The organism is Paenibacillus sp. J22FR21, assembly GCF_056269135.1.
Genome location: NZ_JBWDNJ010000017.1, coordinates 1 through 54,777, shown reverse-complemented (window position 1 = coordinate 54,777; position 54,777 = coordinate 1). Strand labels below are relative to the sequence as shown.

Annotated in this window: 42 protein-coding genes, 4 tRNA genes and 1 riboswitch; of the genes, 20 read left to right on the top strand and 26 right to left on the bottom strand. The window is 49.1% G+C overall.

What is annotated here, in order from left to right:
* Positions 1-355 precede the first annotated feature (355 nt).
* Both AC0YNS_RS31230 and AC0YNS_RS31225 read right to left on the bottom strand, forming a co-directional pair.
* Complete coding sequence (locus tag AC0YNS_RS31230) at positions 356-1,138, bottom strand: phytanoyl-CoA dioxygenase family protein (protein ID WP_475784762.1); 783 nt, start codon at positions 1,136-1,138, stop codon at positions 356-358.
* 38 nt (positions 1,139-1,176) lie between these two features.
* Complete coding sequence (locus AC0YNS_RS31225) at positions 1,177-1,503, bottom strand: nucleoside triphosphate pyrophosphohydrolase (protein ID WP_475784761.1); 327 nt, start codon at positions 1,501-1,503, stop codon at positions 1,177-1,179.
* A 192-nt stretch (positions 1,504-1,695) separates the two neighbouring features.
* On the opposite strand from AC0YNS_RS31225, the gene AC0YNS_RS31220 reads away from it, so the two are divergent.
* Positions 1,696-2,610, top strand: coding sequence for an NAD-dependent epimerase/dehydratase family protein (locus AC0YNS_RS31220; RefSeq protein ID WP_475784760.1), 915 nt, complete (start codon positions 1,696-1,698; stop codon positions 2,608-2,610).
* A gap of 93 nt (positions 2,611-2,703) precedes the next feature.
* On the opposite strand, the gene AC0YNS_RS31215 is transcribed toward AC0YNS_RS31220, so the two are convergent.
* The 3 genes from AC0YNS_RS31215 to AC0YNS_RS31205 are packed head-to-tail and all read right to left on the bottom strand — an operon-like array spanning position 2,704 to position 4,544.
* Entirely contained in the window at positions 2,704-3,093 is a 390-nt protein-coding gene (locus tag AC0YNS_RS31215) for a hypothetical protein (RefSeq protein ID WP_475784759.1), read from the bottom strand.
* Between the two features lie 24 nt (positions 3,094-3,117).
* Positions 3,118-4,194, bottom strand: a complete 1,077-nt coding sequence (locus AC0YNS_RS31210) for a glycosyltransferase family 4 protein (protein ID WP_475784758.1) — start codon at positions 4,192-4,194, stop codon at positions 3,118-3,120.
* A gap of 14 nt (positions 4,195-4,208) precedes the next feature.
* Complete coding sequence (locus tag AC0YNS_RS31205; protein ID WP_475784757.1) at positions 4,209-4,544, bottom strand: hypothetical protein; 336 nt, start codon at positions 4,542-4,544, stop codon at positions 4,209-4,211.
* 183 nt (positions 4,545-4,727) lie between these two features.
* Between AC0YNS_RS31205 and AC0YNS_RS31200 the strand changes: the two genes are divergently transcribed.
* Positions 4,728-5,357 carry a DUF1796 family putative cysteine peptidase gene (locus AC0YNS_RS31200; protein WP_475784756.1) on the top strand — a complete coding sequence of 210 codons (630 nt, stop codon included), beginning with the start codon at positions 4,728-4,730 and terminating at the stop codon, positions 5,355-5,357.
* Positions 5,358-5,395: 38 nt separating this feature from the next.
* On the opposite strand, the gene AC0YNS_RS31195 is transcribed toward AC0YNS_RS31200, so the two are convergent.
* The 3 genes from AC0YNS_RS31195 to AC0YNS_RS31185 form a co-directional block, all read right to left on the bottom strand.
* Positions 5,396-5,593 (bottom strand): hypothetical protein, encoded by a 198-nt coding sequence (locus AC0YNS_RS31195; RefSeq protein WP_475784755.1) that lies wholly within the window; start codon positions 5,591-5,593, stop codon positions 5,396-5,398.
* A 25-nt stretch (positions 5,594-5,618) separates the two neighbouring features.
* The gene (locus AC0YNS_RS31190; RefSeq protein ID WP_475784754.1) at positions 5,619-6,938 is read right to left on the bottom strand and encodes a glycosyltransferase family 4 protein; all 1,320 of its coding nucleotides are present in this window, start codon (positions 6,936-6,938) and stop codon (positions 5,619-5,621) included.
* 394 nt (positions 6,939-7,332) lie between these two features.
* Positions 7,333-13,290 (bottom strand): S-layer homology domain-containing protein, encoded by a 5,958-nt coding sequence (locus tag AC0YNS_RS31185; RefSeq protein WP_475784753.1) that lies wholly within the window; start codon positions 13,288-13,290, stop codon positions 7,333-7,335.
* A 522-nt stretch (positions 13,291-13,812) separates the two neighbouring features.
* Here AC0YNS_RS31185 and AC0YNS_RS31180 point away from each other — a divergent pair.
* Positions 13,813-14,259 carry an N-acetyltransferase family protein gene (locus AC0YNS_RS31180; protein ID WP_475784752.1) on the top strand — a complete coding sequence of 149 codons (447 nt, stop codon included), beginning with the start codon at positions 13,813-13,815 and terminating at the stop codon, positions 14,257-14,259.
* A gap of 57 nt (positions 14,260-14,316) precedes the next feature.
* Here AC0YNS_RS31180 and AC0YNS_RS31175 read toward each other — a convergent pair whose 3' ends face one another.
* Positions 14,317-15,327, bottom strand: a complete 1,011-nt coding sequence (locus tag AC0YNS_RS31175; protein ID WP_475784751.1) for a Gfo/Idh/MocA family protein — start codon at positions 15,325-15,327, stop codon at positions 14,317-14,319.
* Between the two features lie 14 nt (positions 15,328-15,341).
* Positions 15,342-16,190, bottom strand: a complete 849-nt coding sequence (locus AC0YNS_RS31170) for a sugar phosphate isomerase/epimerase family protein (protein ID WP_475784750.1) — start codon at positions 16,188-16,190, stop codon at positions 15,342-15,344.
* 183 nt (positions 16,191-16,373) lie between these two features.
* Between AC0YNS_RS31170 and AC0YNS_RS31165 the strand changes: the two genes are divergently transcribed.
* Positions 16,374-17,285: a helix-turn-helix domain-containing protein gene (locus AC0YNS_RS31165; protein ID WP_475784749.1), complete on the top strand. Its 912-nt coding sequence runs from the start codon at positions 16,374-16,376 to the stop codon at positions 17,283-17,285.
* 491 nt (positions 17,286-17,776) lie between these two features.
* Here the strand turns inward: AC0YNS_RS31165 and AC0YNS_RS31160 are convergent, their stop codons facing one another.
* Genes AC0YNS_RS31160 through AC0YNS_RS31150 form a run of 3 tightly spaced genes read right to left on the bottom strand, consistent with a single transcriptional unit; the run spans position 17,777 to position 20,725 of the window.
* On the bottom strand, positions 17,777-17,938 hold the full coding sequence (locus tag AC0YNS_RS31160) for a DUF3934 family protein (protein WP_475784748.1): 162 nt from the start codon (positions 17,936-17,938) through the stop codon (positions 17,777-17,779).
* A 7-nt stretch (positions 17,939-17,945) separates the two neighbouring features.
* Positions 17,946-18,392: a HEAT repeat domain-containing protein gene (locus AC0YNS_RS31155; protein WP_475784747.1), complete on the bottom strand. Its 447-nt coding sequence runs from the start codon at positions 18,390-18,392 to the stop codon at positions 17,946-17,948.
* A 41-nt stretch (positions 18,393-18,433) separates the two neighbouring features.
* Positions 18,434-20,725 (bottom strand): AraC family transcriptional regulator, encoded by a 2,292-nt coding sequence (locus AC0YNS_RS31150; protein WP_475784746.1) that lies wholly within the window; start codon positions 20,723-20,725, stop codon positions 18,434-18,436.
* Between the two features lie 239 nt (positions 20,726-20,964).
* Here AC0YNS_RS31150 and AC0YNS_RS31145 point away from each other — a divergent pair, with 239 nt between their 5' ends.
* The 3 genes from AC0YNS_RS31145 (at position 20,965) to AC0YNS_RS31135 (ending at position 24,476) form a co-directional block, all read left to right on the top strand.
* A complete protein-coding gene (locus tag AC0YNS_RS31145) occupies positions 20,965-21,891 on the top strand; it encodes an ABC transporter permease (RefSeq protein WP_475784745.1) in 927 nt (308 codons plus the stop codon).
* Between the two features lie 21 nt (positions 21,892-21,912).
* Positions 21,913-22,797, top strand: coding sequence for a carbohydrate ABC transporter permease (locus AC0YNS_RS31140; RefSeq protein WP_475784744.1), 885 nt, complete (start codon positions 21,913-21,915; stop codon positions 22,795-22,797).
* A 65-nt stretch (positions 22,798-22,862) separates the two neighbouring features.
* On the top strand, positions 22,863-24,476 hold the full coding sequence (locus AC0YNS_RS31135; protein WP_475784743.1) for an ABC transporter substrate-binding protein: 1,614 nt from the start codon (positions 22,863-22,865) through the stop codon (positions 24,474-24,476).
* Between the two features lie 66 nt (positions 24,477-24,542).
* Here AC0YNS_RS31135 and AC0YNS_RS31130 read toward each other — a convergent pair whose 3' ends face one another.
* The 8 genes from AC0YNS_RS31130 to AC0YNS_RS31095 all read right to left on the bottom strand — a co-directional run bounded on the left by AC0YNS_RS31130 (position 24,543) and on the right by AC0YNS_RS31095 (position 34,402).
* Positions 24,543-25,241, bottom strand: a complete 699-nt coding sequence (locus AC0YNS_RS31130; RefSeq protein ID WP_475784742.1) for a response regulator — start codon at positions 25,239-25,241, stop codon at positions 24,543-24,545.
* A gap of 2 nt (positions 25,242-25,243) precedes the next feature.
* Complete coding sequence (locus AC0YNS_RS31125; RefSeq protein WP_475784741.1) at positions 25,244-26,803, bottom strand: ATP-binding protein; 1,560 nt, start codon at positions 26,801-26,803, stop codon at positions 25,244-25,246.
* Between the two features lie 36 nt (positions 26,804-26,839).
* Positions 26,840-29,161, bottom strand: coding sequence for a histidine kinase (locus AC0YNS_RS31120; protein WP_475784740.1), 2,322 nt, complete (start codon positions 29,159-29,161; stop codon positions 26,840-26,842).
* A gap of 83 nt (positions 29,162-29,244) precedes the next feature.
* Positions 29,245-29,805 carry a potassium-transporting ATPase subunit KdpC gene (gene kdpC / locus AC0YNS_RS31115; RefSeq protein WP_475784739.1) on the bottom strand — a complete coding sequence of 187 codons (561 nt, stop codon included), beginning with the start codon at positions 29,803-29,805 and terminating at the stop codon, positions 29,245-29,247.
* A 12-nt stretch (positions 29,806-29,817) separates the two neighbouring features.
* Positions 29,818-31,860, bottom strand: coding sequence for a potassium-transporting ATPase subunit KdpB (gene kdpB, locus AC0YNS_RS31110; RefSeq protein ID WP_475784738.1), 2,043 nt, complete (start codon positions 31,858-31,860; stop codon positions 29,818-29,820).
* 18 nt (positions 31,861-31,878) lie between these two features.
* A complete protein-coding gene (gene kdpA / locus AC0YNS_RS31105; RefSeq protein WP_475784764.1) occupies positions 31,879-33,552 on the bottom strand; it encodes a potassium-transporting ATPase subunit KdpA in 1,674 nt (557 codons plus the stop codon).
* A 31-nt stretch (positions 33,553-33,583) separates the two neighbouring features.
* Positions 33,584-33,661 carry a potassium-transporting ATPase subunit F gene (locus AC0YNS_RS31100; protein WP_090986693.1) on the bottom strand — a complete coding sequence of 26 codons (78 nt, stop codon included), beginning with the start codon at positions 33,659-33,661 and terminating at the stop codon, positions 33,584-33,586.
* Between the two features lie 324 nt (positions 33,662-33,985).
* On the bottom strand, positions 33,986-34,402 hold the full coding sequence (locus tag AC0YNS_RS31095) for a hypothetical protein (RefSeq protein ID WP_475784737.1): 417 nt from the start codon (positions 34,400-34,402) through the stop codon (positions 33,986-33,988).
* Positions 34,403-34,527: 125 nt separating this feature from the next.
* Positions 34,528-34,696: riboswitch (cyclic di-AMP (ydaO/yuaA leader) on the bottom strand.
* Positions 34,697-34,995: 299 nt separating this feature from the next.
* Here AC0YNS_RS31095 and AC0YNS_RS31090 point away from each other — a divergent pair.
* The 6 genes from AC0YNS_RS31090 (at position 34,996) to AC0YNS_RS31065 (ending at position 40,693) form a co-directional block, all read left to right on the top strand.
* On the top strand, positions 34,996-35,739 hold the full coding sequence (locus tag AC0YNS_RS31090) for a spermidine synthase (protein ID WP_475784736.1): 744 nt from the start codon (positions 34,996-34,998) through the stop codon (positions 35,737-35,739).
* A gap of 68 nt (positions 35,740-35,807) precedes the next feature.
* On the top strand, positions 35,808-36,392 hold the full coding sequence (gene thpR / locus AC0YNS_RS31085) for an RNA 2',3'-cyclic phosphodiesterase (RefSeq protein WP_475784763.1): 585 nt from the start codon (positions 35,808-35,810) through the stop codon (positions 36,390-36,392).
* A gap of 76 nt (positions 36,393-36,468) precedes the next feature.
* On the top strand, positions 36,469-37,440 hold the full coding sequence (locus tag AC0YNS_RS31080) for a hypothetical protein (RefSeq protein ID WP_475784735.1): 972 nt from the start codon (positions 36,469-36,471) through the stop codon (positions 37,438-37,440).
* A gap of 157 nt (positions 37,441-37,597) precedes the next feature.
* Positions 37,598-38,176: a type IV pilus modification PilV family protein gene (locus AC0YNS_RS31075; RefSeq protein WP_475784734.1), complete on the top strand. Its 579-nt coding sequence runs from the start codon at positions 37,598-37,600 to the stop codon at positions 38,174-38,176.
* A complete protein-coding gene (locus AC0YNS_RS31070; protein ID WP_475784733.1) occupies positions 38,160-38,756 on the top strand; it encodes a PulJ/GspJ family protein in 597 nt (198 codons plus the stop codon). Before AC0YNS_RS31075 ends, AC0YNS_RS31070 begins: the two co-directional genes overlap by 17 nt.
* Positions 38,757-38,773: 17 nt before the next feature.
* Entirely contained in the window at positions 38,774-40,693 is a 1,920-nt protein-coding gene (locus tag AC0YNS_RS31065) for a hypothetical protein (protein WP_475784732.1), read from the top strand.
* Positions 40,694-40,830: 137 nt separating this feature from the next.
* Here the strand turns inward: AC0YNS_RS31065 and AC0YNS_RS31060 are convergent, their stop codons facing one another.
* On the bottom strand, positions 40,831-46,335 hold the full coding sequence (locus AC0YNS_RS31060) for a DUF5057 domain-containing protein (RefSeq protein ID WP_475784731.1): 5,505 nt from the start codon (positions 46,333-46,335) through the stop codon (positions 40,831-40,833).
* A 297-nt stretch (positions 46,336-46,632) separates the two neighbouring features.
* Here AC0YNS_RS31060 and AC0YNS_RS31055 point away from each other — a divergent pair, with 297 nt between their 5' ends.
* The 7 genes from AC0YNS_RS31055 to AC0YNS_RS31025 all read left to right on the top strand — a co-directional run bounded on the left by AC0YNS_RS31055 (position 46,633) and on the right by AC0YNS_RS31025 (position 54,107).
* The gene (locus AC0YNS_RS31055; RefSeq protein WP_475784730.1) at positions 46,633-48,300 is read left to right on the top strand and encodes a GspE/PulE family protein; all 1,668 of its coding nucleotides are present in this window, start codon (positions 46,633-46,635) and stop codon (positions 48,298-48,300) included.
* Between the two features lie 14 nt (positions 48,301-48,314).
* Positions 48,315-49,364 (top strand): type IV pilus twitching motility protein PilT, encoded by a 1,050-nt coding sequence (locus tag AC0YNS_RS31050; protein ID WP_475784729.1) that lies wholly within the window; start codon positions 48,315-48,317, stop codon positions 49,362-49,364.
* The gene (locus AC0YNS_RS31045) at positions 49,364-50,572 is read left to right on the top strand and encodes a type II secretion system F family protein (RefSeq protein WP_475784728.1); all 1,209 of its coding nucleotides are present in this window, start codon (positions 49,364-49,366) and stop codon (positions 50,570-50,572) included. The genes AC0YNS_RS31050 and AC0YNS_RS31045 overlap by 1 nt, the downstream gene beginning before the upstream one ends.
* A 36-nt stretch (positions 50,573-50,608) precedes the next feature.
* On the top strand, positions 50,609-51,094 hold the full coding sequence (locus AC0YNS_RS31040) for a prepilin-type N-terminal cleavage/methylation domain-containing protein (protein ID WP_475784727.1): 486 nt from the start codon (positions 50,609-50,611) through the stop codon (positions 51,092-51,094).
* Between the two features lie 89 nt (positions 51,095-51,183).
* A complete protein-coding gene (locus tag AC0YNS_RS31035) occupies positions 51,184-51,939 on the top strand; it encodes a prepilin peptidase (protein ID WP_475784726.1) in 756 nt (251 codons plus the stop codon).
* A 13-nt stretch (positions 51,940-51,952) separates the two neighbouring features.
* On the top strand, positions 51,953-53,473 hold the full coding sequence (gene pilM, locus AC0YNS_RS31030) for a type IV pilus biogenesis protein PilM (protein ID WP_475784725.1): 1,521 nt from the start codon (positions 51,953-51,955) through the stop codon (positions 53,471-53,473).
* On the top strand, positions 53,457-54,107 hold the full coding sequence (locus AC0YNS_RS31025) for a hypothetical protein (RefSeq protein WP_475784724.1): 651 nt from the start codon (positions 53,457-53,459) through the stop codon (positions 54,105-54,107). Before pilM ends, AC0YNS_RS31025 begins: the two co-directional genes overlap by 17 nt.
* Positions 54,108-54,220: 113 nt before the next feature.
* Here AC0YNS_RS31025 and AC0YNS_RS31020 read toward each other — a convergent pair.
* The 4 genes from AC0YNS_RS31020 to AC0YNS_RS31005 all read right to left on the bottom strand — a co-directional run bounded on the left by AC0YNS_RS31020 (position 54,221) and on the right by AC0YNS_RS31005 (position 54,588).
* Positions 54,221-54,295: transfer RNA gene (locus tag AC0YNS_RS31020), tRNA-Gly, on the bottom strand.
* A 9-nt stretch (positions 54,296-54,304) separates the two neighbouring features.
* Positions 54,305-54,387: transfer RNA gene (locus AC0YNS_RS31015), tRNA-Leu, on the bottom strand.
* A gap of 36 nt (positions 54,388-54,423) precedes the next feature.
* Positions 54,424-54,499: transfer RNA gene (locus AC0YNS_RS31010), tRNA-Lys, on the bottom strand.
* A 13-nt stretch (positions 54,500-54,512) separates the two neighbouring features.
* Positions 54,513-54,588, bottom strand: a tRNA-Thr gene (locus AC0YNS_RS31005).
* Positions 54,589-54,777 lie beyond the last annotated feature (189 nt).

The following is a 54,777-nucleotide window of genomic DNA, read 5'->3' as shown; positions in this document are numbered from 1 at the left end:
TTTAAGAATTCGCTTGTTAGCTCATTCAAAAAACTAGCTTTGCGAAACGTTAGTTTCGCGATTTATGACCATTTGACTGGTCGCTCATTGTTCAGTTTTCAAAGAACAAATTTCATGTCCAGGTTTGTTGACCCAGAATTAGATATTAGCACATTCCGAAACATAATTGCAAGCTTTATTTTCAACTTGTTTTCGTTTCGTTCACCGCTTCGTTGTTGATGTCTCAGCGGCGGAATTAGAATATAACATGATTGTCTACACAGTTGCAACAGGTATTATTTTACAATCCATATATCTCATAGAAGGGCGCGCCTGCGAGAACAAGCGCGCATCATTCCTATGTTCCAGTACTGCATTATTTCCACTCTTCACTGCCTTGAAACGGCATATGACGAGCTTCATCAAATTTAGGGAACGGCAGGTAATCATTAATACCCGATACAGCATTACCTCGCAGCAAGAATGCCGAAGGCCACTGCGGCACTTTAATTAACGTGCTGGTTGGGATATAGCGAATCGTCAGGCCACAGCGACGCAGCGGGGAGTGATTGGCTTCCGATCCGTGAATGATGCTCGGATGATGGACGGAAACGCCGCCTGCACGCAAGATGAGATCCACTGCTTTGTCCTCTTCAACCAGCGCAGGATCCACTTCGGATTCCAGAACATTCGCCGTTGTCGTGTTGGTTTTCATTTCTTGAAGCTCCATCGTTTGTGTACCCGGAATCACTCGCAGACAGCCGTTCTCAGGCAGGGAGTCATCGACTGCGAGCCACAATGTGACTACGTTCATCGGTTCAAGCGGCCAGTAGCTGCCATCTTGATGCCAGAGAACAGGGCGGCCGTCGAATGGCGGCTTACTAATATAGTGGGAAGCGAACAAGGCGATATCCGGACCAATATACTGCTCTGCAATATCGAGCAGGCGATCATCGCTGACTAGGCGAAGCCAGAAAGGATCATCCGCCAATAGCGTGTGACCCAGGTTCTCCGGGCGAAGCCCCGGGTTCTTCTCCATCAGCCATTCCACATGCTGCTGGGCTTCTTGAATCAATGATGCATCGAGAACATCCGGATAGACGGCATAGCCATCACGATCGAACTTTTCTTTTGCCAGCTTTAATTGATCTTGGGACATTGCTGGTTCCTCCTCATGAATTTGAATAACTGCGCGGATTAAGCGTCTTGTACTGCTTCCAGATAAATTCGTTCATGAAAGCCGCCGCGTTTAGCGGATTTCTCCGCTCTTATCGTTTCCAATTGCTCCGCATTGAAGCCATGGACACTTGAGAGCGCATGAAGGAGTTCAAGGATATCGGCCAACTCTTCCAGGGCACTCGCGTTATCCTCCGCTTCCATGTACTCGTGCAGCTCCTCCGATAATTTAAGGCGCAGTTCTTCGTGATATGAAGCTTCATCCAGAATACGAGTCGTGCACGTCTTGCCGTTGTTTGCGATGATTTCCGGAATTCGGTCGCGAACCAGCTTATTGTATGTAGGCATACAAAGGGCTCCTTCTTTAGGAAGTAATTCTAATAAATTCCTCACTTCGAGCCTATTATACCGTGATGATGACACAGATTAAACAGATTCCGGATAAAAAACACCAGCTTCGCAAGGCTTGTGCCCCATGCGGATTTCCCAATCACTGCGTACGATAAAACATCGGGATTCCATCGCGGGAGGAACAGACGCATGAAAGTGGTTGTGACAGGAGGGGCCGGGTTTATCGGCTCGCATCTCGTAAGAAGTTTAATTGCGCGCGGAGCGGAAGTACATGTCATCGACAACCTCTCGTCAGGCTCGGCGGAACGCGTACATCCGAAAGCAAGCCTTCATATAGAGGATATTCGATTCGGTAGAGCAAAACGAATCATAACGTCCGTCAAGCCGGATGTCGTCTATCACCTCGCCGCTCAGGCAGATGTACAGCGATCTATCGCACATCCCAACAGAGATGCCTCTATTAATGTCGGAGGTACCATTAATATGCTTGAAGCCTGCATACTAGCCGGCGTTCACAAAATGATTTTCGCCTCCACATCAGGGGTATACGGCAATTTAGAAAGGGATCGTATCACCGAACAGGATCCCACGGACCCGATATCATTCTACGCAATGTCCAAGCTGACAGCCGAACGATATATCCGCCTCTATAGCCGATTCTATGGGCTGGGATATACGATTCTTCGCTACGGCAACGTATACGGTCCCGGTCAGACGGCCAAAGGCGAAGGCGGCGTCATCGCGAATTTTATAGAGAGAACGGTAAAAGGTTTGCCGCTCGTGATCAACGGAGAAGGGCTCCATACAAGGGATTTCATCTATGTAGGAGATATTGTCTCGGCAAATTTGGCTGCAGCGGAACTCGGAGATCATGAAACTCTTCATGTAAGCACGGGCCTCCGAACGTCTATTAACCACTTAGCTGAGCTGCTTCGAGACCTACACCCCAGTGAAATCGAGGTGCTATATCGACCGGCGAAACCGGGAGATATCTTGCACAGCTGTTTGTCATGCGAGCGAACACGGCACATCCTGCAATGGGAGCCGATTACCGGCATAGAGCGCGGGGTCGGTGAAACGTACCGATTCTGGACGGAGCCGTGAAGCGAACCAAGCAGCTGCAGGTGCGGCAAAATAATAACAGCCTCGTTCTTAGCTCTGAAGGCGATCAGAGTGAAGAACGAGGCTGTATGATTGTCACGGTGCATATACGGAGCCTTGAAGGGTGTACGGACCTGTAATCCGCGCACGCGCGTCATTCGAACGTACGGTCAAGTAGTAGCGCCGCTGCGGAATGGTTCCAACGAAAGTCAGCTGCTCCTTTGATCTTCCTTTTGCAAAACAAGATTCCATATTCCAATAAACAACCAAGCCATCCGAGCTATCCTCACGCAGCATGATCTCCATCTCGCCCGAGTCCCAGCTCGCAAGATCCGGATTCTCCCACCCCACCTCAAACCGCAGCACTACTCGGTCACCGGGCGCTATCGAATCAAGACATAGCGAAGTAAGAACAAGCTGCTCTGGGCCTACGAGGATGGGCTCGAAGCTGCCGACATCCGCACTGCTTTTATCCGAGTATTTCATACCGCACATTCCCTTCCAATTCCTTTAGATGGTTTGCAGCATATGCAAGAAATGTTGACCATACTTTCGAGGTGAAAACTCCACATGCACAAAGCTCATCGCTTCTGCGCGTATTCGTTCTCGCAGCTCCGCGTTCTCCATAAGCTCGCGCGCTTCCTTCAGTGCCTCCGAAACGTTGCCAAGCGTGTAATACTTTCCCGTTCTATTGTGAGTGATCGAGCTAGACACGCCGTCCGAGTCCGTCGTCAGCACCGGGCATCTGCAGCTCATCGCTTCTAAGACTGAATAAGGAGCTCCTTCAACTTTGGAAGTGGCACATAGGAACCCCCCGGAATCTCCGATAATCGAGAACCAATCCGGCATTTCGGAATGAGGAACATTAGATCTTACAGTCAAACGGTCCCATAGTCCAAGCTCTCCCACAATCCGTTCGAACGACTGCCGCTCTGCCGGATCTGCCAAATGGGGATCATGAAACATCCATAATCGCAGGCTTGGATACATAAGCGATAGTCGATAGCCTATCTGCAGAAACTCGCGCCAATTCTTGTTATCCTCCAATCGTCCGAGCCACGCCATGATTGGGGATGCATCCGTTAGAAGCGTTGGCCGATACGAGAACGCAGCTGCATCAATGCAATTATTGAAGTGAAACTGCGGCTTATTCGGAAACAAGTCATGGAATATCGAGGCGATATGCGGGGTGCGTGGATTAAGCAGCGCTGAAGCATGGGCCGCTATAACCGGCGAAGCCGCCGAGAGTGCCTGCCTCGCATCTTCTTTGGGGCCATAACCTTGAATCTCGTAGATGAGCTTCCCATAATAACCGAGCATCCGGAAACGAGTGAGACTCTTATGGTCCGTCGTGACGATTATGGCTTCGTAGCCGCCTGCATCGATCAGCTGTTTAATGGCAATATCGCTATCCGTAATGCGTACATCCGAGGAATCATCCCTATTTTGCAGACCGGCCCCCCATTTGTAGTACAGGCAATGCCCGTACACTCCGAATTCCCGCAGCGCCTTGCACCTTATTCGGTTCAGCGTGTCCATGCCTCCGCTTGGCAGGTAGTAGACAAACAGCACCTTCAACGGCCTCATCCCCCCTTCCGCCCTCAATCCAGCCGATCAAAATCCTTCTCCGTTAATGTCGCAATCAGCATGCCTTTATTACGAAGTACGGCTTTAATTCGCATCGGCTTATGCGTTGAATAGTTCGTAACAATCAGCAGACTGAACGGTGCATAGTTCGGCGCTACCGGGGGCAAATCAATTTGTTTCCGCGCTTCCATCTCCTGCAGCGTCTCGTAGAATAAAGTCCCGTTATTATAGACGTGCACGAGGCAATCGAATACTTCATCGCCGTCATTGACGATGGACCATGAAATGAACTCAATATACCGGCAATCAATTCTCGCGAAAGCAGCGGCATCCAGCCGAAATATCGCCATGAACTCCCTCCTCCGCACGTCTTTCTTCTATTATCGTATGAGAAGCAGAGGCAAACGTAAGGGCCAAACCGCCCCGGACAGCCACCCAAAAACAAGGGTAACTCATCCATTTGTCCAAGCAGATTCCCTATCACCAGCATTAACTAAATAGAGTCTATCTACGAAAGGAAGGATGTGTGGACGATGCAACTCGTAGACTTGAAGGGGAGCTACGACGCCATCTACAGCCTCGGCGACCTATGTTTGCCGGCAATCCAAATGGAGCTTAACGAGATTCGGCCATTCGCAGGCCCGCTGGACTGGATGCAATCGCAGAACCTCTCCGATGTCACCAGACTGCTTCGAAACCGTTTCGCCCGCTTCATGGATTACAGCCATTTGGAGGTCATCAGCAAAGCAAGCGAGAAGCTGTATTATGTCAAAGAGACCGAATATAACGTGTACTCGAATCATGACTTCTACACACACAACAATTTTCCGCCGGAATTGAACGCGTACCCCGAGGTGAAAGCCAAGTACGACCGCAGGGTTGCCCGCTTCCTGGAAAAAGCCGCTTGGAGCGACCACATTCTATTCATTCGTACCGAAGCGACAATGGAGCAGACGAAGGAACTGACTGACGTTCTCTCCGCTATGGTAGCAGGCAGCTATCGCCTGTTGGTTGTGAATCACGCACCGGTGAGCGGTATCGCCCAGCAGCATTGGCCATTGCCGCATGTATGCGCCATTCAACTGCCTGATGAGGAAATATGGCATGGGAACGACCTGCTGTGGAAAGAGATTTTTCAGGGAATTGCGCTCAATGAGGAGTAATGGAGAAAGGGCATCCATATCGGATTGCCCTTTTATCGTTACGGCTTCTGTTGGTTATCGACCATTGTCGAGAGTACAGGCCAATCCGGCAGCTTGTAGCCGCCGTTCGCGAGTCTGAGTCCGGCCAATATTCGGTTCCACACCTCATAGTCCACCATGACCCCGGGATCCGGCGTTTGGTCTGCAAATATTCGGTTGTACAAATCGCCTTTCACCATGAATCTCTCATTCGGCATAGCTGCCCTCCTCACTTCTCGATTGTTACTTCTTCATAACGGATTGATATACGTCCAGTACCCGTTCCACCATCTTATCCATCGACCACTGGGCGGTGCCCCATGCTCTTGCGTTTCGTCCAAGCTGTTCTCGGAGACTGTCATTGGCAAGCAGCAGCCCCAGCTGTTCAGCAAGCTTAACCGAATCGCGCACGGGAGAGATTAGACCTGTCACTTCATGCTCGACCATCTCAGGGAGTCCGCCTGCCGTCGACACTAAGGAAGGAAGCCCTGCCACCTGCGCCTCCATCAAAGAGAAGGGCTGATTATCTTGTATGCAGGAATGAACGAAAATATCGGATGTCCGAAGCAGCCCCGGAATATCATCCCGAACGCCGAGAAACAAGACATCCTGCTGGAGTTGATGAGCTGCCGTCAGCTGCTCAAGCTCTGCCCGCTGTTCGCCGTCTCCAACGATCCAGCACACCCAATCTCGGCGTGTCCATTTCAAAATGCCCAGCGCTGCGATGAGGATGTCAATTCCTTTGACGAACGAAAGGCGTGCGGGGCATATAATGATTTTCTTACCCGGTGTGCGCTGCATCGTCGTTCCTTTGCTTGCCTGCCTCTCGAAGGCGTCGATGTCCAGACCATATGGAAACACCTTGATTCGCTCTTCCGGCACTCCGAACGTGTTTAATAGCAGCTGCTTCTGCCAGTTGTTCGCCGTCACCGTAACATCGCCTGAGGCCGCACCATAATGCTCGATGCCGTTAAAATAATTCCAAGCCGGCGAGTTCTCCGCTACGCCTAATTGGGGGTTTAATCGATAGTTCATCGTCACTTCTATCGCAACGGAGCCATGAACATGGGCAACAAGTGCCGTCCTCGGGGACTTCACCCGTCCGAGTGCTCTAGCGGCGAATATATCATGGGTATGGATGATGTCATATTGTTCGAGCCCAAAATAAGCAGCTGCCAGCTCCAAATAATAGCGCTCAAATTCGCAATGCATCACATAGGGGTCCACGTGAATCTGCGGGACACGAGACGCGCTTAGCTTGGCGGCGATCAGAGGACGCAGCACTTCCTTGGCAATCTCCTTATTCAGACCCGGCATATGCACTTTATCAGGAGCGGTGCCGAGCAGGTCCACTTGATGTCCCATCAGCTCAAGCCGCTCTTTCAGCTGCGTCATATACTTCCATACGCCGCCAACATGCGGAACCTGCCAAAAGGTGGCCAACAATATCTTCATGCTGTCCTCTCTCCCTGCATCCGTCAGCTGCCGGACAACTGCTCCGGCGCGGAAGTGGTCATACGTTGTCGTAGTACCATCGTATGTACGAGATATCTTAAGAGCCACGACGGTTGGACCCCGTCAATGGACTATTTACTGGGAGGCTTTTGTATAGCAAAAAAACCTGCTCCCGGTAATGGGAGCAGGTCAGGCTGTTGAGAAACGCACGTGTTATATAAGAGGAGCCGTCTACCAACCTGTAACGGTTGTGACAGTGGTTATCTGGCCGAAAAAACACTTTGTTATTTTCTAACGGTTGCTAGCGGGCTTATTTGGACATTTTCCGGTAAAAATCGGCCATTGTGCAGTGAATAAGGATGCTCGCAACCGCTAGAATTTTAAAAGTCGTTCATTACATGAAATAGCCACGCTGACAACCGTTAGAGGAGAATCAAATGGCAATATCGGTATTGCGTCCAAACAGTCGCTCATGGACGCGGCTCTATGCGGAACATGAAGACTACGCCTCAAGCAATTTGTAAATCACTTTCGCGCTTTCGGCACGGGTTGCATGTCCTTGCGGCTCGAAGCTGCCGCCGTTCTTGCCATCGAGGAGGCCCAGCTCCTTCGCCGCCCCGATTGATGCTGCAGCCCAGCTGCTGATGGCATTCGCATCGGAGAAGCTCTTCAGCTCTTCAGCTTGATCAGCGGTCAGCTTGCCGTGCTTCAACTCATACGCACGCATGAGCATGACGGCCATCTCTTCACGCGTAATCGTGCCGTTCGGCGCGAATGTTGATGCGCTGCGGCCGTTCACGATACCCGCTTCAGCTGCCGCTGCCACGTAAGGCGCGTACCAAGCGCCGGCCGATACGTCTGCGAATGCAGCCGACTTCGTCGCTTTGAGCTCCAGCGCGCGAACAAGCAGTGCGGCGAACTCAGCACGGGTGATGCTGCGGTTTGGCTCGAATCGATCCGCGCTTGCACCGTTCATGATATGCTTCGCCGTTAGTTCACTAATCATCGAAGCTGCCCAGTGTGACGCGGACACATCAGAGAAGTGCTTCGTGAACTCCAGTACAGCGTAGCTGGAGAAGTGAGAAATCCGGACGGTCATTGTGCCGTCAGAATTCAGTTTGCCGCCAACAAACTCAAGTTGACCATTGTCTGCGATATAATAGACGCCGATCAATTTCGTGTTGGCATTGCTGTTCACCTTGAAGGTAAGGGTAAGCGGTTGTACAAACTTACTCAGTACAGCTGTTTCCTTGCCCTTCGCATCTACAACCGCGAGACGGAAATCGTAAATATTCGATGCGACATGCAGCTCTGTTGTGCCTACTTGCTCGGCTTTAGCCACAAGTGCTTGCTTAGCCTGCTCGCTTAGCGGCTGCACATGGAGTGAAATTTGGCTACTGCTTCCGGTCGCACTGTCGCCTTGCTTGACCAGCTCGTTCAACACGTCAGTCGGAACACCGACTTTAACGTCGCCTTGGTTCACTTCCAGTGATTTGTTGCCAAGAAGCTCTGCCGTATTCACAGGCAGAAGCAGCTGGCTCTTCCCTTCCGTATTGATTGTTACTTTGTCGCCCGTTGCTTTGCCGATTACTTCTTTCAATTGTGCTTCTGTACGTCTATCTGTACCTTTATCTGTTTCGCTAACGGTTCCTCCGGAAGTAGCTGACGGAGGCGGCGAAAGATCGCCTTCTCTTGTAATCGTCAGCTCAAGCGTCTTCGTCGCTTGGCTCGCACGTCCTGCATCGGTATACCACGGAAGTGCCAGCGTTTCCGCACTTGGCTCAATATGCAGCGTGAAGTGGTTAACTCCCACAGCAAGCGGCAATTTCTCGACAAGTACATCACCTGTTGCATTCATGTCCGATGCATCAATTGGCTTACCGTTAATGGTGAAGGTTACACCATAAGGTACGTTTGCTTTTAGCGCAAATTCTTTCTCGGACGTTGTAAATGCAATGTCATCGCCGTACGAGATACGCGGCATGGTCACGATCATCGGCATATCCACCCAGCGAAGCACGTAATCGTCCACAACCATCGTATTGCCGCCTTGGTTCTTGATCGTCAACTGCATATTCGTATCCGTCGAGGAGTAAGCGTAATTGCCGGCATCCTCGGTGTCATTGGCTTTACGAGTATGGGAAGTCAACGCCTCTGTTGACCATGCCCCGCGTGTATATTTGTATTGAATGGTTTTGCCGGCCATCATCTTGAAGCTGTATTCCACCACGTCGCGCGTCGTTGCGCCGCTCGGTACATTCAGCTTGTTGCCCGATGCATTCCAGCCGTTAAGATCGCCTGCCAAGTAAATATCATCTTGAACCGGCGTGTAGCTTGGAAGATGAACGCGCAGCTTCACATCCACCATGACCAGCTTCGGCGTAACCGACTTCTCGTCGGAATAACCGCGATTATAGGCGCTATCTACTGCTGCCACTTTGTACGTGTACGCCGTATCATTGCTGACCGTAAAGTCCACATACGATGTAGCTGTGTTGTCCACAACTGCAATGCGCATAAATTCCGTGTCCGCTTTCTTGCGATAAACCTCATAATGATGCGCCGCTTCCTCAGACGCTGCCGCAGTCCAGGTCAATTGAACACGGTTCGACTCTGTCATAATATCAGCGAGCACAGGCGCTTCCGGTTCCGTCGTGTCGCTGCTGTCTGCGTGTACATCAACGCTCTGCTGCTCGGACTCCGTGAATGTATCCCCGTTGTCGCTGGAGACTTTCGCGAAGTAATAGTAAGCACCCGCCTCGATCGGCTCAAACGCTGCCCAATATACTTTCTTCCCGTCTTGCGTGTCCTGCTTATAACGCAGCTTGGTTTCTACCGCATCGGATTGGCTTGAACCTTCCTTGTAATAAGCAAGGCGTGCAATCAGATTCGGCGCTTCGCTGCCTGCATAAGCTGCGTTATCGGTAAGTCCCGGAATGTCGATGGCGACTTGGATTTCGGAGGTCTTGTGACCCGCGCCGAGCGTAACCGCATCCGATTGCTTCGTAATCGTTACCCCGTTCACTGCAAAAGAAGGCGTCGCCGATGCATACTCGCTCAGCAGACTCTCACCACTGCCCGTAACTGCAGTCACGGTGTAGTAGTACTTCATCCCGTTCTCCACGTTCACATCTGTCCATGTGTTGCCTTCTGCTTGGCCGGCCAATTGCAGCTCAGCACCTTCGATTGCCGCACGGTACACGTTGTAGCCCGTTGCACCTTGTGCAGCATCCCATGTCAGCGCAACCTCGCCGTTACCGCCGACCGCTGCAACATTCCGCACCTGCGGCACGGTAACAAGCGCGGTCGTGGAGGTCATCATCAGACCACTCATCGCTTTCACTGTAAGCGAGATGGTAGCGCCTGTGACCGTACCTTCAATTTCACTGCCCAACTGATCTGCTAATGTGATGCCTTCAGGGAGGAACCCTGCAACATTGGCTTCAAACGTAACATCAGTCGTGCCGCGATTCACTACAACAAGACCTGCTTGACTGTGCGTTTTGCGCGCATAGGCAATTACATCGCCTTGGTTGTACGCCGTCTTCAGCTCACCTGTGCGGAATACTTCATTATCCTCACGGATGTTCGCTGCTTTCTGATACGTATCAAATAAATTCGTGTACTTGCCTACTCCTGCATACTCACCATCGGAACCCGAAACGCGCTCCCACGGGAATGTGCGGCGGGAATCCGGATCCTTCGTACCCGTCAAACCAACCTCATCACCATAGTTGATCGTAGGCGCACCCGGATAACCCAATTGGAAAATCGCGGTAAGCGCCTGCATCTTGAGGGCTTTATCCGATGCATCAGGCGCAATCGCCAAATGTTCCTCTTCCCACTCCGGTTTGTCATACTTCGTAATGGAACGAATCGTATCATGGGAATCCACGAGGTTCAGCATGACTTGCCACGCTTCTGCCGGATAATCCTCACGAATGGACTCCAGCGCATCATTGAACTGTGCCGCATTGCCGCTGATAATGAAGCTTTGCAGCGCACCGCGGAAACGGTAATTCATAACGGAGTCAAACTGATCGCCAAGCAGGAAGCGAGTGGCAACGCCCCACTCTTCGCCCAGAATGATCGGTTCCGGAATCGTATTGCCATTGCTGTCCACGCGGCCGGCTGTCGATTTCACCGCTTTGCGGAATTGCTGCCATGTACCTGAGGATACATCCGGCGCAACGTCAAGTCGCCAGCCGTTCGCACCCATCCACTCCCAGCGCTGCGAGTTCGCATTTTGCATCAAGGCATCTGCGTCTTCGTCCGACTTGCCGCTTAGGTCATGACCGATGACGAGGTCGCGATAGCCCTGCACGTTCCACTCATGGTTGCCCGAGAGTGCATCATTGTCGCCATCCGCCGCTTGCGGTGCATCGACAACAGGCAGGGAATCGTAGCCCCACCAGCCTTCATATTTGTAGTGGCCGTCTACTTGCTCATTCGAAACGGTAAACCAAGTGGTAAAGTCAAAATCATTCGGATAGGCATAATGCTCCCCTGTAGCTGGGTTGATCTGTGCCGTGAACGCATCGATTGTCTGCTGCTTCGCAGCTTCTAACGTTACGTCATCCTTATTCACTTTGTCGTACACTTTCGCCCAGAACTCATAAGCGCCAATCTCCGGATATTTCTCATAACGGTCAAAATAAATCGAGTCATCGCCGACATGGTTAAACACGCCGTCCACGATCAGCTTGATGCCCATCTCGCTTGCTTTCTTCGTGAAAGCAGTGAAAACACGGTCGGAAGCAATGCGCGTTGCTTCATAATCGAGTCCGGAAACCGGGTTGCCCGGTGTATTGTAGACCGGCTCACCGAACATCGGATCCAGATGCTTATAATCCGTCGCGTCATATTTGTGGTTCGAAGCCGCCCAAGCGACGGGGTTGAAGTAGATGACGTTGACGCCAATAGACTTCAAATAGTCGAGTTTCTGTGATGCACCTGCAATGTCGCCGCCATAGAACTCATTCGTCCATAGACCATCTGATTCAGCCTCCGGGAAATACGGCTGCTGCTCAGGTGTTGTACGATCCGGATTCTCGGGTACGTCATTCCAAGAGCCCCACACTTGATCCGATGCAGGATCATTCGATACGCCGCCATCAAAATATTGCAGCTTATGACCGTTGTTCTCCGTCAATTCCTCACCTGGGAGGGCTGCCCCGCCACGATACCCATCGACGATCTTAGCGCGGTTGTTGGAAGAATCCCCATCCAAGAAACGATCCGGGAAGATTTGATAGACGACCGCATTCTTCATCCAATCCGGCGTCTTGAAATCTTTGTCATACACAGTCAAATCGTATGGAAGAACGCCTTCATCCGCAGAAGCACCGCTGCCGCCGCGTGATCCATCGTCCCCGTATTCCACTTTCGCAGGGCCGTCGATCAGAATGAATTTGTAGCCCCAAACGCCGATCCCTTGGAACGCAGAAGCAGGAATGGTTACCTCCCAATAATCCTTCTCGTCAAAAGAAGTCGCTTTGCGCATATCGAATGCCGAAGCCAGCCCTTGCGGGTTGCTCAACTCGACGCGCACCACTTGTGCGTCGCCAGCTTCCGTTGCGATGCGGAGTGTTACCGCCTCGCTGCCTTCTTTGATCGCGCCGAAAGGTTTCTTGTACGTAACCGAACGGGAGTCAAATACCAGCTTATCGCGGTGAATCATGCCGTCGAATTGGCTGTCCGCCGGTTTATAGTCCGTCGTGATCGTGCGATCCGCGAGAACGGTGGTGAAAGTCACGTCCGCAGGATCCAGTGTTTGCAGCACGAAGTTTCCGCCGCCTGCACCGTAGTTGTTCGCATCCCAGTTATTGCCTTGCACGACTTTCATTTCGTAGCGTGCGGCCGGTAGCGTGCGTTGAAGCTTATAAGCCGATCCGTCGAAATTATAATCTATGAATAGCTGCCGCGCTTGATCCGGTGCCCATTCGGATTCGCCGAATACAGCTTGAATGCTGCCAACAAGCCGCGGCCATTCCGTGGAACTAAGGGCAGGTGTATACTGCTGTGCACCGGCTACGTTTGGCAGGTTGATCCGCACTTGACCCAGCTCGTCATTAAGATAGAAATTGACCTTCGTCTGCTCCGTCAGTGTAAATTCGATATTATTGCCGCCATTGGAATAGCCGTCCCAAGTACCTTGGTGCACGACTTTAAAGGCGTATTGGCCTGCGTCCAGCACAGTGGAGTACGCGTAAAACTCACCAACGAGATGCTTCATCTGCGTCACGGCCGAATCGTTACTCCAGCCTTGGAAGGAGCCGACTACAACCCACTTGTGGTTGCCGCCAGGCTGCTCTGCGAAGGTATCCGCTTGAATCGCACCTTCCCCTGCGGCGTCTGCATTTGCTTGCTGTGGAAAGAAGCCTACAATCTGTACAACCATAAGCATGGATAGAAGAAGTGCCCACATGCGAGTTTGGCTTTTGCCTTTCATGGTTATCATTCCTTTGCCTCCCTAAGTTAAAATGACTGACGATGCTGTGCCTCTTGAGCTGAGTAGATGAAAACATGAAATTTCGCGCAAACGTTTGCGCAAATACCCATAAAATCCCCTTTCCGCCGATAAAAAAGAGCTATCCCCATGAAGAGGAGATAGCCGGGGTTGTTCCGCTTCGATTATCGAAGACCGGAAAGCATTGCCCTTAAATTAGCAATAATCAGCGTAGTTCATTGCCTTTATCTTAGTATGAAAACGCTTTATAGTCAATGATATCCATTAAGGAAAATCATTGGCGATATTCGTGGCATGCTTCTTTTCATGCAGTAGTACGCGCAATCGTTTGCGCTTTCCATTATTTTCTGTGAGTATTGCTGCATATGACTTCCTTATCACTCTGCAGTTTCGTGCTGCGTTGGATACACAATAAAGTGCCGATAATCATGTTAAAATTTCATGAACTGTGTTGTATATTTATACATGATATCATATAATTATCCGTAACAAGGATATGAGGGAGGATCATAAATGTCACTCGTAGTACGCAATGTAGAGTTTGAGGACGTGAACGGCCTAGCAGCCTTAATGCATAATTATATCGTGGGCTTCTATAAGAAGGCATGGCCCGGAGATCGCGTTGTTCGTCAATTGATTCAAACGCTGCTCGAGAAACAAGAGGGCATTCAATTCGTAGCGCTGAAGGATGGAGAAACGGTCGGCTTCGCCACGCTCTATTTTACATATAGCACCATGAAAGCCGAACGGATCACCGTAATGAACGACCTCTATGTTATGGAGCCCTATAGAGATACACAGGTGGAGTCGCAGCTGTTCCTCGCCTGTCAGCGTTATACTCATGATCTCGGCTATGCTCGCATGTCGTGGATTACCGCTAAGGATAACACCAGAGCGCAGTGCTTCTTTGACAAAATGGGCGGCGTGCAAGATGAATGGGTCAACTATTCGATTGGATAACGCGCTCATATCGTTAAAAAAGCCGCACCCCTTAACCGGGATGCGGCTTTCTTGATTCTATAGGGAGACGAAGGCACCGCCGGCGTCTGCCGACTTCTGCTCTGCTTCGATAATATCCAGTGTGCGCGCTGCGCTCTCCGGCGTGCATACTGTAATTGGCTTATCGTTTGCCAACGAATCGATGAAGGAGCGAATTTCGAAATAGTACCCCATATCATCGGACAGCTCAGCTACGAAGCTTGGCTCTTCGTTTGGATTAACCTTCACCTTATTATCCGCGAAGATGAGGTTCCCGCCTTCGAAGTTCAGACGGTAGTTCATTTCAAAGCCGAAATCGCCGCGAAGCGTCCAATCCGCTTGAGCATTCAATACGAGACCACTGTCGTATACATAATGCGTCGATACGATATCATAGGCGCTGCCCGGAATGACATTGCGAGCCATTGTCGAAACCTTATCCGGCACACCAAACAGCCAGTGTACCATATCTGTATCATGAATGTGCATGTCCAGCAGACAGCCGCCGCTCTTGCTGCCATCAAGGAACCATTCAGCCGGCAGACCTGAGCCGCGGAAGAACGAACCGCCAAGCGGCTTGCCGTAACGTCCATCTTCGATACATGCTTTGGCATATTCATAGGCCGGCCAGAAACGCAGACATTGACCGATCATCAGTTTCTTGCCTGTACGTTCCGCAGTTGCTACCATTCGCCAAGCATCCTCAGCGGTGCGAGCAATCGGCTTCTCACACATCACGTGGTAGCCTTTCTCCAGCATCATACAAGTGATATCTGCATGAAGCCCTGTAGGCAGCGTGATATCGATCATATCCAGATCTTCATTGGCGATCATTTCTTCAATATTGGTATACAGATTGAACGGATCGAGATTGTACAGCTCTTGATTGGTCGCAATATTACCGATTGCCTTGCCGTCCTTCAATTCCTCGATGCGCACATCGCAAATGGCCTTCAATTGAACCGGCGCGCCTTCCGCCATAAGCCGAGTATAGTTGTCAAAATGCATACGTCCCATAAAACCAAAGCCGATCAGACCTACCTTAATCATGCTGCTTCCTCCTTTTAGTGGTTGCCTCGTCCCAGGATGGCATCCATCGCGCGGGATGTGTTGTAAATGATTTGCTCACCATGATGCGTGTATCCGGGAATCATCTCTGCGATGACATAGTTGTTATAGTCGATGGCGCGAAGAGCCTCTACTACTGCAGGATAGTTCACATCGCCGGCAAGCAGATCAACAAACCCGTGCAATCCGCCCGCTTGTCTGCGGTAGTCTTTGAAATGCACTTTTTTGATCCGGTTGCCCAGAATCCGTACCCATTGCTCTGGATATCCGTTAGCCACGACATTGCCCACATCAAAGTAGGAGCCGACATAATCGGAGTTAACCGTGTCAATGAACGTCCGCAGCTCGAGTGGGGAAAGCAGGAACTTGTTCCACACGTTCTCGATGCCGATTGAAACCCCCGCTGCCTTCGCATCTGTAGACAACGTGCTGATACATTCAAGCGCGCGCTCATAAGCACGCTCGTAATCCACTACTTCACTGTCCGGTATGAAATCAACGCCTACTGCGCCTGGAATAACCAAGATTGTATCGACGCCAAAAGATGCCGCAAGCTCCAATTGCTTGCGAGTAATATCCATTGCTTTCGTGCGGTTAGCCGCCGATTCGCTTGTCATGGAGTAGGACCAGTAGAGACCTGTAGCAAGACCGCAAATTTCAAGATCAGACTGCTCCAACTGAGACTTGATATCGCGGACCTCTTGCTCTGTAGCTTCCAGACTAAGCTCGCCTGTTTCGTTCAAGGACAGCTCGATTCCTTCGAATCCAGCGTCTTTGGCAATGCGTATCGATTCGGCAATCGTCGTCCCTTGTGGAAAAGACCAAATGTTAACTCCCTTTTTCATCAGGCTTGCCTCCTAAGTGATTTGTATTTTTCCTGTTTATTGCGTAAAGCTGATCATTTATAATGAAACTGCCAACAATAATCAAAGTATAGTAGAAATGACGAGAAAAATATTTAGCGGAAACAGATATAATTTGAACTTTTCCGAGATCATATCCGCTGATGAAGAGTGAGGTTCGTTCAGATGGAGCAGCTGCATGCAGAAGATCGTCATCAACTTGCTTACGCCCATTTTCGCGAGTGGTCGCCAAGCATCCATTATGCCAAATATCAGAGCCTTCCCCCCGGAAAGCTGCCAAGACGAAGGCTCTACGACTATGAAATTCTATATGTCAGCCAAGGCGAAGCCGCGACGACGATTGGGGAAACGCGCTACGAATGGAAGGCCGGACAGCTCATCTACCTGCCAGCGGGGCTGTTCCATCAGAATGAGATTGTCTCTCAGCCAAACGCCCAATTTCTCGGCATCCACTTCGACTATTTCGATGAACTGGAGGTGGGCTCTGACGAGGATATGGTTGTGAATGAGGCGCATCCTCCGGCGGAGAAGTTTTGCCGCGAGGCAACGAATGAGACCTTCCCGCCACTGTCGGAGCAAATTATCTATACCCCCTCCCTGCTCTGCGTGCAGCTCATGGAGCAGTTAGTCGAGGAGTTCACTACGCGTCCTCCCGGGTACGAACTGGCTTGCAAGGCGCTGATGCTGAACATTTTGTCGCAGCTGCAGCGTTCCAGATCCACGCTCCATCAGCGTGCTGCCGATACGGTTCACGGCCAGCGTCTGTTGTCGCTCATGAAGCAGATGGAATCATCGCTATCTGAGGCGTGGAGCAACAAACGATTAGCCGATCTGCTGCTCATGAATGAGGATCACGCTGCGAAGCTGTTCAAACAGGTCGCCGGACAGCCGCCCGGCGAATTCCTGCGCTCCATTCGGCACCGTGAAGCTCGCAGACTGCTCCGCGAAACCGACTTGTCCGTCGAAGAAGTCGGCGAACGCACGGGCTGCCCCGACATCCACTACTTCAGCCGCCAATTCCGCAAGCAGGAAGGGCTGTCGCCGAGCATGTACCGCAAACTCTCGCGGGTACTGTAGGGGGAAGTCGGTCTTCAAACTAGCCGAGCTGGATCTTGAGATGCTGAGAGAACGAAAGTCGAACGCTCATCGCCGAAGCCACATCGAAAAATGACTGAGAGTCGAGAAATCGGCCTCTCGTGGCCAAACTAACTGTTGTGTGCTGGTATTGGTGCGGGATGATGCTAGTACGGTGCTGGTGTTAGTACGGAGCTCAAAGACCACCGGGATTCGGAACGCTAACGAACCATGCAGGCCTTATTCGGGCGAAATGAGCCCCCATTTTATTCTAACGAATCGTGGTGGCCTTATTTTAGTGAATTGAGTCTACAATGAGCATTTTCAACCCAAATAAGGCCTGTAGGGTTCGTTAGAATTTCAACCCCCTCGATTTGGCTGAAATAAGACCTCTGTGGTTCGTTAGAGCTTCGGCGGACCGGGGCGGCAGCCACGAACAAAAAAGCTGCCCCACAACCCGCGAAAGCGCGCCTGTGGGACAGCCTTGATTCCAACTATGAACCGTTGGCACCGCCGGTGCCTTCGGGATTATTCTTCGTACCTTTGCTCGTATACGGCTTCGGCGCGCTCTTCTTCCGGTTCTCGGCAGCCTGCCAGCGATTCCAGCCTTTCTTGCCTGTACCGCGGCCTGTACCGCCGCCTTTACTCTTCGCCATGACTAGCCTACCTTCTCGAAAGCGAAGCCCAAGTGCTCTCAAGCCACTTATCGAAATCTGCTTCTTTATCGCCTTCATAGATATCGTACACGTCGGATCTCATCTTCTGCAGCTTCTCTTTGAACTCTTCGTAGGTGTGGCCATCCGGCAAGCTCTTCTTGATCCGCACCAGAATCTTGTTCAAGCCTTTGACCAGCTCGCCTGTCTTGCGTGCCGGCAATTGCACATCTTCGCCAAGCTCCTTCAGCACACGATGAGCTGCAGCCTGCACTTGATGCGTCATATCGCTTTGCGCAATCCGTTTCAGCAACAAAGTAGCCTGCTCGCCGCCCAATTGTCCAAGCTCCTCTACAGCACGAAGACGTTCACGCCAGTTCGATGTACGACCAGCAGCCTTCTTCAACTCTTCATAACTAACGGGTTGTTCTACTACTTCTTCTTCTGTATGTTCCAATTTCGATCAAGCTCCCTCGATTAACTATTCTATACACGCTACTAGAATGATTCAGGAAAGTCAATGTTTGGCTTGTTCGTATAGCCGGATTGCTTCGCATTCATGCGATATTGGCTGGGCGTTAAGCCATACGCCTTCTTGAATTGGGTGAAGAAATGGCTCCGGCTCGCGAACCCCGATTTATCCATAATATCCGTGATCGTATCTGTGGACGTCGCAACCAGCTGGCTAGCGTGCGCGAGCCTCACATTATTAATGAAGTCCGACACCGACACAAGCCTATGCTTCTTAAATAGTTTGCCCAGATATGGCGGTGACAGATCAACTTCATCCGCAATGTAATCCAGCGACAGCGCCGGATTCGCCAACTCACGGTGCACAATCTGATTCACCATGTCGAGCAGCTTCAAATACTTATTGTCTTTCTTTGCTTCGAGCTCCTGTGCCAAACGATCAAACAGTGCGGAGAAGTCGGCCATGATCTGCTCTATCGTTTCCATTTTCTGAAGTTTCATGAGATAGGCGTTGAAATGAAAATCCACCTTCATCGCATGATTGGTCTCCAGCACCTCAATGGCATGACGAATGAGCAGCAGGATCCGGATAAACATAGAGCTCAGCGCCGAATAGCTGTATGCCGAAGCGTCCTTCAGCATGGCCGACAACGCATCCTTCGCCTCCCCAAATTGCCCCTGGATGAGTGCCTCCTTCAATTCATCATCCTTCTCCTGCGACGATTTGAAGTCATCCGTTCTGACCGTGATGTGCTCGCTGAAAATCATACTTTCATGACCGTAAATCAGTCGGTAATAAGACAAGTCGAGCGTCTTCAAATAATGAAAATTCAGCTGGGAGAGCGTTTCGAACGGCTCGCTGAACGTTACGGATACGGCAAGGCGCAAATACTGCTTCGTATGCTGCTGTATCTGCTGCATCCATTCCACAAGCGTCAGCTGCTCGGAAGGTGCACTAAGCGAATCCGCATTGAGCAGCAGCATGACCTGATCCTCTTCAAGTTCCAAGCATTCATGAGCGGCCTTCTGCTGCATCAGCTCAGTAACAATATTGACGATGCCAAACTTTAATAAACTCCGGTCTCCCCTGCTGTATGTCGCGCAGAAGTCCGAGAAGTGATCGATTTTGAACAGCACGATGAGAAAAGCCGCGGAAGGATCAAGAGAAATATCGTATTTGAGAAATTGCCGCCTTAATTCGTCCGCAGACAATGGCCCCTTGGAATGCATGATTTTGCGCAGAAACTGCTGCTTCCGATCATAGGACTCCCCCCGCTTCTCCATCTCCAGCTGGTTATATTTCTGAATGACGAGTGACATGGGCACCATCAGTCTTCGCGAGAAATAGAAGGTGAGCAGGATGCTGCCGACGATGAACAAGACGACGAACAGATACGTCTTCTGCTTCATCCGTTCCACATCTTTGACAATGTCGTGATAGGGCGTAATGCTGACCAGATTCCAATCGAAGGCATCCGTGCTCGTATAGGTAATAAACGAATCGACGCCATCCACATTCATGCGGAAGTTACCAGCCTGCACCTTAGAAGCGTTGATCCGCCGGATATAAGGCTTGTCCGACAAATCAGCAAGCAGAGGATGTGCCTGATCTGCCGATAGCAGCATGCCCGTACTGTCGGTCACGAAGATGCGGCTGCCGCCGGCATCGTTCTGAGAATGAATGCTTTGACGCAGCCACTCTTCCGATATGTTCAGGATGATCGCTTCATTCACTTTGCCGCTCGCGACCTGGGAATCAAAGAACAAATACGAATAGACGTACATATCCTTGACAGCGCCTGTAGCGATGCCGGACATGATATTCGGAATTTTGCGCAGCACGATACTGTGTGAGGGGTGGTTCTTTATGTCATCGAGAATCGGGAAGATGCCTTGATCATCAAATGTGGTGCGGTCATAGATAAATTGTTCTCGGGGGACGGCATAGATTTGCTCACCGTTGTAGATGTAGATGGATTGAAGGAACGGATAAATATTTTTGTACGATTGCAGTTTGATCTGGTACTTCACATAGTCATCGGAATCAATATCCGAGTATAGCAAGTCCGTAATAATGTCATCAAAGAAAGCCGTTGTCGACACCGATCTGGCGGTCTGTTCAAGTGCGCTTACATTTCGGCTCGTATATTGAAGGTCAGCAAGCTGCTCACGGTAGACCTGTTTCAATGCGAAGTTCTCGAAATTTCGGCTCAATAAGGAGGATTGAACGAAGAGCAGCAGCACGGTGCTGACCAGGAAGGGAAGCAGAATCGTCAGAAAGAGCTGAAACGGGTTCTTCAGAACGAATTTCTTGAACATTATGCATGCAACTCCTCTACTTCCAAGACTATCACACAACCCGAAAATGATTCAATTTGTTACCGTTTTCCCTTCAAAAGCCTGTTTTCAGAACAAAAAGTGATTTTGAGAACTGCTCCATTCGTTCGAAAGTGAACTGAATTGGCATTTAAGAAATTGTCAGCTCCCTGTCTGATCAACTATGATCAAGTCAGTCGTTGAGAACGTTTACATTCTTACCTAAAGGAGGTCTGGCTACATTGAACAAAATTCCGTTCTTGGCTTCATCACGCCATCTAAAGAAGAATCTGCAGCTGGCGCTGCTTGCACTGCCCGCCTTTCTAGTGATCTTCGTTTTCTCGTACCTTCCCATGGGCGGGATCTTCATTGCTTTCAAAAATATCAACTATACCGATGGCATTCTGCACAGTCCGTGGGTCGGGATTGATAACATCAAGTTCTTCTTTACCTCCAGCGACGCTTGGATGGTCGTCAGAAACACGCTTCTATATAATAGCATCTTTATCGTTGTAGGCACGTTCTTATCTGTCGTATTCGCGATTCTGCTCAATGAAGTCGTAAGCCGCAGATGGGTCAAAGCCTACCAGACGGTCTTCTTCTTCCCTTACTTCTTCTCCTGGATCATCGTAGCCTACATGGCTTACTCCTTCATCGGGCCGTATGGCGTGCTTACTACGTTAACCGAGAAACTGGGTTTTGATGCATTCGACTTCTACTCCACCACGTGGGTTTGGCCCATCATGTTAACCCTCATTAATATCTGGAAAGGGCTTGGCTATGTCAGCATTATTTTCTACGCAGGCATTCTGGGCATTTCGCAGGAATACTTCGAGGCAGCTGAGATCGACGGCGCTTCCAAACTCCAGATTATTCGAAACATTACCATTCCGCTCATCATGCCGCTCATCACGATTATGACCCTGCTTTCCATCGGCAAAATCTTTTACTCGGACTTCGGCTTATTCTTCTTCGTCCCAAGAGAAGTCGGACAACTGTTCCCGGTCACCCAAGTTATCGATACGTATGTGTTTCGGATGCTCAAAGTTTCAGGTGATATCGGCATGTCATCAGCGGTCGGGTTATTCCAATCCGTGATGGGTTTTATCGTTGTACTGGGAAGCAACTATGTCGTGAAGAAAATCGATGATGACAATAAATTATTTTAGAAGACGTCTGGAGATGAGCCTATGCCACAGAAGAAAAGGAAGATTTCGCAGCTTATTATCCATTTAATCTTTATTCTCTTTAGTCTATGTTGTATCCTGCCGCTCGTCTCGATCTTGTCCATCTCCTTAAGTAATGAAGTGGACATCATCAAGCACGGATACAGCTTAATTCCGCGCATGTTTGATTTGAAAGCTTACACGTATGTCCTCTACCGCCCCATTCAGCTTCTTGGCGCGTTCAAAGTATCCATCATGGTCAGCTTCATCGGTACTTTTCTCGCCGTGCTGTTCATGGCCGGCATCTCTTACACACTCTCTCGCGAAGACTTCAAATACAAGAATAGCCTCAGCTTCTATGTCTTCTTCACGCTGCTGTTTAACGGCGGCTTAGTGCCCACTTACATCTTGATCAGCAATTACCTGCATCTAAAAAATACGATCTGGGTGCTCATCCTTCCATACTTGGCCGTACCTTGGTTCATTCTGCTGCTGCGCTCCTTTATGCAGAAGATCCCTTTCAACATCATTGAATCCTGTATGATCGATGGAGCAAGCGAGTTCCGGATCTTCTTCCAAATCGTCATCCCGCTAGCCAAACCTGGTTTAGCTACAGTCTCCTTATTCACCATGTTGCTCTACTGGAACGATTGGTGGCTCAGCTTGCTCTACATCGAGAATGAACACCTTGTTCCGCTTCAATATATGCTTTACCGCATGATGAACAACATTGCCTATCTCACCAGCTCGACCAACATGATGCCGGCTAGTATGAAGAATGCCGAGCTCCCTTCCGAATCCGCGCGGATGGCGATGGCGATCTTGGCAGCAGGACCGATGCTGGCTGTCTTCCCGTTCTTCCAGAAATATTTTGTGAAAGGACTTACTGTCGGCGCAGTGAAGGGATAGCTTAAACATGGATCTTTGATCCAATTTAAGATAGCAATGCCAATATAAAAAAGGGAGGATTCACAATGCAACGAGCAAGAGCATTCCGATTGTCCAAGTTAGGCCTTCTATGTACGATTGTGCTTCTTGTATTCAGTATGCTGGCTGTAGCGTGCGGCAACAACTCCACTAACAATGGAGAAAAAAACACAAGCACGAACAACACTAGCAAGTCCGACAATACAGCAAAGAATGATACTTCAAACGCTGCTGCCACAGACAACACAGCTGCTACAGATACGAATACAACGGCAGATCTGCCTGAAGTTAAGCTTACCTGGTATTTCCCCGGAAACTTCCCGCAACCTCAACAAGATAAGATTTTTGCTGAAGTCAATAAAGTGATCAAAGAGAAAATCAATGCTACCGTTGATTTCAAAGCGATCCCGTTTGGTGACTTTGATCAAAAAATGCAAGTGGTTATTGCCTCCGGCGAGCCTTACGACATTACGTTCACGGCCGGCTGGATCAACAACTATACGCAGAACGTAGCCAAAGGCGCATTCCTCCCGCTCGATGACCTGCTTGCCAAATACGCACCGACAACGTTAGCCTCTATGCCCGCTTCCTTCTGGGATGCAACGAAAATTAAAGGACAAATCTACGGCTTCGTCAATCAACAAATTTCCGCAAGAACACCGTCAGTTACGGCTCCAACAGCATTAATCGAAAAATATGGATTAGATATGAATGCCATTAGCGGTAAAATTAACGAAAACAGCTTAGACCTGCTCTTACCATTCATTCAAGCTGTTCAAAAAGATAATCCTCAGAAATACCCGGTTATCGGGATTGACCCCGATTTCTTCAACATGGAGGCTATCGTCGGCTTCAATGTACCCGGCGTCGTGAAGTTTGGCGATAACTCCCTAACGGTTATCAATCAATTCGAATCCGATGCCTATAAGAAATTCGCAGCGACGCTTAGAGATTGGAATGCGAAAGGCATTCTACACTCCAAAGAACGAATTTCCAAGAAAACCGATGATTGGACAGACGGCAAAGCAGGCAAATGGGTGCTGAACATCGGCGGTGCATTCAAGCCGGGCGGTGCTAACCTTGCCTCCGCGCTTGGCGGAGAGCCCTACCAAGAAGTTCCTGCCGGTACTGCGCATTTGACTACTGGCGGTATCACGGCAACGATGCAGGCAATCAACCGGAATTCGAAAAATCCGGAAAGATCGATGATGCTGCTTGAATTGCTCAACACGGACAAAGATTTGTATAACCTCTTGAACTTCGGTATTAAAGGCGAGCAATTCGATTTCGATGCTGACGGTCTCATGATTCCCGGACCTACGCAAGCCGACTACAACCCGCAAGTGCCTTGGATGTTCGCATCCAACTTCTTGGCTAATGTAGAGAAAGGCATGCCTGCAGATGTTTGGGAGCAAACGAAGAAAGTAAACGCAGAAGCTGAACCTTCCTTGCTGCTGGGCTTTACGTTCGATGCCGAGCCTGTAAAAGGTGAAATCGCGAAAGCATCTGCCGTGAATGACGAGTATTCCCGTGCGATCAGCTTGGGCGTTACTTCCGAGGAGAAATACAACGAGTTCGTGGCGAAAATGAAAGATGCCGGCGCGGAAAAAATTATCGCGGAAATGCAGAAGCAAATCGATGCTTGGAAAGCAGCGAAATAATGATGTAAAGAAAAGAAGTCGTGCAGCTCGCTGCACGACTTCTTTTCTTTGTAGGGAATGTCGCGGCTAATCCTGCAGCAAGAACCGATACCCGATACCCGGCTCCGTCTCAATGAATACCGGTCTCGTCGGATCCTCCTCCAGCTTCTTGCGCAAATGGCCAATGTAAATGCGCAGATAATGGCTGTCTGATTCATGGTGATGGCCGCCCCAAACCTGCTGCAGCAATTGGCGCTGCGTGATGACCTTGCCCGCACTCGAGGCTAATACTTTAAGCAGGTCGTACTCCGTAGGCGTCAGCTTCACTCGATTGCCGTCCAGCTCAACGATCCGCTGCGCCAAATCAATCATAAGCCGACCGAACTGAAGAACAGGTTCATCGGCAGATTTGGCTGCATGACGAAGCGCAACGCGTATTCTCGCGAGCAGCTCCCCCATGCCAAAGGGCTTGGTGACATAATCGTCCGCTCCACTGTCGAGCGCCGCAATCTTATCGTCTTCTCGGTCCTTGGCCGTCAATACGATGACCGGTATCCGCGTCCACTCCCGGACTCGGCGCAGCACTTCCATTCCGGATATATCGGGCAAGCCAAGATCGAGCACGATAAGGTCGGGATGGGAAATACTCGCTTGATAGACGCCTTCTTCTCCCGTTGCTGCGGTATGAATGTCAAAGTGATGGGCTTGCAGCGTTACTTTCAGCAGCTTACAGATCTGGGGCTCATCATCGATGATTAGAATGCGTGCACCGCTTGTTGTTGTCATAACTATTCACTGTTCCCCTTCGGCAATAATTCATCTAGAAAGCTCTGATCGCCTACAGGCAGAGCTATTTGGATAACAGCACCTTTGGGAAGATTAGGCTCAGCAGTAATAAAACCCCCATGCGCTTCTATAATTCCTTTACAAATCGCAAGTCCAAGACCTGTTCCTGGCACATGCTTGGTCGAGCTGCCACGGTAAAATTTATCGAAGATCCGCTCAAAGTCCGCATCGGCAATGCCCAAACCGGCATCAGCTACCCTAATGATAACATGCGTTTCATCCTGCCTAACAGAAATCACGATGGTGCTCTCATCCGGAGAATACTTGATTGCATTGCTGACCACGTTAACCAGCACTTGCTCCAGCAGCACCTCATCGCCAAGCACAATCGGAACACGCTCCGGCAGGCTCACCCGTATTTCGCGAGTGCGCTGGAAGTCCTTCACTTGGGACAAGACTACTCCGATAATGTCTTCGACATCGCACCAATTCTTACGCAGCCGGAGCATGCCGCTCTCTAATTGAACCATGCCAAGCAGGTTCGTGACGAGCCGGTTCATGCGCAAAGCGCCGTCTCTAATCGTCGCAAGCAATTCGAGGCGATCCTCGGAAGAGAACATCCGATCACCTTCAATAAGTCCCGTTGCCGACCCGATGATCGTGGCGAGCGGTGTCCGTAACTCATGGGACACGGAGTCCAGCAGCGCTGTTCGGAGGCGCTCGGATTCAGCCGTCAAATGGGCAAGCTTGGCCTCTTCGCCTAGCTTCACCCTTGCAATCGCACTCGCTGCAAGTCCGGCAAAGGCTTCCAGGAGCCTCTTATTTTCCATGGATAGAGCAGTCGTCGAATTCCCATTACTCGCAAGATTCATGGCTATTACGCCGTACACCCGCTCCTCCGTTAGCAGCGGCACATACAAGCCGGGAAATTCTCTTAGCGTGCCTGAACCTCGGCCGGCCATCTCCCCGTGCGCATATACCCATTTGGCGATCGCGGTCTCCGATTCTCCTTTGCCCCAGTCCCCGCTTGCGGAAGACGCTGCTAATGTAAGCTCATCCCGACTGTCCGGCAGATATAGCGCCACCTGCGAGTTAATGGTAGTCGATACTTGGCGGCACACGTTCTCAAGCAAGGATTGAAGGTCCGCAATGGCCGTCATTTGCTGACTTAGGGTGTAGAGTGATGCCGTGTGGGCCTCTCTTTGTTTTGCCAGTAATAGCTGCTGTTTGAGTCTTGCTGCCAGACTGGCTGTTAAAGCTGCAACGGCAAGGTAGACCACGAAGGAGAAGAGATAGCGCAAATCCTCTACCGTAAAACTGAGAAAAGGCGGGACAAAGAAGAAGTCAAAGGCAATCACACCTAATGCCGCAGCATAAAATGATGGTCCAAGTCCCCAATATACAGCACTGAACAACACGGGAAATAAATAGATAAGGGCGATGTTAACCATATCGAAGGCCAGCTCAAACGCATGGAGGGCGATGGTTAACAAGGTGACGCATAGGGTAACCCACACATAGGGCTTCATAGAAAAGACTCTAATTCGATAGCTCAGATTCATGTTCATCACATCCTGAAGGAGACTATAGGCCTGAAGTTATTGCGTTTGAGCATCAAAGTCAGCCACAATCAATACATCCATATGCCTGGTAAGCCGAATTAGCTGATTGACGACGGAACCCTTCCACAGTGCTTCCCAGAAGGAAATTTTCGGCTGACCGATGACCAGCTGCGTCGCTTCAACCTCTTCCGCTTTGGAAGCTAAGACAACGGCAATTTGTCTATTCTGATGCTCTTCATGGATAATAAACTTCCCGCCTAATCGCTCCGTCAATTTCTCCAAAGCGGCCAGCCGTTTCTTCAGTTCATCCGTGCAGCTGCCTCCAACCTGTACATAATTGACATACCATGCGGCTTTCAGCCTGTACGCCGTCCGGAACCCGCGCCGAATCAGACGTTCGGCATGCGGCGTACTGTTGACGCAGATAAAGATCACTTCTTTCCTTCTCCACGGACCTCGCAGCGAGCTCTTCCGCTCGAACGATTCCAATCGCTCATCGACATCGTCGGCAATTTCGCGAAGGGCCAGCTCTCGCAGAGCAATCAGGTTACCTGTCTTGAAGAAGTTATTCAGCGCCTGATCGACTTTCGTCATGGCATAAACTTTGCCTTCCCGCATCCGATGCTGGAGCGCTTCCGGAGAAACGTCAATGAGCTGGACCTCATCGGCCAAATGAAGAATACTATCAGGTACCGTTTCCCGGACGCGAACCCCTGTAATTTGCTCGACGGCATCATTCAAACTCTCCAGGTGCTGTACATTGACGGTTGAAATGACGGAAATACCGGCATCCAATATGTCCAGCACATCTTCATAGCGCTTCTTGTACTTGCTTCCGGGTACATTCGTATGCGCGAGCTCGTCGACCAGTACAACCTCGGGACATCTTCGGATGATTTCCTCGGTATCCATTTCTTCAAGGGAAACCCCTTGATACACCATACGCTTTCGATCAATGACATTCAAGCTGCCGATTTGCTGGATCGTCTCTGCTCGGTTATGGGTTTCCAGCAGTCCGATCTGCACATCAATGCCTTTCCTCAGATGGTCATTCCCTTCTCGCAGCATCATATACGTTTTACCTACGCCGGGAGCAGCGCCGATGTACACTTTAAACTTGCCGCGTCTGATCTGGTCGATCTTCTCCGCTACTTCCTGCTGACTGAGCCGCTTATACTTCTGCTGCTCCGTGGCAGCCGTCATTTGGGCAGGGAGAACCCGTTCCCCCTCGTTAGCTGTCGAATCGGCAACCAGAAACAGATCGATATTTCTCGTGATCTTCAGAAGCTCACTAATAATCGACCCCTGCCATAATTCCTGCCACCGCGTTTGCTTCGAATGTCCCATCACGATTCGCGTCACATTATGCTGGGTCGCATAGTTCACTAACGTCCTTGGGATGCGCCTGCGTTTCGGAAAAGGCAGCTCTTCAAACTGACCGTCCACTTTCTCTACAAGCTTAATCGTGCTCCTGCGGAAAGTTGCCTCTTCCTTGGATAACGTCTTCTTCAAATTACGAAACGTGATCACCACTAAATCGCCGTTCAGTCGCTTGGCGATTTGCTGTCCTCGCCTAACGTAGATTGATCCGTTCCAGTGGTACTGCGTCGTGACCAGGATGCGCTCCGCTGTGCCGGATGGGCCGATCAGTCCCATTTCTTCACGATGCAACTTCAGGGATTCATTCACATCCTCCGCAACCAGCCGAAGCGCCAGTTCACGCAGTACACCTAAGTTGCCTCGTTTAAACAACGTTGCATCCTTATTGCCTTTCAAATGTCCTTCGGCCATTCGACTTAAGACCGTTTCCGGGGTGACGTCAATCAGCCTTACCTCATCGGCCAGTTCAAGCGTATCCGCCGGAACCGTACATGTCGCTTCAATCCCCGTAAGCTTATGCGCGATTTCCGTGTAGCCTTCGAGCTCGTAGACGTTAACGGTTGTGATCACGCTTATCGCATGGGAGAGCAGAAATTTGATATCCTCCAGCCTTGTAGGAAACCGAGCGTCGGGACGATTCCGGTGTGCGAGTCCATCGACGAGAACGACTTCCGGATTTCGTTCTATGAGAGCATCCAGGTTCAAATCTTTGAACTCCGTACCGTCTGTATACCAATGAATACTAGGGACCCGCTCCAGATCACCTACTTGCTCTACCGTCTCGGGTCGCTGCAGCGTCGACACCGCGCAAATCACCACATCAATGCCTTGCTGCTTTAAGGCCTGCCCTTCACGCAGCATATGATAGGTTTTGCCTGAGCCGCTCACCGGACCGATATAGATCTTCAGCGTCCCGCGATGAAGCTTAGAGATGGAGTGCAAGATATCTTCCGGTGTTTTGCGTTTGAAGCTTTCCATTGGCGATTTTCCCTCCCCTATTTGAAACATCGAATAAACCGAGAAAGCCACCCCCATATGAAATGGAGGCGGCTGCTTAATAATCACTTCACTTGCTTCATTAGTTCCATATTGATTGCCGTTACGTTCACGCGCGGTTCCCCGAAGATACCAAGCTGGCGGCTTGTCGTATTGGCATCCACAAGTTCATTCAGTACCTGCTCCGAAATCCCTGTTTCTTTGCTGATTCGCGGCACTTGAAACTTGGCCGCTTCCGGGGATATATCCGGATCAAACCCGGAGCCTGAGATGGTTACCAGATCGGCCGGGATGTCCGTTAAGCTCGGATTCTCCTGGCGCAAGGCATCGATTCGCTCCTTCATCGCTTGCACATACTCCGGATAAGCGATTGCCATATTGGAGCCTGCTGTGGCAGTCGGATCAAATTTCGCATTTGAGGCTCGCGGGTGAAACCATTTCGGCGATTGGAAGTCCTGGGCGATCAGCTCCGAACCTACAACTTTGCCGTCTACTTTAATTAAACTGCCCTCGGCTTGTTTGGGGAATAGGACCTGGGCAAAACCCGTCGTGACTAAAGGATATAGGAGCCCGCAAAGCAGCATAAGCACTACGGACAGTCGGATCGCGGTCAATGTCATCTTCATATGATTATCTCCTTAAACAAGTTGAAGACCATGAAGCACCAGGTCTATGATTTTGATGCCGATGAAAGGGACGATAATCCCGCCGAGGCCGTAAATCAGAACGTTGCGCGTAAGCAGTGTATCTGCTGTCATCGCACGGTATTTCACGCCTTTCATCGCAATCGGAATGAGCAGCGGAATGATGACGGCGTTAAAGATAAGCGCCGACAGAATCGCCGATTTCGGCGAGGCCAGATGCATGATATTCAGCGATTGCAGCTGAGGCATCGCGATGATAAACATAGCCGGGATAATCGCAAAATACTTGGCGATATCATTGGATATCGAGAACGTTGTAAGTGCACCCCGAGTAATGAGCAATTGTTTGCCGATAGAAACGACCGATAACAGCTTCGTCGGATCGGAATCCAAATCGATCATATTGGCCGCTTCCTTGGCAGCCATCGTTCCTGAATTCATGGCCAGACCCACGTCGGCTTGCGCCAGCGCAGGAGCATCATTCGTACCGTCGCCTGTCATCGCAACGAGCTTGCCTTCTTGCTGCTCCTTCTTGATGGCGGCGATTTTATCCTCCGGTTTCGCTTCGGCGATGAAATCATCGACGCCCGCTTCGAGGGCAATCGTAGCTGCTGTGAGCGGATTATCGCCCGTACACATGATCGTCTTGATGCCCATTGCCCGCATTTCTGCAAAACGTTCCTTCAGTCCGGGTTTCACGGTATCCTTCAAGTAAATGACGCCATAGATGCGATTGCCTACAGCCGCAGCGAGCGGAGTGCCTCCGGCTCTGGCAATCCGGTTCGAGACTTCTTCTAAGTCGCTCGGAATGCTGCCGCCGCTCGCGGAAACAAATTTCTTAATGGCATCGACCGCGCCTTTGCGGATCTGTACGCCGCCTGCCAGATCGAGTCCGGACATTCGCGTTTCTGCCGTGAACTCGACGATTTCAGCACTTGCATATTCACTCGCCGTCCAAGATTCGCCAAGCTTGCCGGCAAGCTCTACGATCGAACGACCTTCAGGCGTTTCGTCCTTAACGGAGGCCTGCAACGCGACGAACGTCATTTCCTTGGCGGTGACGCCTTTTACAGGAATGAACTCCGCAGCCATCCGATTCCCGTAGGTGATCGTACCCGTCTTATCCAAGATCAGTGTATCGATATCGCCGGCGGCCTCGACTGCCTTACCGGACATCGCAAGTACATTATATTGCGTTACACGGTCCATGCCGGCAATCCCGATAGCGGACAACAGCGCGCCGATCGTTGTCGGTATTAAGCAGACGAGCAGAGCAATTAGAGTGGCGATATCCAGATTGACATTCAGATATTTCGCCATTGGAACCATGGTGATAATAACAATAAGGAAAATAATCGTTAACACGGCGAGCAGAGTCGTTAACGCCAGTTCGTTCGGTGTTTTTTGCCGTTTGGCGCCTTCTACGAGCGATATCATGCGATCTAGGAACGATTCGCCCGGATCTGTCATGACCTTCACAACGATATAGTCTGAGGCTACTCGCGTTCCCCCTGTAACCGAAGAGAAATCGCCTCCGGCTTCCTTGATTACAGGTGCGGATTCACCTGTAATCGCCGATTCATCGATGGATGCCAGACCTTCGATAATTTCACCGTCGGTCGGAATAAGCTCGCCGGCTTCCACACGGACAATGTCGCCTTTCTTCAGCTGCGTGGAAGGAACCTGCTTAAAGGTTCCGTCCCGCTGAACAAGCTTCGCCATCGTTTCGGATTTTGTTTTCCGAAGGGTATCCGCCTGCGCCTTGCCTCGGCCTTCCGCTAAGGCTTCAGCGAAATTCCCGAACAATACGGTAAAGAGCAGGATGAAAAATACGGTCACATTATAGCCTCGGCCTACTGAATCCGTACCAAACAGATCCGGCCATATGGATAGCAGCAGCGTAATCACTGTACCTACTTCAACAATAAACATAACCGGGTTCTTCATCATAACGACCGGATTCAGTTTCTTAAAGGCATCAAGTATCGCCTGCGATGCGATTTCCTTCGTTATGGTCTTTCTGCGTGCAGCAGCCATCGTTATCTCTCCTTAAGTTTAGTGCGACATGGCCAGATGTTCAGCGATTGGTCCCAGTGCTAGGGAAGGGAAGAACGTAAGCGCTCCGATCACGAGAATGATCATGATGAGAATACCCGTGAACAATGGTGTATTCGTGCGCAATGTTCCCGTTGTAACCGGAACAACTCGTTTAACCGCGAGAGATCCGGCAATCGCAAGCATCGCAATGACTGAAATATAACGGCCGAACAACATCACAAGCCCAATTCCTACATTATAGAAGTCGGTATTCGCGGTCAGACCGCCAAATGCGGAACCGTTGTTTGCCGCGCCGGACGTAAAGGCATAAAGCACTTCAGATAGTCCATGCGTACCGGCGTTCGCTATGGACGCGACGGCTGTCGGCGTTGCAAGTGCAAGCGCGGTCGGTGCCAGAATGATCAAAGGGTGAATGAGCAGCGCAATGGCAGCCAGCTTCACTTCCTTGCCTTCAATTTTCTTGCCGAGGAATTCCGGCGTACGTCCGACCATCAGACCGCAAATAAATACGGATAAAATGAGATACAATAACCCATTGAGCAGCCCGACGCCTTTACCGCCGAATACGTTATTCAGCATCATTTCGGCCATTGCAACAAAGCCGCCCATCGGGGTTAACGATTCGTGCATATTGTTTACAGATCCCGTCGTCGCTGCCGTTGTCACGGCTGTAAATAAGGCGGACTGAGATTCGCCGAACCTTACTTCCTTGCCCTCCATATTTCCGTGATAGCCTACTGCATCAAGAGCCGGAACACCTTTGTACTCCGATACAAAGACGACTGTCAGCATAACCAAGAAGATAAGTCCCATGGCCCCAAAGATAGCCCAGCCCTGCTTCTTGTTCTTAATCATCAAACCAAACGCGTACACTAGCGCGGTTGGAAGAAGCATCATGCAAATAATTTCCACCATGTTCGTGAGCGGTGTCGGATTCTCAAACGGATGCGCTGAGTTCGTACCGAACCATCCTCCGCCATTCGTACCGATATGCTTAATGGATTCAAGTGTTGCAACGAGTCCTCTGGTGATCGTCTGCTGAGCTCCTTCAAGCGTGGTCGCATCTACAGCACCTTGGAACGTTTGCGGAATGCCTTGGAACACGAAGAACAAAGCAACCAAGAAGCTAAGCGGCAGGAATACACGCGTAATTCCGCGAACCATGTCCACATAGAAGTTACCCAGATTATCCTGACGTCCTACGAGCCCGCGAATGAACGCAATCGCAATTGCAAAGCCGGTTGCCGCCGACGTGAACATCGGAAAGGTAATCGCAAGCAATTGAGACAGGTAAGATAGTCCGTTCTCACCCGAGTAAGACTGCCAGTTCGTATTCGTAATAAACGATACGGCTGTATTGAAAGCCTGCCCCGCAGGCATATTGCCGATCCCGTCCGGATTAAGCGGCAGAAAGCTTTGAAACCGTAATACAAGATACAATAGGAGCATCATCACAAAGTTGCTAAGCAGGACGGCTGCTACATACTTCTTCCAGCCCATTGCTTCATCTTCGCGTACGCCCATCAACCGATACAGCAACCGTTCAAACGGACCGAACACACGATCCAATGCTGTTTTCTCATGCTGAAACACTTTTACAAGATAACTGCCTACCGGCTTAACCAACAACATAATGATGATCAGCGTAATGGCTACCTGTACGAACCCCATACTCATGTCATGAATCCTCCGCCCTGGCCATTTAGAATTTTTCTGGTTTAACTAACACAAAGCCTAGATACAAAATAAGAATAGCTGCAATAATGCCGACGATAATCATAGCGTTCCCTCCCTAGGCTCTCTCACAGAATTTAAGGAATCCCCAGAATATAGCGAATGCAGCAACAAACAATACCACCATTGTAAAATCATTGACCATAACTCCTTACTACCTCCTATAGCTGCATGCAGTGTGAATTGAGAATATTTTCCCCTGCTAGATTGAAACTATTCATGTCTTTCAGCGTGCTTGAGGTTTCATATGCTGCTTATCGGTTCCCCCTCTTCGGTATAAGGAAATCTTAATACGGGTTGCCGTAAAAAGGGGGTAAAGAAACCTGCTGCCAGGTGTAAAAAAAGTATAAAAATCAATCGTTATCGCCGTCTAGAACGATACGTATGCCTGCGAGTGGTCGAATAAATAGGCGCGATTCCATAATGCGTAATTTCGATTGGTTATGCCTTTCGCCGTGTAATCCAGCTGCTCGGCCAAGCTTGTTAATGCCGATTCCATTAAATGCGCGCGTTCCGTCCCCCATGCGTCTTGCTTCTGGTGGATGTAGTCCAGACTCTCCTCGAGTGTCAGTCCCTTCATTCGCTGGTAGATGGCCGTCCACTGCACAATGTCGCCCTTCAGGTTACAGCCGTGCATCTGGAATTCAATGAGGCTGCAGCCTCCGTCATTCGTGGTGATGGCGAGTAAACCGCAAATGCAGTCTTCACTATGTCCGGGCAGCCGTTCATCCGTGAGCTCCCCATCAAATTGAAACAGCTCGATCGCCTTAATCTTGCAATCTTTCACAATAGTCACTCTCCTGAATCGTTTGGTAGAAAACACAAAGAGGCCCGGGGAGCAGAGAAACTCTACTCCCGGGCCTCTTTCACAGCGTGCATAAAGAAACAAGCTGCTGGAAGCTCGATTGAAGGGGGTTCTCTCTCATACGCTTACGAGGTTAGCTGTCGGATTCGGGCTTGAGAGTACCCTACCTTAACAAATAACACCTGTTATGGATTCACCCCAAGAAGCCGTTCTGATCGAAGTCGGCTTCTGATTGGTTCCCCCGTTCCTCTTGCGAGGACTCAGCGTTTAAAGCAAGTTATTCCGTTGATGAATCAAATCTTATTCCTGCGCGAAGAGAATGTAAAACTTGATTTACGTGCTAATTCCGCCAATTCTATCGAATTGCGTGCATAATTGCGCTTTCATCCTGCGAACCCATTCTTTTCAATTGGATTATCATAGGAATGCTTCCAAACCTTACTGCTTGTGATGCCAACAATAAGGAGCAAAGCACATTGTTCTCACATGGCAATTGAATGTGACCCCGAGATGCGATACGCTGAAATCTATAATGGACCCGGCCTGCTCGCTGGGATGAAGGAGATTGAATCATCGTGCAGATTTTGCACCGGGAAAACAGCTTGCTGAACGAGATTACCGTTTACGATACGAATACGTACGGCGAGGAACATGGGCGATTCCGCGTCCTACAGTTCTCAAACAGCGCCATGCAAGGTGCTGTGGATTTGGATCAGCCTGAGCGGATCTTATTCGAATATCCGCAGGCTATGCTTCACCTCATGAATGGCAGCAACCCGACCTATCAGCGTCTGTTTATCATTGGTCATGGCGTTGGAACAATTGCTCGACATAGTACGGCGAGAACGATCAAAGTTGCGGAGCTGGACGAGCGAGTTGTGGCGTTAAGCAGGCAATATTTTGGCTATCGTGACGATAATGTGGCGGTTGGCGATGGCCGTGAACTGCTCTCATGCGAAGCTGAGCATACGGTTGATTTTATTGTGCTCGATGCCTTCTCCGATAAGGGAACGCCGCGGCATTTGACTTCGATGAGCTTCTTCGAGCTTGCTGCCGCCAAGCTGGATGAGAGCGGTGCTATCCTCATCAATCTCATGGGCAAGCGTGAGAACGATGCGTATATAAACGCCATCTATACAACACTTCGAGAAGTGTTTCGATTCGTGAAAGCATTTGCTTTGCCAGCTGAAAACGCCGCGGATCGTCGAAATTACATCCTGACGGGCAGCAACGCCCCGCTGACCTGCCAGACTCGCCGAATGGCGGGGTTTATGAAAATTGAATTGGGGCAAGGCTATATCATCGTGGATCACGACTAGTAGGATTCGCCTATCAGACTTACTAGTGAAATTTATGATAAGAGAGGGGTTGCTATAAACCTTTGAATATGCCAGCCGCCCCGGCTCAGACCGTCCGCTTATTCGCTGCCGTCCCTGTACCGGATTCCATTAAGCAGTCACTTTCGATAGGGTGCGAGGACATCCAATCACAGCTTCCGTTTCGCAAATGGGCACATCCTGACGATTATCACATCACGCTGCAATTTCTGGGCGATACGCCAATAGAGCTTGTCCCTGCCATCTCGGCAGCACTTCGCGAAGCAGCATCGTCCGTTCAGGCTTTCGCGTTAAATGTGACTTCGCTAGGCGTCTTCGGGCGTCCGATTCGCCCCTCCGTTCTATGGGCCGACGTCGCAGGGGATGTCGAGCAGCTGCACAACCTGCAACAGCATGTTGCAAGGAGGTTAAAGCCCCTCGGCCTCATGCCGGAGAGCCGCACCTACCATCCGCATCTCACACTTGCACGCAATTACGCAGGCGAAAGCTCGTTCGAGCCTTCGCAGCTGAACGGCTGGAAGCTGCCGATCGGAAGCCCGCTCCAGTGGCAAGCGGATGTCATAACCCTCTATCGAAGCCACCTGCAGCGACGTCCGATGTATGAGGCCATTTCGGTTGCTCCGCTGCTTCTCTGAATTTCTCCCCAATCCCCTCCGATTATTGCGTTATACTAGTTAATAAACGAACCATTACGGAGGTAGATGTGTCCCTATGGAATCACGCTGTGTCATTACCCATACCACCTATCAAGACTGGCCCGCCGTCCTCATGGAATCTACGGATCTGCGGATTACCGTCATTCCTGAGCTAGGAGGCAAAATCGTCTCCCTAGAAAACCGCCTTACCGGTAAAGAGTGGATCGTCGGCACCGGGTCTCGCCCACTCGCCAGGATCGAACATGGCTCTGACTTCCTCGCAGCGGATATGAGCGGCTGGGATGAATGCTTTCCTACCGTCGCCGCATGCACCTATCCGGAAGAAGGTGCCTACTTCGGACAACTCATGCCGGATCATGGCGATGTATGGTCCATCCCATGGGAGGTTTCTTTCGAAGAACAGGATGCACTTATTTGCAAAGTAGCCGGCAGAGCGCTCCCCTATGAATTGACAAGAACCATTCGCTTCGAGAGTGATCAGCAGCTTCGTTTCGAATACACAGTTCGGAACCTCAGTTCGGAGACGCTAGCGGCATTTTGGCTTGCGCATCCCCAATTTGTTGCCACGACAAACACGCGGATTATGCTGCCTGGGGCCACTAAACAAGTACGCTGCGTATTCGGTGGTCGTTTGCTGCAGAAAGGCGAGCTGTATGATTGGCCGGAAGCGGTTATTGATGGTTCGAAGCTTCGCCTTGATACGATCGGACCTGCTTCTAACAAGGATGCTCGTAAATTCTATGTTGACGGGGCAGTCGATGAGGGATGGACCGGACTTTATGAACAAGACAGCGAGGATTACTTAATGCTGGAGTGGGATGCTGAATCCGTACCTTACTTAGGCATCTGGATTGACGAAGGGTTATGCAACGAGCAAGCTGTTTGCGCACTGGAACCATGCAATGGTTACTACGACAGCCTAACTGAAGCAGTTGAACGAGACAATTTTCTCCGCATTGCTCCTCACGCTATGAGTGAGTGGCACTTATCCGTCAAGCTAGGCTCCGGCCTAATGAAGACTAAGTAATTAGTCCTACTAATAAAATGCCGTTTCTCTTAAGCTAATGCTTGAGAGGAACGGTTTATTTTTATTGCGGTGAGACTTTAGAACTAGGAGGAATTGCGACGTTCTGTGTCGAAGATAGTAGGAAATGTATGTTAATCGAAGGGAACTGTGATTGCTTATGAAAGCACACGAGCAGCAACAGCAGCCATCTAGAGAGAGTGGCTTTACATTAGTCGAAATCTTGACCTGTCTCATCATCCTCTCCGTCGCCGGACTCGCGATGACAGGTTTTTTTGTCCATGCCCTCTCCTACGCCAAGGGCAACCAGAATAAGACAGTCATGGTCAATCTGGCGCGTAACACGCTGTTTTATATGCAGAAGCAATCGGATTTTGATGCGATGGCCGATTTTTTTAAGGTTGGACAACCGCTCGGTATCGGCGAGAAGCGTAATGAAATCAATTCAGACGGCTGCCCAGAAGGCAGTGGCTCCTGTACAAATTATAAGGAACTTGTAGATGACCCGCAGACGCTTGCCTTTATCTTGAATCCCAAAATCAACGATATTTCTTACCATGTCACAATTAGCTTCCAAGATAAAGTCAAATTTTCTCCCGATAGCGGACAGATCAATAAATATCTGCTCCCCATTAAAGTTGAAGTTGCAGAGGTTGAGCCTCACAATAGCGAAGACAATCGGAGCAAACGGGAGTATTCGGAAGTGGAGGGGTACATAAGCGATGAATCGATTCGTTAACCGCTTGAGACGGCGCCTAACCGGCAGGGACGCTGAGGGAGGCTATACACTAGTTGAACTGATTGCCTCACTGACCATACTATCCGTCGTTCTGGGTGTCATTTACTCTTCTATTACATTTGGGATGAATACCTACAATAAGGTTCGCGTCGAGAACTCCCTTCGAGACGAAGGCGATCTAATCATGTCCTCCATCATAACTGAATTATACAGGGTCGGACCGAGCCGAATTTCGCAATCCGATGCAAGCCTTAGTCAGTCGATTACGCTGACGCTGCCGGAAATTTCTTCTGAAGACCCTATAGAGACAGGGGACGACCCTCTCCGCGAAGTAATCAGTATTAAACATTCTGATGCCTCGAATAAGAGCGCTCTATTTATCGGTAATCGTGAAGTGGCTATCGTATCAGAGATTGTACCGAGCAGTCCTACTGCATATAACGAATCTTTCATTAAACTAAAATGCGTGAACGGCCAGACGGGCTGCAGCAGCGGGATGCTTGAAATCAAGCTTAAGCTGCGTCAGGAGTATGGCGACCGAAATTTTGATCTCAACTTGGAAAGTAGATTCGGATTTTAAGAGGAGGCAGTTCGCTAATGATACGTGAAGAGAAAGGCTCTGCCTTTTTACTTGTTGTGTTTATGATGCTCCTCTTTACACTCGTCGGAGTAGCCGTACTCGGTGCTACGATCGGTGGAGCAGCACGGACTCAGAAATCGGAGGACAATTTGCAAACCGTCCATCTTGCGGATAAGGCGCTGAGTGAAGCGATGGCACACATTATGGCGCGCTTCGATAATCAATCGATAAGCCCTTCCCTGCTGAAACAAAATGTAGAGCAATTCGTGGAAAGCTTCAAAGACTATGGGGAGCGAGGCTATTTGAATGAAGGCTCAGAGCTCGATAAGGCCAAGAAGCCGGAATATCGTATTAAAAACATGTGCATTCTCGGTACGATTAACCTTCTAAAGCAACAGTTGTATTGTCAGAATCAAAGCAGCGGTACTGGTCAATTAACAGCCAATGATTACTTAACCGCAATTCGAATAACGGCTGAAGCAGAAGTGAACGGCGTCAAACGGGATTTGGTGCAGGATATGACGCTGGATACGTTCCCGGATTTTCTGAAGTATGCATTTGGCTCTGAAGGCGATCTTGTTATCAATGGCGCACCTGCCTTCAAAGGCAACATCTATGCAGGCAATGAGCTGAAAATCCAAAATGTCGCGAACTATACCTACTTGAATAAACCACTTACCGCCGATACCCAGTACCTTTATGTCGACCCCGTTGATTCATCGGCACTGGATGGCATCTATGTGCCAGACGGTGATGACCTGGGGAATGGTAAAATTCAAATTCAATCGCAAAGCAAAATTAAATACCGCAACAAACCAGTTGATCCAAATACAGATTACCAAACTCTCGAGAATCTGGGGGATCCTCAGTTTCATGACCTAGATACCAAAGTGGAGCTAATCGAAAAGAAAAAATTCATTTCCATAGACGTGGCGCAATCTTTCGTCGATAAAGCCTATGACGCGCTTGGAACAGGTGCCGATCCAAATTATAGAGAGATCTTATGGAGTGCCTACACACCTGTGGATTTCGGGGATGGCCTACTGGTCAAACTGAAGGAACTACTACCAATCAACCCGATTACCATTCCGACGGCCCCTATATTGCCTGACAGTGGTGCTTCAAACGAAAAGCTAGATTCCTACAATGAAGCTAAAGCAGATTACGATCACACCATGAGCGATCTGAATACGCAGTTCAGTAACCTCTCCGGTGCTGTATTTGTAGACGGGGACTTAACGATCGGTGCTGATCTCCGTCAAATTCGATACACATCGAAAGGTACCCACGATTGGCTTATCGTAAATGGTAATTTGACCATTCAGAACGATGATCCTAATACCGTTACTCCCATTCGAGCCAATATTCTCGTCAAAGGCAAAGTAACGTTAATCGGCAATCTTGAAATGGACTCTACCATCTTCTCCTTATATAGTAACGAAGACGACCCCAATGAGATCATGGATGCTCAGATTCGCGGGATGGTCGTGGATGACGGGCTAGGTGCGAGGAAGAGAGAGTTGGTTATGATTGCCAATGGCCCCATTGATATCTATCGGGTCACTGCCTTCCAACAACTAGGTACTGGCTATTCAAAAGATAGCGTCAATACACTAGACGGCTTCTTCTACACAGATAAAACGGCTGAGCTATATGGCGTAGGCTCGCTCTTCTGGATTCGCGGCGGATTCTTCGCCAAGGGAAGTATTACCATTAACGCCGTGCTTAGTAATACCACCTCAACTGAAACCGGGTCCACGTTAAATTTCGGCCCTCAAGAATTTGGCCCGCAAAATGAACCGATTACTCAAAAACAAGCCCGTTTCGTCATCGATTACAATAAAGATGTCTTTATTAATCAGCTTGCAGGCCTTCCTCGCGTCAACAAAATTAGAGTCAATATCGGACAGAAGAAGCTGCTTTCTGTTCAAAATTAGACCCCGAATAGAACGGTTAAACTAAAAGAAGCTGGCGCAGAGGTTATACTCTGCGCCAGCTTCTTTTAGTTTGATTAAGACATAAGGGCTGTCCTCGTCATCTATGATGACGTTTAGGACAGCCCTTATCTTACGAATTAGTACTTGTCGCTCTTATCGACCGTAACTTTTACAGTAAGCGTAATTTGCAGTACAGGATCATACACGGTGATCGTCGTCGTACCGTAATTGATACCCTCAATGACACCGTTAGTCGATACCGCTACAATATTGCTATTTGCGGATGTCCATATCAGTCTAGGTACTATAGTAGCCCTAAGTTTGGTTGGTAGTACAGTCAAAGTTTGACTGGATGCCAGATTCATCTGTTGATCCACTCTTAGATGAGGCACAGCACCTGGTAATTTGATGAGTACAATATCAACCGTCAACGAATCGGTAAACACTTTACCGGCCGGAGACTTCACCTTCACTTGAATGGTCACCGTACCGCCATCCTGCCAGCCCGTCGTTAATTTAGCTGAGTTTTGACCGCCCGTAAGGCTAGTCCCTTTAGAAGGACTATTCAGCAATGTCCATTCCGGTTCATAGGTGAAACTTGGCTTGCCGGCAGCTCCTTCCCATGTCATCGGGTAATTAATTGCTGAAGCTGCTTTAACGATCAGGCTGCCATCGAGCTTTAGTCCGCGATTCTGAATGGTTATCGGAAACTCTTCATTCACTACTGAACCGTCAAGAAGCTTCACATAAACGATTACCGTCACTTTGCCATCACCGATCGCACTAAGTTCGTTGGTGAAGTTTTTGCCCGTTGATGCCGGAAGCGTAACGATATCGTCAGCTCCTGCTTCTTTCAGACCCCAACTCACACCTTCTATTAGGCTAATATCGGTTATCGCCGTAGAATCCGTTTCTGACTTCGTCAATCCGGCTGATAATTCGATTACATCGCCTACGCCGACTTTAAGCGGCCCGCTTAAAGTTACATCCGGTTTAAGAATAGTAACTTCGACTTGCTGCGAATATGGCGTTCCGTTTTGCAGTTTCAAGGAGACTGTCACTGTCATGGTTCCAGGAGCAAGCGCATGTAGATTATTCGTGAAGTGCTTGCCTGTGGAGTTCGAAATTAGCTCTGCCTTCGTATTCGAACGCTCCCACTTGAGAACACCTTGAATCACGCTATCATCTGCAATTGGTGCACTGTTATCTTTCGACTTCTGCAGTGTAGCTTTCAGTTCCACGGTGTCTCCTAGGCTGATGGTTCCTGGATTTGACAAGTTCAGATAAGGTTCCTCGATCGTAATCGATCGCGTCGCCGAAACCCACGTGCCATTCATGAGTTGGAATCTCACTAATACCGTTACACTACCCGGAGCTTTAGCCTTGAGTGAATTATTCAACTGCTTAGTAGTCGGAATTGGTAGATCTACCAACTCTTCCGCATCTGTACCTTCGAGCCCCCATTTAACATCCTTGATCATACTTGCAGCAATATCGATATTGCTGCTTGCCGATTTCTTCAAGGCTGCGGTCAACGAGATCGTATCGCCGATACTAATAGTACCCGTTCCTGCCAATGACGGGAATGGGCTTACTACCTCCACTGGAAGCGTGGCCTTTAGCACCGTGCCATCAGCAAGTTTTACGGAAGCGACGACAGTTACAGTCCCTGGAGCAAGACCTTGGAGCTGATTCTTAAACTGATTGTTTGCTGCGGTCCCTAGGCTCACAAGACTTGAGTCACTTGTACTGCTCAATCCCCACGTTATGGTGACACTATCATCTGTAACAGCCGTTGTGTTTGTAGCCGACTTCTGCAGCTTTGCAGTCAGTTGAGCGGTATCGCCAATCCCAATTGAATCTGTCCCTGTCAATGTAAGAACAGGATTCTGAATTGTAATTGACAGTTCCTTCGTGATCACCGTATTGTCCAGCAGTTTCACAGAAACAACGACGGTGGCAGTGCCTGGAGCAAGTCCTTTCAACTCATTCACAAGCAGCTTGTCTGTTGTTGCTGGAAGTGAAGCGATTCTCTGCTTATCCGCCTCTTTCAAACTCCAGCTCACACTTTGAATCACTCTGCTATCCGTAATCGGCGTATGATCTGTGAGTGATTTCTGCAAAGCAGCGGTGAGCGGAATCGTATCGCCGACGGTAAGATTACTGCTGCCTGTCAAGGTTAAGACCGGATTCGTAATGGTGACATCCTTTGATGCATCATAAGAGGTCGTCACCGTTGACCCGTCAATGGTCGAATTATAAGTAGTCGTCACATGCAGGGAAACTTTTATTTTACCGGCTTTTAATCCGGTAAGCTTCGTTTGCCAACCGCTGCTCGTACTCAATGATCCGTCTGCCGGATTAAATATCGACCACTCGATGTTGCTAACCGTTTCGCGAGTTGGTTTGACAAGTGCACCTGACAAATCCATCGTCATACCCGCTGTTACCGTATCGTTAGCGATGATGTTAAGCCCCGATTCCAGTACAGTTACTTGTGCGGTAGCCGTTTTACCGGTAATCGAATCAGTCACTCTAATTGTTGTTACACCTTTGGCAACGCCTGTAACATACCCGTTACCTGCATTCGTCGTAATGATGGTGGCTACTGCTGGGTTCGATGATGTCCAGCTAAATTTAGGCGTTGCATCCGCTGGCGTGAAAGTTGGAATGACCGTAGCTGTGTCATACACTGTCGCTCCGGTACTGTCCTTCTTGTTCACGAGCGTAATATCCTGCAGCCCGATGCTTAAGCTATCCAACCGAACAATGGAGTTCAACGAATAGGTGTCGAAAGGAAGTGTCGTCGATGCAGTCTGTCCGACATCCTTAAATGTGAGACTCGAATTGTTGAGAGGAAGAGTCCCTGTCACAGTTGGCTTAACCGTAATGGTGAATGTAACAGGCGAAGCCGTATAGCTTTGTCCGTCCACGGCATACTGAATTGTGCTTATTGATCCACTAAGAATAGTCTTGTTGTTTGAATCCTTATTCGTCGTTAACGTCATCCCCGGAGGAAGCGATGTACTAACGATCTCCAGCCCAGCCGGGAGTGTTTCGGCAAACGAAACCCCTTGGATTTTGAGCGTGTCGACATTGACAGAACCCGATTTCGTAATGGCTTTCGGCGTTGCCGTATACGTCATTGTTGTCGTAGTACCTTTATCGAGCGTAAGCTCCGACCCCGAGCTCAATCCGGAAATCGTACGTCTCACAGTAAGATTGGAAGATACCTTCTTCACCTTAACCGGAATGGTCTTCGTAATCTTCGCACCTGTCTTGTCTGTTACCGTAATTTCGATAGAGAGATCGCCGTCTCCGGTCGTAAATGGATTCGTGATGACAGAGTTAATGGTAGAACCTGAGACAGCCGTTGTAATCGGCTGCGTTACGGTCTGCAGTCTAGTACCGTCATTATAGGAGTACTTGACCGAAACCGTTAAGTTGCGATCCACAAAATCATAATCCTCAGGCATAAAGCTGAGATTAATATTTTGATAACTCGGAATGAAATTATCCTTAGCAGCCGAGTAATCAATCGGGTTGTACACCGTTAGCATCGGCGCATGGTTAGAGCCCATAAAAGCACGGTACATCGTATTGACGAACAGCTGCTGCTCCCAGGTTGGGAAGTTTGTATTCGTGTGACCTGTACCGGAATACGTCACATTCCCTTTGGAATAGGTGTAGTAGTGGTTCCAGCTATCGTCTTCATCACGGTTCGAGCCAATAATGTTGTACCACGGCACAACCGTCTTATCTTCCAGATCAAGCGTGAAGTATTGATTGTGCGTTAATGCCACTTCTGGTGTAGAGGTATTCAGATTAAACGGGAATTGATTAAGAAGTCCGTCGTTAACCTTCTTCACGGCCTTAGACGTGTTAAATGCACTGAGACCAAGGTTCGTCCAAGGTTCGATTTGTCCGGTTGTTTGCTGGAATTGGTCAATCCATGTATTCCGGTCCGTCTCGCTGCTTGAGAATACAGTATCATGCGTAAACATAACGCTTTGGCCTGTCCGAATGAAATTATTGACGGCATTAGCTGTATCCAATGTAATGCTGGCACTTGAATTATAGGTATCCGTAAATCCGAAAATAAGCATGTCGTACGTTCCATTTAGATTTGTTTTGACCATGGAGTTGAACGCATTAAATTTCATAGTCGTGATTTCAATTTCGTATTCATCCGTTGATTTCAGATACGTCTGGTTTAAGTTACTGTTATTCTTCAAGCTGCTCGTATCAGAATCATTCGGCATAACTTGAAGTACACGCACCTTTGTCAATTGATCGCGATATCTGAATACACCTGTTTCGTAGCTCTTCAACTTGGTAGTTTGATCTACGATTTCGAGCTTCCAATAATAAAGGCCGGAATAACCCTTAGGCAGCACGTAAGAAATCTCACTGTCTTCGTTGTTATTGGAAACGACTGAGGAAGCAACAATCTGGTCATTGCCGAACGTTACCGCTTGATCCAGACCCAGGTACAAGTTTGCTGTTAATCTACCATCTCCGAATCTGTTATAGTTCGGCACATTGAAATGAAAAGATAACTTATCTCCGGCATGATAGAGAGTGCTAGAGTCCATGAGATAAGAGGTTGGTTGACCGCTTAACACGAGTTTTGGCCGTTGGTTCAACAGCCCATTTTCATTCAAGCTAAGGGTAGCTAAATTAGTCAATTCTGTTGGCTTTAGAAAGACAACATTATCTCTGCCGGCAGTCGAGTATGCTGCAAACGTTTTGTATAGATTCCCGGTATTTTTCTGGTAAAGCAGACCGCTTTTATTAGAGGAGTCATTATAAATGAAAACGGGCTGCCCTTTCGTAATAAAATTATCGACAATCTCGCCTGCTTTAAGAAGCGTTATGTCGTTCTCCAAGTTCTTGGTCTCATGTGCAGCTGCTCGGTTGGAAGAAGTTGTCTTAGCTACTTTAGTTGGATTGAAGCTGCCTTTACCGATGTAGATACCGTCGTATTTGCCGTCAAGCTCACCGCGCAGAGCGACAAAACGCTTCATACTCATTGTTTCAATTGACATATTCGGCTGTTTGCCCAGCAGCGGCTGTAGGTCTGACGTTCCGCCGCCATCCGTGATTTCCAGCAGTTTGGTCACATTCTCAGTGAATCTCAGCTTCGTTCCATTGGCCTTGTCCGACTCAGAAGGATAGAGTTTCTCCGAATTTATTTTCACATACCTCTTTGTATTATTAGAACCTATAGTAGCTACTAAATAGTCATCCACAATGCTGAATTTCTCGCTAGCGCTAATTGTCGCAGCAGTTGCCGCCAATGCTTTGTCTGTCTTTGTAGCGGTCACATATTTGCCGGTCGATTTGGATTTAATCGAATATGTATCATCGCTGTTCTTGATTCGCTCAAACTGCTCCGCCGACGTGCCAATGCTTGTCACACTAGCAGATAACTCATTATTGGCTCCCAACGTGATGAACTTCGTGTCGGCTTTGATTGCGTAATAGACTGTCCCGTTCGCGTACGCATCCTTCAAGTAAAGCCCCGGAATAATGATGAGAGCCGCAATCATGCCTATAAAAAGCAATCTGATTACTAGAGACCTCGTCTGCAGCCTCTGATTTGCTCTCCTAATCATCCTAGTACTCTTTCTCGTATCCATAGCTTCCCCCCCTGTCATTGGTATTTTGCTACAATTTGATACAGTTCTAAAGGACTACGTTCAGTTGACTATATTATACATAGAATCCCGGAAGAAAAATAGATAAATATGTTAATAAAAATCCCATATTGTCTAAAAGAACTAGCTGTGTGTATAATTACCTTATCAGAATCGGGATTTGCTAGATTTATGCAAAAGCACAGCACGAAATGGCAGTTAACTTCTAGGTACAAAGACCTACTGCCTTGTCGTAACAAGATTAACATGATACGAATTGTCATGAGGGGATTGGTAGAAATGAGTACCGTGAAAAAGAAGCGGCTGGGCGACCTCCTCATCGAGAGCAATGTCATTTCCGAAGAACAGTTGCAGCAGGCATTGCGCGAACAAAGCAAGACGAAGCAGAAGCTTGGCGATTTGCTTATTACACAAGGATACATAACGGAACAGCAGCTGTTCGAAGTACTGGAATTTCAACTAGGCATTCCACATGTCAGTTTGTTTAAATATCAGATCGAGCCTTCTATTACGCAGATCATACCCGAGAGCTTGGCTCGCCGATATCAAGCCATTCCGATTCATAAAGAAGGCGGCAAGCTGCTCGTCGCCATGGCTGATCCGCTGGACTATTTTGCAATTGAAGAGCTTCGAATGTCTACCGGCTTTCGCATCGAGCCAGCTATCTCTGGCCGAGATGAACTGCAAAGAGCCATTGCTCGTCACTACGGTTTGCAAGATTCCATGTCTCAGCTCATGGGCGAGTTGCCTACGGCAGATGAAATTCGTGAAACCGAGATTACGGATGAGGACTCTCCTGTCGTTCGTCTAGTGAACCAGATGATTCAGCAGGCCGTACAGCTTCAGGTATCCGACATTCACGTCGACCCGGGCGAAACGAATGTTAACATTCGCTACCGTCTGGATGGTGTACTGCGGACTGAGAGAGTCATTCCTAAGCAAATGCAGGGTTTCATCACGGCGCGGCTCAAAATCATGGCAAAGCTGAACATCGCTGAACGTCGTCTGCCGCAGGACGGTCGATTGAAGATGCAGGTAGACTACAGGACGATTGATATCCGGGTTTCCTCGCTTCCGACCATTCATGGAGAGAAAATCGTACTTCGGATTCTCGATCTAAGCGTTGGTGTTAAGGCGCTCGATCAGCTCGGCTTCAGCAAGCACAACCATAGAATCTTTAGAGAAATGATTGAGGTTCCCTACGGTATCATTCTCATTACCGGACCGACGGGCAGCGGTAAAACAACAACGCTCTACTCCGCTCTTCAACATCTCAACAAAGAGGACTCTAACATCATTACCGTTGAGGATCCGGTCGAGTACCAGCTTGAAGGCATCAATCAGGTCCACGTAAATCCGCAAATCGGACTTACTTTCGCAGCAGGGCTGCGTTCGATTCTCCGTCAAGACCCTAATATCATCATGGTCGGCGAGATTCGTGACTCGGAGACGGCAGAGATTGCTATTCGCGCCTCTCTAACCGGACACTTGGTACTATCGACACTACATACGAATGATTCCGTCAGCTCCATTACGAGGTTCCGCGATATGGGGATTGCCCCCTACTTGATCGCCTCTTCATTGGTCGGCGTAGTTGCACAGCGGCTTGTCAGACGTGTATGCCCGGATTGTACGACAGCCTATACGCCATCCGAGCAAGAAAGCATTTTCCTGCAAAATCACGGACTTCACGCGGACAAGCTGTATAAAGGCACCGGCTGTGGCACCTGTAACCAAACCGGTTATCGAGGCAGGGTCGCCATCCATGAAGTACTCGGCATTAATGACGCCATTCGGCAGCAGATCAGCCAAGAGGGCTCCCTTCAAGACCTACGGGTTGCAGCTGAGAAGAATGGGTTGATTCAGCTGATGGATGATGGCCTGGAGAAAGCGGTTAAAGGCATTACTTCCCTGCAGGAAGTGCTGCAAGAGACCGTATCCCATTAGGAAGGAGGGCCAAAATGACACAAGTATTGGAACAGATCACAACCTTGCTGCAGCAAGCTCATGAGAGCAAAGCGTCTGATCTTCATATTTCCGTTGGCTCGCCTCCTGTTATGCGGGTTCACGGCACACTTCAACGGCTAGGTGAGGAAGCAGTTACGATTGAGCGTTCTAGAGCTATGGCGGCGGCCCTGTTAAGCAGCGAGCAGTTAGCCCACTTTGAGCAAGCCGGTGAAGTTGACTTCTCCTATGAACTGGAAGGGTACTCTCGATACCGGATCAATGCATACCGACAGCGTGGCAAAGTGAGCATTGCGATTCGGACCATTCCGACGCGCATTCCTTCACTCGAGCAGCTGCAGCTTCCTGCAATCATCGAGACGCTTGCTAATAAGCATCAAGGGCTTGTCCTCGTTACAGGTCCGACAGGCAGCGGCAAATCCTCGACATTAGCGGCGATGATCGATTACATCAATCGAACGCAGAAGAAACATATCGTCACCTTGGAGGATCCCATCGAATTCCTCCATACTCATTCGGCATCGGTGGTCGATCAACGTGAGGTCGGCAATGATACGAAGAGCTTTAGCAATGGGCTTAGAGCGGCACTTAGGCAAGACCCTGACGTCATCCTAGTTGGCGAGATGCGTGATCTAGAGACGATTTCAGCAGCTGTTACGGCTGCTGAAACCGGACATTTAGTATTTGCGACCTTACATACAACAGATGCTCCGCAAACGATCGATCGGATCATCGATGCTTTTCCATCTCACCAGCAAGGACAAATTCGGACGCAGCTCGCAGCTGTTCTTATCGGAGTTATCTCACAGAGGCTGCTGCCTCGCCCTGGCGGACAAGGCAGATCCTGTGCTACGGAGATTATGATCAACACGCCTGCCGTCGCCAACCTAATTCGCACCGAGAAAATTCATCAGATCAAGAGCGTCATGCAAACAGGACGCGCGCTGGGCATGCATACACTAGACGCTTCGATTAAGGAGCTTCTGCAGTCAGGACGTGTTGATCCGGCTGCCGCCAAAGTCTACTTGACTGAAGGTGCTTACTAATGGCTCAATTTGCCTACCATGTCAAGACAGGCGGCGGCAAGCAGCTGAGAGGTAAAATGTCCGCAATGGACAAATCAACGGCAGTTGAAGAGCTGCGTAAACGTGGACTGGTCGTTCTTTCGGTGAATGAACACCGAAACACGATTCTATCGATGGATATCTATATCGGTAACCCGGTTAAAATGCAGCATTTCATCATCTACTGCCGCCAATTCGCAACGCTAATTCGCGCAGGTGTCACGATTCTCGATGCTACCGGCATTCTAGCTCAGCAAACCGAAAGTAAACCACTTAAGAAAGCACTCGTCGATGTGCATTCAGGCTTGCTTCGCGGTAATGCCTTCTCGCAGGCCGTGCAGGAGCATAAGCGAATCTTCCCTTCAATGTTCACCAACATGATCCGCGCAGGTGAAGAGTCCGGCGATCTGGAAGGTACGCTCGAGCGATTAGCTGTCTTCTTCGAGAAGCAGCATATGACCAAGGAAAAGATCAAATCTGCCTTAACTTATCCGATGGTCGTAGGATTTCTCGCCATTTCAGCCGTCATCTATCTGCTCAAGGCAGTTGTTCCTCAGTTTGTAAGTATGTTTGAATCTATGGATGCCAAGTTGCCAGCCATTACTACGATGGTTATGGCGGCTAGCAATAGCATCCAAAATCAGTGGTATCTATGGATTCTCGTTGTCGTGTTGCTTGTAGTTGCTTTCATTACAGCCAAAAGAACAACAAGAGGAGCCTATGCAATAGATTACATGAAGCTTAAGCTTCCTATCTTCGGTAAGCTTTCGCAGAAGGGCGTCATCGCCCAAATGTCGCGCACGATGTCTTCACTCTACGCAAGTTCGGTTCCCATGCTTCAAGCACTGTCCATCGTCGAAGAGGTTGTTGCAAATCGGGTCGTAGGCAAAGTCATTCGTAGCGCAGGAGATTCACTAAGACAAGGCACACCGCTCTCGGATCCACTTAAGAAGTCGTGGGTGTTCCCCCCACTGGTTACTCAGATGATTGCGATTGGGGAAGAGACAGGTTCTCTTGACCTGATGCTGTCCAAAGTAGCGGACTTCTATGAGATGGATGTCGAGAACACAGTCGACCGGATGAAGTCATTAATCGAGCCAATCTTGCTCGTATTTCTCGCCGGTATGGTCGGAGTCATCGTGGCAGCCATCATGCTGCCTATGTTCAGTCTATATAGTCAAATGGGCTAAGTAGGCAAGTAAAACCAATTCAGGGAGGAATTAAAAATGGTAGCAAATGTTTTGAAACGTGCGAGAGAGAATGAGAAAGGTTTTACACTAATTGAGTTGCTAGCTGTTATTGTCATCCTGGGTATTATCGCTGCTATCGCCATACCGCTAATCGGTAATATTATTAATAAGTCTCGTGGTGATTCAGATATTGCAACTGCCAGACAAATCTACGACGCAACTCGTATTTATGTAACTTCTGAGTTGAATGCAGATTTTAAAAACTCAAGTGTACCAGACACAAACCTAGTTGTCCTTATTTCAACGCTCCGTACAAAAGGATATCTGGAGGACAATCTCGTACTTCCTAGCAGCAAGTCCAAAATTACTGAAGGAAAAATAGAGTTCTCCCAAGTTACAGGCGATTTAATTTATGTTTCATATAAAACCGCAGCTGATACTACGGGTCAATATTATCTTGGTACTGAAGTCTTGAGTGGTAAGGCAGCAACTACTGGAGTTCACACCGGATTCAATCCATAATCCAAATCTATTATACTCCTAGTTCAAACAGGAACCGGAATCGTTCCGGTTCCTTTCTCTTCATTTTATATAGAAAGTAGCCATACTCTATGACGACTGCCCTTGCAATCTACTTTTTCATCCTCGGACTAGTATGTGGTTCCTTTTTCAACGTTGTGGGTTTGCGCGTGCCATTAAAGCAATCTCTCATTCATCCGCCTTCCCACTGCACAAATTGCCAAAAACGGCTCACGAAGCGTGATTTAGTCCCCTTATTCAGCTATCTGCTTGCTCGTGGCCGCTGTCGTCATTGCGGTATATCTGTATCTCCTTTGTATCCACTCGGTGAAGTCATTACCGGACTATTATTCATGAGTATGTTTCTGATCTTTGGCTACAGCCTTGAACTTATCTCCGGCCTGCTTCTTGTCAGTCTGTCTGTTATCATTACCGTTTCCGATCTCAAATACATGTTAATCCCGAATAGCGTTCTTCTGGCCTTCTTCCCATTGTTCATCCTATCTCGACTTCTACATCATGAACAACCTTTATGGCATTACGCTGTAGGCGCATTGCTAGGCGGTGGGATGCTGCTACTAATCAATCTTCTCTCACGTGGCCGTATGGGGCTAGGAGATGCCAAGCTGTTCTTCGTATTTGGACTTGCTATTGGTCTTCCCCACATTCTAGTTGCAATGCTTCTTGCTTGTCTGACCGGTTCAATCGTAGGCGGCACCTTGCAGCTACTTCACCTTGTCAAACGAAAACAACCGATCCCTTTCGGCCCGTTCCTTGCTGTAGGCACACTTGCCGCTTATTGCTTCGGAGATGCGCTGATAGAAGGGTATCTAGCTATAATAACCTAAGCGGGATGTGATCATGTTGATAACCATTGGCTCCAAACAAATCGGTCTTACCATTGAACAAACCGCCATCCGTTTCACTACGCTGCGCAAGAAAAAAGCATGGGAGCTTGATCGGAGCGGTTTTCTTCCACTTCCTGAAGGTGCCATTGTTGATGATCAATTCATAAAAGTAGACGAAATCCGCAGCAGTTTCAAAAAATGGATCCTACGCGAGAAGCTAAACGGCGCTTCTGTTTCTCTTGCCGTTCCTACTTCGCAAATTATCGTTCGTAAAATGCGAATCCCAACAACCAATGATAAAGAGCTTCGCTCTTTAATTGAGTTAGAGGTTGAGACGACGCTCCATCTGCCATTCGAAGAGCCGATCTACGATTATCTACAGATTGGCAAGGATGAGACCAGCACACAGGTTTTGATCTTTGCCGCACCGCTTAAGTGGATTCGCACAGCTATGGAATTAATGCAGGAGGCTGGCTTACGCGTTAAAGCCATTACCTTCCCAGCAGCGGCCCTGGCAAAATCATTATTTACACAACAAACAGAGAAAACAAGCGAAACGATGGTCCTTAACATCGGTGATACGATGCTCGAGATCTTTATGTTCCATGAAGGCAGCCCAATCTTCATGAGAGCGATCAACTTATTGGAAAATGGCAGTCATCAACCCGGTCACTTAAACGAATCACAGCTATCCGAGCTAAGCACCGAGATCTCTCGGATCTTGAATTTCTATCAATTCGGCCTTCATGAAGGCGCGTCACGTATTAGTACTGCAATCGTAGCTGGGGCCGTATCCGCACAGCATGACCTCATCTCCATATTGCGCGAGACACAGGCGGAAATCGCCATTCATGAAGCTGACTTTCCTTCCTTTGAAGGCGGCAGCCTAGATGATGAGCAGGGTAACTATCTGATCCCAGCCGGCTTAGCACTACCAAAAGACCTTAGCTTTAACATCGACCTGCTTCCCAAAGTTAATCATGAAGCAAAACTGCTCCCTGTTGTTATCACAAGTGCTCTAGGTGCTTGGCTGCTCATTATGGCACTCATCGGCTACTCCTTTATAAGTAACCGTACCGAAATTTCAGATAATAAAGATCAGGTGCAAACCTTAAATGACCAAATTGCACTAGCCCAGAATGAATTGATTACCGGTACTGCTCAGGGCCAGTCAAACCCGCTAACGGAAATTGAAGAAATCAAGAAGAAACAAAGAGACGTAGTTGCGATCGTGAAAGAGATTGAACATAAGCTTCCGATTAGCGCAGAACTTCGGACCCTTGGCTACACTGAGCAAGGACAAATTGCACTTACAGCCAGCTTCAATTCAATGAAGGATATGTCCCGTTACTTATTCGATTTACACCGTTTATCCTTTACCGAAGATGCCGGCATGCAAACGATGTCCAAAGGGGAGACAATGGCCACCTCTACCGGCAGCGGTGGGATTTCCGTCTCCAAACCATATACGGCTTCCTTCAGTATCTTGATGAAGCAGTCGAACGAGGAGGATAACAATGGAACAACTAACTAAAAACCGTCCCTTGTCTGTCCTTCTAATAGCAGTGCTTTTCCTCGCTTTGTTTGTTATCTATACTTACCTGCTGAAGCCATCAACAGATCAGATTACCGATCAACAAGCAGAGATTGAGCGGCTAAACAGTGAATACAAGATTCTGAGCAACAAACTCACGGAGAAAAAAGAAGCGAGCAATGAATATTCTAAAGAAAACGTACAACTAGCTCTCCCTTTATGGGACAATACGGAGCAGCTGCTGCTTGATTTACAACAAATTGAAGCAAGTACTGGCGGAGAGGCCCTTACCGCAACCTTTACGCCTGATCGTAGTGATAATCAACAAAATTCGGAAGCTGCTGCAAGCGAAACTATTGATTCTTCTTCGGGTAGCAACTCATTTGGTCCTAATGTGAAAAAGCTTAAGGTAGGCATAGTTATTAAAGGTCGTTATGCAGACATATTGCGTTATATCGAAGAACTGCAAAAGCTGCCTAGACTAATTACAGTTGATTCATTCGACGTCGCTAAATCAAGCAGTTTAGCGGGTGATGCCACTCCAATCTCAGCCAATCTGGCATTCACGGCTTACTTCGATCCCTCCTACAAGCCACTTGTGAAAGAAGTTCTTTTACCATTCGATGAGAAATAGAAAAAGCCGCTTACCGTCGTAATCATGTCGGTAAGCGGCTTTTTTGTGGTTTATATCCATGCAAAAAGACCGCTACTCAGATCTCTGAGTAACGGTCATGAAAGTTGTAAAAATGGAGCGGAAGACGGGAATCGAACCCGCGACCCTCGCCTTGGCAAGGCGATGCTCTACCGCTGAGCCACTTCCGCAGATAAATATGGTGCGCGTAGAGGGACTTGAACCCCCACGGTCGCCCGCCAGATCCTAAGTCTGGTGCGTCTGCCAATTCCGCCATACGCGCATAATGTAAAGTGCCCCCATTGTCGTTAAACGAAAATGGTGAGCCATGTAGGACTCGAACCTACGACACCCTGATTAAAAGTCAGGTGCTCTACCAACTGAGCTAATGGCTCAAGTTTGAAAAAATGGTGCCGGCGATAGGAGTCGAACCCACGACCTACTGATTACAAGTCAGTTGCTCTACCAACTGAGCTACACCGGCATGTGTATGAGTTTCAAGTCTCTTCAACTCATGAAATAAAACCCACGAATGGGTTATTCAATTGGTTGGTTTGCAACTTGAAAACTGGATACGAACCTTTGCGAAGGTTTTTCATTAGCTGATTATTGTCCGAAGTTGAACATCCGAGCAGATATTCGTAGGATAAGCCCTCGACCGATTAGTATTCGT

What these genes read in the sequence shown, in the direction of transcription:
- AC0YNS_RS31230 (WP_475784762.1), bottom strand. Translation starts at nt 1,138, where the DNA reads ATGTCCCAAGATCAATTAAAGCTGGCAAAAGAAAAGTTCGATCGTGAT.
- AC0YNS_RS31225 (WP_475784761.1), bottom strand. Translation starts at nt 1,503, where the DNA reads ATGCCTACATACAATAAGCTGGTTCGCGACCGAATTCCGGAAATCATC.
- AC0YNS_RS31220 (WP_475784760.1), top strand. Translation starts at nt 1,696, where the DNA reads ATGAAAGTGGTTGTGACAGGAGGGGCCGGGTTTATCGGCTCGCATCTC.
- AC0YNS_RS31215 (WP_475784759.1), bottom strand. Translation starts at nt 3,093, where the DNA reads ATGAAATACTCGGATAAAAGCAGTGCGGATGTCGGCAGCTTCGAGCCC.
- AC0YNS_RS31210 (WP_475784758.1), bottom strand. Translation starts at nt 4,194, where the DNA reads ATGAGGCCGTTGAAGGTGCTGTTTGTCTACTACCTGCCAAGCGGAGGC.
- AC0YNS_RS31205 (WP_475784757.1), bottom strand. Translation starts at nt 4,544, where the DNA reads ATGGCGATATTTCGGCTGGATGCCGCTGCTTTCGCGAGAATTGATTGC.
- AC0YNS_RS31200 (WP_475784756.1), top strand. Translation starts at nt 4,728, where the DNA reads ATGCAACTCGTAGACTTGAAGGGGAGCTACGACGCCATCTACAGCCTC.
- AC0YNS_RS31195 (WP_475784755.1), bottom strand. Translation starts at nt 5,593, where the DNA reads ATGCCGAATGAGAGATTCATGGTGAAAGGCGATTTGTACAACCGAATA.
- AC0YNS_RS31185 (WP_475784753.1), bottom strand. Translation starts at nt 13,290, where the DNA reads ATGATAACCATGAAAGGCAAAAGCCAAACTCGCATGTGGGCACTTCTT.
- AC0YNS_RS31180 (WP_475784752.1), top strand. Translation starts at nt 13,813, where the DNA reads ATGTCACTCGTAGTACGCAATGTAGAGTTTGAGGACGTGAACGGCCTA.
- AC0YNS_RS31175 (WP_475784751.1), bottom strand. Translation starts at nt 15,327, where the DNA reads ATGATTAAGGTAGGTCTGATCGGCTTTGGTTTTATGGGACGTATGCAT.
- AC0YNS_RS31170 (WP_475784750.1), bottom strand. Translation starts at nt 16,190, where the DNA reads ATGAAAAAGGGAGTTAACATTTGGTCTTTTCCACAAGGGACGACGATT.
- AC0YNS_RS31165 (WP_475784749.1), top strand. Translation starts at nt 16,374, where the DNA reads ATGGAGCAGCTGCATGCAGAAGATCGTCATCAACTTGCTTACGCCCAT.
- AC0YNS_RS31160 (WP_475784748.1), bottom strand. Translation starts at nt 17,938, where the DNA reads ATGGCGAAGAGTAAAGGCGGCGGTACAGGCCGCGGTACAGGCAAGAAA.
- AC0YNS_RS31150 (WP_475784746.1), bottom strand. Translation starts at nt 20,725, where the DNA reads ATGTTCAAGAAATTCGTTCTGAAGAACCCGTTTCAGCTCTTTCTGACG.
- AC0YNS_RS31140 (WP_475784744.1), top strand. Translation starts at nt 21,913, where the DNA reads ATGCCACAGAAGAAAAGGAAGATTTCGCAGCTTATTATCCATTTAATC.
- AC0YNS_RS31135 (WP_475784743.1), top strand. Translation starts at nt 22,863, where the DNA reads ATGCAACGAGCAAGAGCATTCCGATTGTCCAAGTTAGGCCTTCTATGT.
- AC0YNS_RS31130 (WP_475784742.1), bottom strand. Translation starts at nt 25,241, where the DNA reads ATGACAACAACAAGCGGTGCACGCATTCTAATCATCGATGATGAGCCC.
- AC0YNS_RS31125 (WP_475784741.1), bottom strand. Translation starts at nt 26,803, where the DNA reads ATGAATCTGAGCTATCGAATTAGAGTCTTTTCTATGAAGCCCTATGTG.
- AC0YNS_RS31120 (WP_475784740.1), bottom strand. Translation starts at nt 29,161, where the DNA reads ATGGAAAGCTTCAAACGCAAAACACCGGAAGATATCTTGCACTCCATC.
- kdpC (WP_475784739.1), bottom strand. Translation starts at nt 29,805, where the DNA reads ATGAAGATGACATTGACCGCGATCCGACTGTCCGTAGTGCTTATGCTG.
- kdpB (WP_475784738.1), bottom strand. Translation starts at nt 31,860, where the DNA reads ATGGCTGCTGCACGCAGAAAGACCATAACGAAGGAAATCGCATCGCAG.
- kdpA (WP_475784764.1), bottom strand. Translation starts at nt 33,552, where the DNA reads ATGGGGTTCGTACAGGTAGCCATTACGCTGATCATCATTATGTTGTTG.
- AC0YNS_RS31100 (WP_090986693.1), bottom strand. Translation starts at nt 33,661, where the DNA reads ATGATTATCGTCGGCATTATTGCAGCTATTCTTATTTTGTATCTAGGC.
- thpR (WP_475784763.1), top strand. Translation starts at nt 35,808, where the DNA reads ATGCCAGCCGCCCCGGCTCAGACCGTCCGCTTATTCGCTGCCGTCCCT.
- AC0YNS_RS31080 (WP_475784735.1), top strand. Translation starts at nt 36,469, where the DNA reads ATGGAATCACGCTGTGTCATTACCCATACCACCTATCAAGACTGGCCC.
- AC0YNS_RS31075 (WP_475784734.1), top strand. Translation starts at nt 37,598, where the DNA reads ATGAAAGCACACGAGCAGCAACAGCAGCCATCTAGAGAGAGTGGCTTT.
- AC0YNS_RS31070 (WP_475784733.1), top strand. Translation starts at nt 38,160, where the DNA reads ATGAATCGATTCGTTAACCGCTTGAGACGGCGCCTAACCGGCAGGGAC.
- AC0YNS_RS31065 (WP_475784732.1), top strand. Translation starts at nt 38,774, where the DNA reads ATGATACGTGAAGAGAAAGGCTCTGCCTTTTTACTTGTTGTGTTTATG.
- AC0YNS_RS31060 (WP_475784731.1), bottom strand. Translation starts at nt 46,335, where the DNA reads ATGGATACGAGAAAGAGTACTAGGATGATTAGGAGAGCAAATCAGAGG.
- AC0YNS_RS31055 (WP_475784730.1), top strand. Translation starts at nt 46,633, where the DNA reads ATGAGTACCGTGAAAAAGAAGCGGCTGGGCGACCTCCTCATCGAGAGC.
- AC0YNS_RS31050 (WP_475784729.1), top strand. Translation starts at nt 48,315, where the DNA reads ATGACACAAGTATTGGAACAGATCACAACCTTGCTGCAGCAAGCTCAT.
- AC0YNS_RS31045 (WP_475784728.1), top strand. Translation starts at nt 49,364, where the DNA reads ATGGCTCAATTTGCCTACCATGTCAAGACAGGCGGCGGCAAGCAGCTG.
- AC0YNS_RS31040 (WP_475784727.1), top strand. Translation starts at nt 50,609, where the DNA reads ATGGTAGCAAATGTTTTGAAACGTGCGAGAGAGAATGAGAAAGGTTTT.
- AC0YNS_RS31035 (WP_475784726.1), top strand. Translation starts at nt 51,184, where the DNA reads ATGACGACTGCCCTTGCAATCTACTTTTTCATCCTCGGACTAGTATGT.
- pilM (WP_475784725.1), top strand. Translation starts at nt 51,953, where the DNA reads ATGTTGATAACCATTGGCTCCAAACAAATCGGTCTTACCATTGAACAA.
- AC0YNS_RS31025 (WP_475784724.1), top strand. Translation starts at nt 53,457, where the DNA reads ATGGAACAACTAACTAAAAACCGTCCCTTGTCTGTCCTTCTAATAGCA.